The sequence below is a fragment of the Actinokineospora sp. PR83 genome, assembly GCF_021056305.1.
Lineage (GTDB): Bacteria > Actinomycetota > Actinomycetes > Mycobacteriales > Pseudonocardiaceae > Actinokineospora > Actinokineospora spheciospongiae.
The window spans coordinates 1-54240 of the sequence record NZ_JAJCXD010000020.1; the positions used below are offsets into that span (position 1 = coordinate 1).

48 protein-coding genes, 1 tRNA gene and 1 pseudogene are annotated in these 54240 nt (G+C 73.3%); 18 read left to right on the forward strand and 32 right to left on the reverse strand.

From position 1 onward, the window contains the following. From L6E12_RS06800 to L6E12_RS06825, 6 genes are all read right to left on the reverse strand, one after another. Positions 1-425: Rho termination factor N-terminal domain-containing protein (locus L6E12_RS06800; RefSeq protein ID WP_374201843.1), on the reverse strand; the 425-nt coding region annotated here is incomplete at its 3' end. 460 nt (positions 426-885) lie between these two features. Further along, positions 886-1779: a homoserine kinase gene (gene thrB / locus L6E12_RS06805; protein WP_236227021.1), complete on the reverse strand. Its 894-nt coding sequence runs from the start codon at positions 1777-1779 to the stop codon at positions 886-888. Next, a complete protein-coding gene (gene thrC / locus L6E12_RS06810) occupies positions 1776-2912 on the reverse strand; it encodes a threonine synthase (protein WP_236227022.1) in 1137 nt (378 codons plus the stop codon). The genes thrB and thrC overlap by 4 nt, the downstream gene beginning before the upstream one ends. Continuing rightward, on the reverse strand, positions 2909-4210 hold the full coding sequence (locus L6E12_RS06815) for a homoserine dehydrogenase (RefSeq protein ID WP_236227064.1): 1302 nt from the start codon (positions 4208-4210) through the stop codon (positions 2909-2911). The genes thrC and L6E12_RS06815 overlap by 4 nt, the downstream gene beginning before the upstream one ends. A gap of 44 nt (positions 4211-4254) precedes the next feature. After that, positions 4255-5691, reverse strand: a complete 1437-nt coding sequence (gene lysA / locus L6E12_RS06820; protein WP_236227023.1) for a diaminopimelate decarboxylase — start codon at positions 5689-5691, stop codon at positions 4255-4257. A gap of 11 nt (positions 5692-5702) precedes the next feature. Continuing rightward, positions 5703-6653, reverse strand: a complete 951-nt coding sequence (locus tag L6E12_RS06825) for a DALR anticodon-binding domain-containing protein (protein ID WP_236227024.1) — start codon at positions 6651-6653, stop codon at positions 5703-5705. Between the two features lie 61 nt (positions 6654-6714). Between L6E12_RS06825 and L6E12_RS06830 the strand changes: the two genes are divergently transcribed. The 3 genes from L6E12_RS06830 (at position 6715) to L6E12_RS06840 (ending at position 9006) form a co-directional block, all read left to right on the forward strand. Then, entirely contained in the window at positions 6715-7392 is a 678-nt protein-coding gene (locus L6E12_RS06830; protein WP_236227025.1) for a DUF3105 domain-containing protein, read from the forward strand. 109 nt (positions 7393-7501) lie between these two features. Next, positions 7502-8296, forward strand: a complete 795-nt coding sequence (locus L6E12_RS06835; protein WP_236227026.1) for a DUF3105 domain-containing protein — start codon at positions 7502-7504, stop codon at positions 8294-8296. Then, positions 8293-9006: a DUF305 domain-containing protein gene (locus L6E12_RS06840; protein WP_236227027.1), complete on the forward strand. Its 714-nt coding sequence runs from the start codon at positions 8293-8295 to the stop codon at positions 9004-9006. Before L6E12_RS06835 ends, L6E12_RS06840 begins: the two co-directional genes overlap by 4 nt. A 1-nt stretch (position 9007) precedes the next feature. Here the strand turns inward: L6E12_RS06840 and L6E12_RS06845 are convergent, their stop codons facing one another. Then, entirely contained in the window at positions 9008-9925 is a 918-nt protein-coding gene (locus tag L6E12_RS06845; protein ID WP_236227028.1) for a cation diffusion facilitator family transporter, read from the reverse strand. Positions 9926-10685: 760 nt separating this feature from the next. Continuing rightward, on the reverse strand, positions 10686-11786 hold the full coding sequence (locus tag L6E12_RS06855; RefSeq protein WP_236227029.1) for an ABC transporter ATP-binding protein: 1101 nt from the start codon (positions 11784-11786) through the stop codon (positions 10686-10688). A 267-nt stretch (positions 11787-12053) separates the two neighbouring features. Between L6E12_RS06855 and L6E12_RS06860 the strand changes: the two genes are divergently transcribed. Further along, positions 12054-12128: transfer RNA gene (locus tag L6E12_RS06860), tRNA-Arg, on the forward strand. A gap of 372 nt (positions 12129-12500) precedes the next feature. Continuing rightward, positions 12501-13517 (forward strand): hypothetical protein, encoded by a 1017-nt coding sequence (locus L6E12_RS06865; protein WP_236227030.1) that lies wholly within the window; start codon positions 12501-12503, stop codon positions 13515-13517. Between the two features lie 70 nt (positions 13518-13587). Here L6E12_RS06865 and L6E12_RS06870 read toward each other — a convergent pair whose 3' ends face one another. From L6E12_RS06870 to L6E12_RS06905, 8 genes are all read right to left on the reverse strand, one after another. Continuing rightward, complete coding sequence (locus tag L6E12_RS06870; protein WP_236227031.1) at positions 13588-14517, reverse strand: alpha/beta hydrolase; 930 nt, start codon at positions 14515-14517, stop codon at positions 13588-13590. A 237-nt stretch (positions 14518-14754) separates the two neighbouring features. Continuing rightward, positions 14755-15351 carry a QsdR family transcriptional regulator gene (locus L6E12_RS06875; RefSeq protein WP_236227032.1) on the reverse strand — a complete coding sequence of 199 codons (597 nt, stop codon included), beginning with the start codon at positions 15349-15351 and terminating at the stop codon, positions 14755-14757. 186 nt (positions 15352-15537) lie between these two features. Next, positions 15538-16341, reverse strand: a complete 804-nt coding sequence (locus L6E12_RS06880) for a DNA polymerase beta superfamily protein (protein ID WP_236227033.1) — start codon at positions 16339-16341, stop codon at positions 15538-15540. Positions 16342-16450: 109 nt separating this feature from the next. After that, positions 16451-17722, reverse strand: a complete 1272-nt coding sequence (locus L6E12_RS06885; protein WP_236227034.1) for a YeeE/YedE family protein — start codon at positions 17720-17722, stop codon at positions 16451-16453. Positions 17723-17800: 78 nt separating this feature from the next. Beyond that, on the reverse strand, positions 17801-18016 hold the full coding sequence (locus tag L6E12_RS06890; protein WP_236227035.1) for a hypothetical protein: 216 nt from the start codon (positions 18014-18016) through the stop codon (positions 17801-17803). Between the two features lie 30 nt (positions 18017-18046). After that, the gene (locus tag L6E12_RS06895; protein WP_236227036.1) at positions 18047-18268 is read right to left on the reverse strand and encodes a hypothetical protein; all 222 of its coding nucleotides are present in this window, start codon (positions 18266-18268) and stop codon (positions 18047-18049) included. 29 nt (positions 18269-18297) lie between these two features. After that, on the reverse strand, positions 18298-20058 hold the full coding sequence (locus L6E12_RS06900) for a hypothetical protein (protein WP_236227037.1): 1761 nt from the start codon (positions 20056-20058) through the stop codon (positions 18298-18300). 13 nt (positions 20059-20071) lie between these two features. Beyond that, positions 20072-21910, reverse strand: coding sequence for a selenium-binding family protein (locus L6E12_RS06905; protein ID WP_236227038.1), 1839 nt, complete (start codon positions 21908-21910; stop codon positions 20072-20074). A gap of 530 nt (positions 21911-22440) precedes the next feature. Here L6E12_RS06905 and L6E12_RS06910 point away from each other — a divergent pair. Continuing rightward, positions 22441-23181: an MBL fold metallo-hydrolase gene (locus tag L6E12_RS06910; RefSeq protein WP_236227039.1), complete on the forward strand. Its 741-nt coding sequence runs from the start codon at positions 22441-22443 to the stop codon at positions 23179-23181. A gap of 12 nt (positions 23182-23193) precedes the next feature. Here the strand turns inward: L6E12_RS06910 and L6E12_RS06915 are convergent, their stop codons facing one another. Genes L6E12_RS06915 through L6E12_RS06930 form a run of 4 tightly spaced genes read right to left on the reverse strand, consistent with a single transcriptional unit; the run spans position 23194 to position 25520 of the window. After that, a complete protein-coding gene (locus L6E12_RS06915; RefSeq protein WP_236227040.1) occupies positions 23194-23736 on the reverse strand; it encodes a class I SAM-dependent methyltransferase in 543 nt (180 codons plus the stop codon). 28 nt (positions 23737-23764) lie between these two features. Then, a complete protein-coding gene (locus L6E12_RS06920; protein WP_236227041.1) occupies positions 23765-24193 on the reverse strand; it encodes a DoxX family protein in 429 nt (142 codons plus the stop codon). After that, the gene (locus L6E12_RS06925) at positions 24193-24909 is read right to left on the reverse strand and encodes an SRPBCC domain-containing protein (protein WP_236227042.1); all 717 of its coding nucleotides are present in this window, start codon (positions 24907-24909) and stop codon (positions 24193-24195) included. The genes L6E12_RS06920 and L6E12_RS06925 overlap by 1 nt, the downstream gene beginning before the upstream one ends. 2 nt (positions 24910-24911) lie before the next feature. Next, a complete protein-coding gene (locus tag L6E12_RS06930; RefSeq protein WP_236227043.1) occupies positions 24912-25520 on the reverse strand; it encodes a helix-turn-helix domain-containing protein in 609 nt (202 codons plus the stop codon). A gap of 114 nt (positions 25521-25634) precedes the next feature. Between L6E12_RS06930 and L6E12_RS06935 the strand changes: the two genes are divergently transcribed. The 5 genes from L6E12_RS06935 to L6E12_RS06955 all read left to right on the forward strand — a co-directional run bounded on the left by L6E12_RS06935 (position 25635) and on the right by L6E12_RS06955 (position 29569). Continuing rightward, entirely contained in the window at positions 25635-26681 is a 1047-nt protein-coding gene (locus tag L6E12_RS06935; protein WP_236227044.1) for a TRM11 family methyltransferase, read from the forward strand. Positions 26682-26717: 36 nt separating this feature from the next. Further along, complete coding sequence (locus L6E12_RS06940) at positions 26718-27725, forward strand: pirin family protein (protein ID WP_236227045.1); 1008 nt, start codon at positions 26718-26720, stop codon at positions 27723-27725. Positions 27726-27762: 37 nt separating this feature from the next. Further along, entirely contained in the window at positions 27763-28416 is a 654-nt protein-coding gene (locus tag L6E12_RS06945; RefSeq protein ID WP_236227046.1) for an RNA polymerase sigma factor, read from the forward strand. Continuing rightward, positions 28413-28985 (forward strand): methylated-DNA--[protein]-cysteine S-methyltransferase, encoded by a 573-nt coding sequence (locus tag L6E12_RS06950; RefSeq protein ID WP_236227047.1) that lies wholly within the window; start codon positions 28413-28415, stop codon positions 28983-28985. The genes L6E12_RS06945 and L6E12_RS06950 overlap by 4 nt, the downstream gene beginning before the upstream one ends. A 122-nt stretch (positions 28986-29107) precedes the next feature. After that, a complete protein-coding gene (locus L6E12_RS06955; protein ID WP_236227048.1) occupies positions 29108-29569 on the forward strand; it encodes an SRPBCC family protein in 462 nt (153 codons plus the stop codon). A 519-nt stretch (positions 29570-30088) separates the two neighbouring features. On the opposite strand, the gene L6E12_RS06960 is transcribed toward L6E12_RS06955, so the two are convergent. From L6E12_RS06960 to L6E12_RS06980, 5 genes are all read right to left on the reverse strand, one after another. Next, on the reverse strand, positions 30089-31054 hold the full coding sequence (locus L6E12_RS06960; RefSeq protein WP_236227049.1) for an iron-siderophore ABC transporter substrate-binding protein: 966 nt from the start codon (positions 31052-31054) through the stop codon (positions 30089-30091). Further along, a complete protein-coding gene (locus L6E12_RS06965; RefSeq protein WP_236227065.1) occupies positions 31051-31869 on the reverse strand; it encodes an ABC transporter ATP-binding protein in 819 nt (272 codons plus the stop codon). Before L6E12_RS06965 ends, L6E12_RS06960 begins: the two co-directional genes overlap by 4 nt. Beyond that, complete coding sequence (locus L6E12_RS06970) at positions 31869-32909, reverse strand: iron chelate uptake ABC transporter family permease subunit (protein ID WP_236227050.1); 1041 nt, start codon at positions 32907-32909, stop codon at positions 31869-31871. Before L6E12_RS06970 ends, L6E12_RS06965 begins: the two co-directional genes overlap by 1 nt. 94 nt (positions 32910-33003) lie before the next feature. After that, a complete protein-coding gene (locus L6E12_RS06975; protein WP_236227051.1) occupies positions 33004-34023 on the reverse strand; it encodes an iron ABC transporter permease in 1020 nt (339 codons plus the stop codon). Between the two features lie 149 nt (positions 34024-34172). After that, positions 34173-34595 (reverse strand): hypothetical protein, encoded by a 423-nt coding sequence (locus tag L6E12_RS06980; RefSeq protein WP_236227052.1) that lies wholly within the window; start codon positions 34593-34595, stop codon positions 34173-34175. A 551-nt stretch (positions 34596-35146) separates the two neighbouring features. On the opposite strand from L6E12_RS06980, the gene L6E12_RS06985 reads away from it, so the two are divergent. Further along, complete coding sequence (locus L6E12_RS06985; RefSeq protein WP_236227053.1) at positions 35147-35587, forward strand: ester cyclase; 441 nt, start codon at positions 35147-35149, stop codon at positions 35585-35587. 355 nt (positions 35588-35942) lie between these two features. Here the strand turns inward: L6E12_RS06985 and L6E12_RS06990 are convergent, their stop codons facing one another. Together L6E12_RS06990 and L6E12_RS06995 are read right to left on the reverse strand one after the other, a co-directional pair. Further along, a complete protein-coding gene (locus tag L6E12_RS06990; protein WP_236227054.1) occupies positions 35943-36884 on the reverse strand; it encodes a sporulation protein in 942 nt (313 codons plus the stop codon). A gap of 197 nt (positions 36885-37081) precedes the next feature. Further along, positions 37082-37663 (reverse strand): DUF3558 family protein, encoded by a 582-nt coding sequence (locus tag L6E12_RS06995; protein WP_236227055.1) that lies wholly within the window; start codon positions 37661-37663, stop codon positions 37082-37084. 367 nt (positions 37664-38030) lie between these two features. On the opposite strand from L6E12_RS06995, the gene L6E12_RS07000 reads away from it, so the two are divergent. After that, positions 38031-38675: a thioesterase II family protein gene (locus tag L6E12_RS07000; protein WP_236227056.1), complete on the forward strand. Its 645-nt coding sequence runs from the start codon at positions 38031-38033 to the stop codon at positions 38673-38675. Between the two features lie 19 nt (positions 38676-38694). Here the strand turns inward: L6E12_RS07000 and L6E12_RS07005 are convergent, their stop codons facing one another. Further along, positions 38695-41853 (reverse strand): LuxR C-terminal-related transcriptional regulator, encoded by a 3159-nt coding sequence (locus tag L6E12_RS07005; protein ID WP_236227057.1) that lies wholly within the window; start codon positions 41851-41853, stop codon positions 38695-38697. Between the two features lie 455 nt (positions 41854-42308). Between L6E12_RS07005 and L6E12_RS07010 the strand changes: the two genes are divergently transcribed. Further along, positions 42309-43073, forward strand: coding sequence for a thioesterase II family protein (locus L6E12_RS07010; RefSeq protein WP_236227058.1), 765 nt, complete (start codon positions 42309-42311; stop codon positions 43071-43073). A gap of 60 nt (positions 43074-43133) precedes the next feature. Here L6E12_RS07010 and L6E12_RS07015 read toward each other — a convergent pair whose 3' ends face one another. From L6E12_RS07015 to L6E12_RS07025, 3 genes are all read right to left on the reverse strand, one after another. Further along, complete coding sequence (locus L6E12_RS07015) at positions 43134-45932, reverse strand: AAA family ATPase (protein ID WP_236227059.1); 2799 nt, start codon at positions 45930-45932, stop codon at positions 43134-43136. A 595-nt stretch (positions 45933-46527) separates the two neighbouring features. Then, complete coding sequence (locus L6E12_RS07020; RefSeq protein ID WP_236227066.1) at positions 46528-46932, reverse strand: hypothetical protein; 405 nt, start codon at positions 46930-46932, stop codon at positions 46528-46530. Between the two features lie 178 nt (positions 46933-47110). Further along, positions 47111-47497: a hypothetical protein gene (locus L6E12_RS07025; protein ID WP_236227060.1), complete on the reverse strand. Its 387-nt coding sequence runs from the start codon at positions 47495-47497 to the stop codon at positions 47111-47113. Positions 47498-47633: 136 nt separating this feature from the next. Here L6E12_RS07025 and L6E12_RS34690 point away from each other — a divergent pair, with 136 nt between their 5' ends. After that, the gene (locus tag L6E12_RS34690; RefSeq protein WP_255683085.1) at positions 47634-49871 is read left to right on the forward strand and encodes a CHAT domain-containing protein; all 2238 of its coding nucleotides are present in this window, start codon (positions 47634-47636) and stop codon (positions 49869-49871) included. Positions 49872-49883: 12 nt separating this feature from the next. Next, positions 49884-51374, forward strand: a complete 1491-nt coding sequence (locus L6E12_RS07040) for a triacylglycerol lipase (protein ID WP_236227061.1) — start codon at positions 49884-49886, stop codon at positions 51372-51374. A 64-nt stretch (positions 51375-51438) separates the two neighbouring features. On the opposite strand, the gene L6E12_RS07045 is transcribed toward L6E12_RS07040, so the two are convergent. Further along, positions 51439-52182 (reverse strand): SDR family NAD(P)-dependent oxidoreductase, encoded by a 744-nt coding sequence (locus L6E12_RS07045; RefSeq protein ID WP_236227062.1) that lies wholly within the window; start codon positions 52180-52182, stop codon positions 51439-51441. Between the two features lie 347 nt (positions 52183-52529). On the opposite strand from L6E12_RS07045, the gene L6E12_RS07050 reads away from it, so the two are divergent. Further along, a complete protein-coding gene (locus L6E12_RS07050; protein WP_236227063.1) occupies positions 52530-53927 on the forward strand; it encodes a family 2B encapsulin nanocompartment shell protein in 1398 nt (465 codons plus the stop codon). A 63-nt stretch (positions 53928-53990) separates the two neighbouring features. Further along, positions 53991-54240: pseudogene (locus L6E12_RS07055) on the forward strand (hypothetical protein); the annotation flags it as partial.

Below are 54240 nucleotides of genomic sequence, written 5' to 3' on the forward strand. Positions count from 1 at the left end.
GTCTCGACCCTGGCCTGCGCCGGGGCCTCCGCCCTGACCTCGGCCTGCGGCTGGGGTGCCTCGACCGCGGGGGTGGCGCCCACCGCGGCGGCTGCCTCGACGGCCTCGGCGACCTTCGCGGGCGCGGTCGCCCGGGTGGCCCGGCGCGGTTCGCGCTTGGGCTTGACCGGGGCCTCGGCCTCGGTGCCGTTCAGGGGGAGCTGCTGGGCGTCGGACCCGCCCGGCCCACCACCCTGGCGCTCCTTGATGGCAGCGATGAGGTCGCCCTTGCGCATCCCCGTGGTGCTGGAGATGCCCAGCTGACCGGCGAGCTCGCGGAGATCGGCGAGCACCATGCCGGAAAGGCCCGCGCGACGCTTCGGCGTGCCTCCGTTGGCACCGGTGTTCTGCGCCTTGTCCGTGGACTCGGCAGCGTCGCTGCTCAACAAATCGGTATTGCTCACACAAGTCCTTCCTGACCGGTCCCCGCCTCCTACGTGGACCAGCGGACCGCCGTCCGACGGAATGCGCGACGGCGTATCTCTCCTCCGTTTGACCACCCCGGCCGCGATATCGGCCAGGCGTTGAGCCAGTCGTGCGACTCGGCCGCCAACAGGGAGCATCTGGTCACCACGATCATCGGGAACCTGCGAGCCCCGGCCCGAACCCTGGAGAAGGACTGGGCCGATACCCCGGCAGATGATGCGACCCGGGAAAGATTCCCCGGGAGCGACACCGGGCGCCCGTGCGCGCGGTGACTGAACGACCCCGAGGGTAGACGGCCATAACTCAAGGTGCAACAACCGGTTCACAGCGCGTCGCACGCGCCCCGCCCGCAGACCCCGTGATCTGCGTCACGAATGCGCCCGTTCGGCACAACGCGGCGGGCACGGGCGGTATTCCCGCTCAGCCGAGCGTGTCCACCCGGACACCCGTGCGGTCCACCGGCAGCTCCGCGACCCGGAAACCGGTGACGTCGACCCCGGGCGGGAGAACACCGTCCGTGGTCAGCGCGAGGACCGTGGGACCCGCGCCGGACAGGGCGGCGGCCACCCCGGCCGCGCGCAGGGCGTGGACCAGCCGCAGCGTCGCCGGGTAGGCGCTCTCGCGGTAGTCCTGGTGCAGCGTGTCCGCGGTGGCGGGCAGCAGCAGGTGCGGGGCGGTGGTGACCGCGTGCACGGCCAGCGCGGCCCGCCCGGCGGCGAACGCGGCGTCGGCGTGCGGGACGGCCGAGGGGAGCAGTCCCCTGGTCACCCTGGTGGCGGAGTTGGTGTCCGGCACCGCCACGACCGGCCTCAGGTCGGCGTGCGGTTCCAGCCGGACACCGCGGTAGCGGGCCTTGCCGCGCTCGGGGCCGTGCTCGGCCCAGGTCAGCACCAGGCCGCCGAGCAGGGACGCGGCCACGTTGTCGGCGTGCCCCTCGAACTCCGCGGCCAGGTGCAGCGCGTCCTCGTCGAGGTCGCGCCCGGCCAGGCCGTAGGCCGCGGCGATGCCCGCCACCACCGCCGAGGCCGACGAGCCCAGGCCGCGCGAGTGCGGGATGGTGTTGGTGCAGCGCAGCGCGAAGCCGCCCGGCTCCGTGCCCAGCAACTCGCACGCGGCCAGCAGACTGCGCACGACCAGGTGCGTCTCGTCGAGCGGGACCGCCGCGACGCCCTCGCCCTCGACGTGCACGGTCACCCCGCCCGCGGTGCGCTCGACCTCGACCTCGTCGTAGAGGCCCAGGGCCAAGCCGAGCGCGTCGAAGCCCGGGCCCAGGTTCGCCGTGGAGGCGGGCACCCGGACCCGGACCGCGGTCACCGCAGCTCCAGCGCGGACGCGACCGCCGTGGCGTCCACCGGCACCGGCTCGACCTCGGACAGGCCCAGCAGCGCGGTGTCCGGGTCCTTGAGGCCGTGCCCGGTCACGGTGCAGACCACGACCGAGCCCTCGGGCAGCCGACCGTCGGCGGCCGTCAGCAGCAGCCCGGCCACGCTGGTCGCCGACGACGGCTCGACGAACACGCCCTCGCGGTGGGCCAGCAGCCGGTAGGCGGCGAGGATCTGCTCGTCGGTGAGCTTGTCGAACAGCCCGCCGGACTCGTCGCGGGCGGTCACCGCACCGGCCCAGGACGCCGGGCTGCCCACCCGGATGGCGGTGGCGATGGTCTCCGGGTTCGCCACCGGCTCGCCCAGCACCAGCGGCGCCGCGCCGGAGGCCTGGAAGCCGAACATCCGCGGCGCGGCCTCGACCAGCCCGTCGGCGACGTACTCGGAGTACCCGCGCCAGTAGGCGGTGATGTTGCCCGCGTTGCCGACCGGCAGGCAGTGCACGTCCGGGGCCCGGCCGAGCACGTCGCAGATCTCCCAGGCGGCGGTCTTCTGGCCGATGAGCCGCACCGGGTTGACCGAGTTGACCAGGCCGATCGGGTACTCGGCCGCGGTCTTGCGGACCAGTTCCAGGCAGTCGTCGAAGTTGCCGTCGATCTGCAGCACCCGAGCGCCGTAGGCGACCGCCTGGGCGAGCTTGCCCTGGGCGATCTTGCCGCGCGGGATGAGCACCGCCGAGGTCAGGCCCGCGCGCGCGGCGTAGGCCGACGCGGACGCGGAGGTGTTGCCGGTGGAGGCGCAGATCACCGCCTCCAGACCCCCGGCGAGGGCGTGGGTGACGGCCACGGTCATGCCGCGGTCCTTGAACGAGCCGGTCGGGTTGGCTCCCTCGACCTTGAGGTACACCGTGGCCCCGGTCAGCTCCGACAGGTGCGGGGCGGGCAGCAGCGGTGTGTTGCCCTCCCCCAGGCTCACGATCTTCGCGCCCTCGGGGACCGGGACCCGGTCCCGGTAGGCCTCGATGATCCCCGGCCACCCGGGCCGGGACCCGCCCGCCGGGGTGGGGATGGCCAGGGGGGAGATGGCCCCGGTGGAGATGGTCCCGGTGGGGATGGAAGATGTCATTGGTCCTCGCCTTCGACCCGCATCACGCTGACCACCCGGTTGACGAACGGCAGCCCCGCGATCTTGTCCACAGTGGAGCGCAGTGCGGCGTCTGAGGCCGAGTGGGTCACGATCACCAGACTCGCGTCCGACGTGCGCCCCTCCTGCCGGACCGCCGAGATGCTCACCTCGTGCTCGGCGAACACCGCGGCGACCGCCGCCAGCACGCCCGCGCGGTCTGCCACGTCCAGGCTGATGTGGTACCTGGTCGAGGCCTGCGCGATCGGGCGCACCGCGAGGTCGGCGTAGGCCGACTCGCGCGGTCCGCGCCCGCCGACGACCCGGTTGCGGGCGACCGCGACCAGATCGCCGAGCACGGCGCTGGCGGTGGGTGCACCGCCTGCTCCCTGCCCGTAGAACATGAGCTGCCCGGCGGCCTCCGCCTCGACGAAGACCGCGTTGAAGGCGCCGCCGACCCCGGCCAGCGGGTGGCTGCGCGGGATCATCGCCGGGTGCACCCGCACCGCGACCGAGGCGGTGCCGTCGGCGGCCTCGACGCGCTCGCAGATGGCCAGCAGCTTGATCGTGCGGTCCAGGCCGCGGGCGGCGGCCACGTCGGCGGGGGTGACCGCGGAGATGCCCTCGCGGTGCACGTCGCCCATGGTGACCCTGGTGTGGAAGGACAGCGAGGCCAGGATGGCCGCCTTGGCCGCGGCGTCGTAGCCGTCGACGTCGGCGGTCGGGTCGGCCTCGGCGTAGCCCAGCCGGGCCGCCTCCTCCAGCGTCTCCGCGTACCCGGCGCCGGTCTCGTCCATCGCGGAGAGGATGAAGTTGGTGGTGCCGTTCACGATCCCCATGACCCGGGTGATCCGGTCCCCGGCCAGCGACTCGCGCAGCGGGCGCAGCAGCGGGATCGCGCCCGCCACCGCCGCCTCGAAGTACAGGTCGGCGCCGGAGGCGTCGGCGGCGCTGAACAGGTCGCCCGCGTGCTCGGCCAGCAGCGCCTTGTTGGCGGTGACCACGGACTTGCCCGCGCGCAGCGCGGTCAGCAGCCACTGCCTGGTCGGCTCGATGCCGCCGACGACCTCGACCACCACGTCCACGTCGTCGCGGGCGACCAGCGCCGCCGCGTCGGTGGTCAGCAGCTCCGCCGGGACCTCCCGGTGCCGATCGGCGCGGCGCACCGCGATGCCGACCAGCTCCACCGGGGTGCCGATCCGGGCCGCCAGCTCGTCGGCCTGCTCGGTGAGCAGCCGCACGATCTGGGTGCCGACCGTCCCGCAGCCCAGCAGGGCCACGCGGATCGGCCGCCCCCCGATCGGTCCCGCGGCAGCGCCGGTCGCCGAGCCGGTCACCGAGCCAGTCACAGGGCCTCCAGTCTCAACAGGTCGTCCACGGTTTCCCGGCGCAGCAGCAGCCGGGCCCGCCCGTCGCGGACCGCCACGACCGCGGGCCGGGGCAACCGGTTGTAGTTGCTGGCCATCGAGTAGCAGTACGCACCGGTCGCCGCGACCGCCAGCAGGTCGCCGGGGGCCAGGTTGTCCGGCAACCAGCAGTCTCGCACCACCACGTCCCCGGACTCGCAGTGCTTGCCCACCACTCGGGACAGCACCGCGTGCGAACCGCGCTCACCCTCGCCCGCGGACCGCGACACCAGCCGGGTGTCGTAGAGCGCGTCGTAGAGGGCGGTGCGGATGTTGTCGCTCATCCCGCCGTCGACGCTGACGTAGCGGCGGCCGGTGCCCGCGCCCAGCGCGACCTCCTTGGTGGTGCCCACCTCGTAGAGGGTCACCGTGCCGGGGCCGACGATGGCCCGGCCCGGCTCGACGGCCACCTTCGGCACCGGCAGCCCGGCCTGCTCGCACTCCTTGGCCACGACCGCCTTGAGCTGCTCGGCCAGCCAGCGCGGCGGAGGCGGGTCGTCCTGGGCGGTGTAGGCGATGCCCAGGCCGCCGCCGAGGTCGACGGTGGTCAGCTCGGTCAGCGCCGCGGCGCCGTGCTCGGCGTGCAGCTCGGCGAGCAGGCCAACGACCCGGTGCGCGGCGATCTCGAAGCCGTCGGCGTCGAAGATCTGCGACCCGATGTGGCTGTGCAGCCCGACCAGGCTCAGCCCCCCGGACTTGAGCACCCGCCGGGCCGCCTCGGCCGCGGCGCCACCGGCCAGCGAGAAGCCGAACTTCTGGTCCTCGTGCGCGGTGGCGATGAACTCGTGGGTGTGCGCCTCGACGCCGACGGTCACCCGGATCAGCACCGGGGCGCGGGTGCCGCGGTCGCGGGCGAGCTTGTCCAGCCGGGCGATCTCCAGGAACGAGTCGACCACGATCGCCCCGACCCCGGCGTCGAGCGCCTGGGCCAGCTCGTCGGTCGACTTGTTGTTGCCGTGCAGGGTGATGCGCTCCGGCGGGAACTCCGCGCGCAGCGCCACCGCCAGCTCGCCGCCGCTGCACACGTCCAGGCTCAGCCCCTCCTGGGCGACCCAGCGGGCGATCTCCACGGACAGGAACGCCTTGGCCGCGTAGTGCACCAGCTCCGGGTCGCCGAAGGCCTCGGCGTGGTCGCGGCAGCGGGAGCGGAAGTCGTCCTCGTCCACCACGAACAGCGGTGTGCCGTAGGTCTCGGCCAGGTCGCGGACGTCCACGCCCGCCAGCCGCACCGCGCCGTCGTCCGCGCGGCCCGCGTTGCGCGGCCAGACCTCGGGGTACAGCTCGTCGAGCGCCGCGGCGCTGGTCGGCCGTTCGCTGGCGGTGTTGCCGGGCGGGAGGATCTCCGCGTGCCGCGGTCCCGCCGGGTGTGCCCTCATGCTCAGGTGTCCTAAATCCGTTCCGGTGCGTCGGTGCCGAGCACTGCCAGCCCCTCGGCGAGCACCCGCCGCGCGGCCGCGCACAGTGCCAGCCGCGCGGCGCTCGTCGGGTGGGCGTCGGCGTCCCCCCGGGGGAGGATCCGACCCCCGTCGGCGAGGACGTGGGTGGCCTCGGCCAACTCCGCCGCGGCGTGGGCGACCCGGTGCGGTTCGCGCAGCCGGGCGGCCTCGACCAGGGCGCAGCGGTGGTCCGCGAGCGCGCGGACCAGTCCCAGTGTGTCCGCCGGGGGGACGAGCCCGGCAGCCGGGGTGTCCGGTCCGGGGATCGGCAGGCCCAGGTCGGCCGCCCCGCGCAGCAGGCAGGCGGCCCTGGCGTGCGCGTGCCGGACCCGGAACGCCGGGTTCGGCGGCAGCCGGGGCCCCCACACCGCGGGGTCGACCCGCACCGGGTCCCCGGCGCGGGTGGCGAGCAGGGCGAAGCGCAGCGAGTCGGGTTCGACGCCGGGTCCGGCGGTGGCGGGGCCCACCCGGACGCCGGTCGGGTCGGCGCCGAGCCTGGTCAGCACCTCGGCGACCAGCCGGGGCCGCGCGTCCGGGCCGGTCACCGGGGTGCGCGGCACGCCGGGGAAGGCGGGACCGGCGCCCAGCGCGGTGCGGACGACCTCGGCGCGGGCGTCGTCGGTGAGCCAGAGGGCGACGAACCCGGGGCCGGAGACCGCCGCCTCGGCGACCCCGCCTGCGCCGGTCAGCGCCTCGGCCAGCCACCCGGCCAGCTCGACGGGGCTGGTCCCGGCCGGGCCCGCGGCGCGCAGGGCGACCCCGGTGGCGTACTCGCCCCGGCCCGGGTCGGCCGGGGCGTCGAGGGCGACGGCGGCGGGCACGCCCGCCGGGTCGAGCCCGCGATCGCCGAGGACACCCAGTGCGGTGGAACGCACCAGGTCGGCGAGCGCGTGCCGGGTCACGGGGTGAGTCTAGAGAGCGGCGGGCCCCGGACAAGACCCGCACGCGCTTAGACTCGGTGGCATGCGCGCTCCCCGCCTGCTGGTCCCGATCGCCGCCGCCTGCCTGCTCACGGCCTGCGCGTCGGGCACCGCGGTCGAGAGCGCCGCGCCCTCGACGAGCAGCGGCGCGGCGGCGGAATTCGCGCCCACCGACTCCGAGCGCGACCCGACCACGCGCATCCCCGGGGTGCTGGCGGTCGAGTACGGCGAGGTCGAGCACGTGCTGGCCACCCGCCGCGTCGCCTACGACCACGCGCCCCCGCTCGGCGGCAACCACGACCCGTCGTGGGCCCAGTGCGACGGGGTGGTCTACGACGTGGCGGTGCGCTCGGAGAACCTCGTCCACTCGATGGAGCACGGCGCGGTGTGGATCTCCTACAACCCCGACCAGGTCACCGGCGCCGAGCTCGACGCGCTGGCCCGGCGGGTCACCGACCAGCCGTACATGGTCATGTCGCCCTACCCCGACCAGGACAAACCGGTGTCTGTGCAGGCCTGGGGCAGGCAGCTCAAGGTCGACTCGGTCGACGACCCGCGCATCGACCAGTTCACCACCGCCACCCGCACCAACCCGTACCTGTCCCCGGAGCCCGGCGCGAGCTGCGGTTCGGTCGACCCCCGGTTGTTCGACGTCGACAACCCGCGCCCGTTCGACCCGGCCCCGTACGGCCCGGACGCGATCCCCGTCACCGGGTCCTGACGGGAACCAGACACCGGTTCCCTAGACTGGCCTGTGCACTATTCCCCGTGACGAGGTTCGCCGAGATCAGGGTCGGGCCTCCTCAGTCGAGAAGAAGCCCGAGGACGGCATGGCCAGCGGCACGAAGAACAAGGGCAAGAAGGGCGGCGGCGTCAAGGCCGCACGCGCCTCCGTGGTCGCGAACAAGGGCAAGCCCTGGGGCACGATCCTCGCGGTGCTCGCCGTCCTCGTGGTCGCCGGGGTGGTGTTCACCTACGCGATCATGAAGGTGAACTCCGCCAAGGAGTTCACCGTCTCCGAGGACAACCAGGACCCGTCGGCGAACATCCCCGGTGTGGTGAAGGTGACCTACGCCCAGGGTGTGCACGTCGCCCCCACCCAGCGCGTGGCCTACGACCAGAAGCCCCCCTTCGGCGGCCCGCACGACGCCGTCTGGGCCGACTGCACCGGCGTGGTCTACCCGACCGCGGTGCGCAACGAGAACATGGTGCACACCCTCGAGCACGGCGCGGTGTGGATCACCTACAACCCCGACCAGGTCTCCGGCGGCGCGCTGGACACCCTCAAGGCGAAGGTCGACGGCGTGCCGTACATGTCCATGTCGCCCTACCCCGGCCTGGACAAGCCGATCTCGCTGCAGTCCTGGGGCCACCAGCTCAAGCTCGACAGCGCAGACGACGCCCGGATCGACCAGTTCATCAAGTCGCTGCGCGCGAACAACTACCAGAACCCGGAGCCCGGCGGCTCCTGCGACAGCAACCAGAGCGGGTTCAACCTGGCCGACCCGCCGCCGTTCGTCGCCGACCCCGGCCCGGACGCGCTGCCGATGGACTACAGCGGCACCGCGGGCACGGCACCGGACACCGGCATGGCCCCGACCAGCGCGGCCGCCCCGGGCCAGTGATCCCCGCCGCCCCCGACACCCGTCCCGACGGCGACCCCGCCGTCGGGACGGCCAGGGCCACCCGCCGCGGCTGGCTCGTCTACTCCGCGGCGGCCCTGGTGGTGCTCCTGGTCGGCGCCGCCATCGGCATGCTGATCACGCTGTCGGTCGCGGGCTCCGACGCCGCGCCCACCGCCGAGTCGGTCGACGTGGGGTTCGCCCAGGACATGCGCACCCACCACCTGCAGGCCATCACCATGGCGGGCCTGGCCAGGGACCGCTCCACCGATCCCGAGGTGGTCCGGCTGGCGTTCGACATCGAGACCACCCAGCTCGACCAGAGCGGGCAGATGTCGGGCTGGCTCACCACCTGGAACCAGCCGAACCTGCTCCCGCCCGGTGAGAAGCACATGCGCTGGATGTCGGGCACCACGGCCCACTCGCACATGGCGATGACCGCCGACGGCGTCGACCGGATGCCCGGCATGGCCACCTCCGAGGAACTGGCCCGGCTGCGCTCCCTGTCCGGCAGGGACCTCGACGTCTACTTCCTGCAGCTGATGCTGCGCCACCACGAGGGCGGCCAGGACATGGCGGGCTACGCCGCCGACCACGCCCAGCTCGGGTACGTCCGCAACCTGGCGGAGAAGATCAAGACCGCCCAGGGGGCCGAGAGCACCCTGCTCACCGGCATGATCACCGCGCGCGGCGCCTCGCCCCTGCCGTCCTGACCTACCAGCTCAGCTCGTGGCACCGGCTCGCCGACCGCGCGCACTCCACCTGCAGCGTCGCGTGCTCGATGCCGTACTCGACGGCGAACAGCTCCCGGGCCGCTTGGAGCACGTCGGCCTGGTCGGCGCCCTCGGCCATCGTCAGGTGCGCCGAGGCGACCTCCATCCCCGAGGTCAGGGTCCACAGGTGCAGGTCGTGCACCCCGCTCACCCCGGCCACGGTGGCCAGCCGCGCGGTCAGCTCGTCGATGTCCACCCGCTCCGGGGCGTGCTGGAACAGGATGCGCAGCGCCCGCCGGGCCAGTGACCAGGTGCGCGGCAGCACCCACAGCCCGATGGCCACACCGATGACGGGGTCCGCGTACCGCCACCCGAACAGCAGCGTCGCGACGGCGCTGATCAGCACGCCGACCGACCCCACCAGGTCCGCCAGCACCTCCAGGTAGGCCCCGCGCACGTTGAGGCTCTCCTGCGCGCCACCGCGCAGCAGCAGGAACGACACGACGTTCGCCGCCAGCCCGGCCAGCGCCGCCAGCAGCACCGGCACCCCGGGCACCTCCGGCGGGGCGGCGAAGCGCTGCACGGCCTCGAACACCACGTACCCGGCCACCCCGAACAGCAGCACCGCGTTCGCCAGCGCCGCCAGCACCTCGCCCCGGTAGACCCCGAAGGTCCGGTTCGCCCGCGCCCGGGACCGCCAGGCCGCCACGATCGCCGCCAGCGCCAGGCCCACGCCCACCACGTCGGTGAGCATGTGGGCGGCGTCGGAGAGCAGGGCGAGTGACGAGGTCAGGACGCCGACGGCGAACTCGACCACCATGATGGCGGAGGCGATGGCAAAGGCGGCCCACAGCCTGCCGACCAGCTTCCCGGAGGCACTGGCGGCGACGCCGTGCCCGTGACCGTGTCCGTGCCCCACCGCTCGCCCCTTCCGCGTGAACCCCGAGCCAACATATGCGTGACCGCGCATGAGTGCAAGGGGGTGCTCACCACCTGGCACCCGTCACCCGAATGTGGGGCAAACCCGATTCCGGCACGAGATCCCGCGCCCAGGGTGCTAGACGGAGAGCGAGGCATTCGCAACAAGGAATCGAGGCCCCGGTGCCGATCCCCGCAACGACCGCTCGCGCGGCCGCACTGACCGCACTCGCCGCCCTGTGCCTCACCACCCAGGGCTCCGGGGCCACCCCGCCCCACACCCCCGAAGCCCACCACCCCACGGGCGCCGAGCCCGCCGCCCTCCCCGCCAGACCGGTCCCCCCGGCCCTGGAGCCCGCACCGGCACCGGCCCCGCACCCCGAACCGGCGCCCGACCCGGTCCCACTCCCCCAGCCCATCCCACCGTCGAACGCGACCCCCCGGCCCCGCCCCGTCCCGACCCCGGACCCGACGCCGCTCCCCCCACCCGCTCCCACCCCGGACCCCACCCCGTCACCCCACCCCGAACCGACGCCGCTCCCCCGGGCGATCCTCGTGCCCCCGCCTCCGCCCACCCCACTCCCGCACGTGGCCCCGGAACCCACTCCGGAGGAGGACACCAAGCCCCCCAAGGGCGGCATGGAGTTGCAGGCCATTCCCGAGGGGACGGACCCGGTGGTCCCGAGTGGACAGCAACCCTGACCCCGGGCGCGCGAAACCCCGCCGGGCCACTCGCGGCGGCCCGACGGGGTCGGCGGAACTCAGACCAGGCGCTCGCCGGTCCCCGGGTGGAACAGGTGCAGCTCGGTGGCGTCGCGAACCGTCACCGTGACCGTCTGGGCCAGGGCGGGCGGCGTGCGCCCGTCGACCCGCATGACCAGCCGGTCGCCCCCCTCGGCCCCCAACACGGACCCGTGCACCAGGGCGTCGGCGCCCAACTCCTCGACCAGCTCGACCACCAGCTCGAACCCACCGGCCGTCCCCGAGGGCGCCAGCGCCAGCGACTCCGGACGCACCCCCACGGTCACCCTGTCCAACCCCGCGTCGCGCACAGCGGTGTTCGCCGCACGGGGCAGGTCCACATCGAGCCCACCGAGCCTGAGCCCCGCCCCGGTCACCGGCGCCTCGTGCAGGTTCATCGCGGGCGACCCGATGAACCCGGCGACGAACGCGTTCGCAGGCCGGTCGTACAACGCGCGCGGCGTGTCGCACTGCTGCAACAACCCATCCTTGAGCACCGCCACCCGATGCCCCATCGTCATCGCCTCAACCTGATCATGCGTCACATAGATCGTCGTGGTCCCCAACCGCCGCTGCAACGCCGCAATGTTCGCCCGCGTCTCCACCCGCAACTTCGCATCCAGGTTCGACAACGGCTCATCCATCAAGAACACCGCCGGATCCCGCACGATCGCCCGACCCATCGCCACCCGCTGCCGCTGCCCACCCGACAACGCCTTCGGCTTGCGGGCCAGATACTTCTCCAAGTCCAGGAGCTTGGCAGCCTCCTGCACCTTGGACTCGATCTCCGACTTCGCCAACCCCTGCAACTTCAACGCGAACCCCATGTTCTGCGCCACCGTCATATGCGGGTACAACGCATACGACTGGAACACCATCGCGATGTCCCGACCCTTCGGCGGCACATTGGTGACATCCCGATCCCCGATCCGGATGACCCCCTCGTTGACGTCCTCCAGGCCCGCCAACATCCGCAGCGCCGTCGACTTCCCCGACCCGGACGGACCGACCAGGACCAGGAACTCCCCGTCGGCGACCTCCAGGTCCAACCCGTCCACCGCCCGAACCGGCGGACTCCCCGAATACACCCTCGACGCCGCCTCATACCGGACCTCGGCCACGCTGCCTCGCCTCCAAGTGATCACCACCACCCACCCGAACCCGGGCGCGAGACCCCAGAATGCCCCAGGTCACACCCCCGACACCAGGCCCACCGCCCGCCACCCGGGCACACTCGGGCACCACTTCCGACCCAGCCGGGCACCGCGCACCGCGCTCCCCGCCCGTTCCCGTGGAACCCGGTCACCGGGACACGTCCTCCCGGGCACCCCTCCCGCCCACAACCCGGTTGTGGGTATGCGCTAGGCTCTTCCACGAACGAGCAACGGGCCCCCGTAGCTCAGGGGATAGAGCACCGCCCTCCGGAGGCGGGAGCGCAGGTTCGAATCCTGCCGGGGGCACCACACCACAGAACCCGCTGATCAGCGGGTTCTGTGCTTGTCAAGGCCCCTCTGACCGGCCGGGCAAGACAAGCACGAGTCGGCTTTTCGGACTCCACCCATGCTTCGTGTGCGGCGGCGCGGTCCTTCCGGAACGGCGGACACCCCCGACACCTCGGTGGTCAACATGTGTTGAGCAGCGCAACAGCAGCACACAGGTCAACACACCGCTTGAGCCGACATGCCGGTCTCCTCGTGCGGGGAAACGCGCCCCCTCTGATCCAGCCCCTGTCAGGACTGGCCGCTTCCCGTTGTATCTGGGAGTGAGACAGAATCCTGGAGCGCCGTTCGGACGACGTGTGCGTCCGACGGGAATCCTGGAGGGGGATCTGGGTAGTGGTCTTGATCGCGATTCAGCCTGCTTACGCCAAAGGCAACCCACGCAAGCGGGCTGACGACACGCTCGAACAGGAAGTGCCGTTCGTTGTTCCTCAGCGGTACGGGCTGCTGACGCGAGAGCAGCGCGACGCGCTGCACGCCCTGCACCCCCGAGGTTCCGCACGGTTCTGGGGCGCCACGGCATTTCAGGACAGAAAACTCGACCAGTTGCGCACCGGTGATGTCGTCCTCTTCACCGGCGCGGGCAAGATCCGCGGCATCGGCGAGGTGGGGTACGTCTTCCGCAATGCCGAGTTCGCCGCCACCCTGTGGGAAGCGGACAAGGGTAAAGAACCGTTCACCAACGTTTTCAGCCTGCAGAGCTTCCGGTCGGTCGATTACCCCTACAGCAAGTTGCAGGAGGTGTGCGGGTATGACAAGGGCGACAACTTCATGGGGCTGCGGCTGATCCGCGGCGAACTGGTGGACGCGATTCTCGCCGAGTTCCACATCACCCCCAGTGCCGAGGTGGCCGAGACAGCCGCCCTCGAAGAGGCTGTGGCGAAAGCCCTCGAATCCGGGTCGAAGGTGGTGCAGCCAGAATCGGTGCGCACCCATGCCACTTCCTATCGCAAGGAAGCCGGGGAGATCTTCGTCAACCGGGCCGAGGCCCTGCTCGTGGAGGAGTACCGGCAACACTTGACGGGGGTGGAGGTGAGCAGGCTCAAAACGCCGGTCGGCTACACGGACCTGTACGTCCTCGGGCCGGACGGGCACGAGATCCTGGAAGCCAAGAGCACCGGTGACCACCAGATGGTCCGCTTGGCCGTGGGACAGCTGTTGGATTACGCCTTCCACCACTCAGGTCCGGTCAGCCGTCTTTCCGCCCTTTTCCCGTGGCGACCCACCGAGATGGACGTCAAGTACCTGAACCAGCTGGGAATCGACTGCCTCTACCGAGTGGGACACGGGGAATTCCGACGCGAGGACGCCCCTGCGGAACGCCGCACTCACCTGCGGGGGATGTGGGAGTAGCAGCCCACGCGCACGACCGAGCCCCCGCGGGACACCGTGGTGGTGTCCCGCGGGGACTCGGGTTCGACTGTCAGGAGGAGTGCGGGCAGGTGCCGCGGAAGACCGAGATCTGGAGGTCGGTGGACGGGATCGGGCAGAGGAACTGCTCGTAGCGGGTGTCGTTGTCGATGAAGCGCTTGAGCCAGGAGATGGTGTACTTGGCGATCGTGGTGTTCGACGTGTTCGGGGCGAAGTGGCTGGCGCCGCGCAGTTCCAGGTATGCCTTGTCCAGAGTGGACGGCAGGCTGTTGTAGAACGGGATCGAGTGGGCGCCGACCGGGGCGACCGTGTCGGACTGGGCGCCGACGACGAGGGTGGGGACCCGGTTGGTGGACCAGTTGGTGGTGAGGTTCCAGCCGGTCAGCGGGATCGCGGCCTGCAGGGTGGGGCGGGACCTGGCGGCTTCGAGCGTTCCGCCGCCGCCCATGGAGTGGCCGATGACGCCGAGGCGGCTGCTGTCGATGCGGCTGCGGACGGAGCTGCGCTCGGTGAGGTAGTCGAGGGCGGCGAGCAGTTGCCTGCCCCGGCTGTCGGGCTGGTCGAGGGTGGTGTTGGTGTCGATGGTGAACACCACGAAGCCCTGGGAGGCCAGGCGGGGGCCGAGCCAGGCCATGCTGGACTGGTAGGCGGTGAACCCGGGGGCGACGGCGACGGCGCCGAAGGTGCCCTGGGCCGTGCTGGTGGGGTAGTAGATGGTGCCGCCGCCGAAGCCGGTGACGCTGAGGCCGGACACCGTGGTGGTGGCGGTGGCGAAGGAGCCCCGGGAGGCTTCGATGCTGGAGACGGTGGGGGCCGGGCCGCGCTCGTACGGGTTGTCCGCGAGGGGGGCCGCGTCGACCGCGGTGGTGGCGCCCGCGACCAGGGCGAGGGCGACACCGAGGGGGGCGGCGAACCGGGTTCGCCACCGGCCCGCGGGGCGGGGGCGGGCCGGCGGGGTGGTGGGGCTGGCGAGTGGGGTCATCGTCGACCTTTCCCTTGGCTCGGGGCAGCGGCGTTGCGGCCCGCGAGTGGTGGCCTTCAGCAGGGGGAGCCGTTTCCCGGTGGGGAAATCCTGCTGTTGCGCGTCCCGCCGTCCGGTGGTCGCGACTGGGACGCGGTGGGGGCGGAATCTGCGGCCGGGGGTGCGACCGCCCCGTCAGTGAAACACTTGGTCGAAATGTTTCACATCGACCGAACGGGTGAGCGGGCCGCCTGCCTGCTACCCGGTGTGCGTTCCCAGCGCGCCGAGGACCAGGGTGTCGAGGAGGGTGGTGGCCACCGCCAGGTCGACCGTGCGCGAGGCCAGGACGTCGGCGTACAAAAAGGACTCACCGAGGCGGACGACGGCGTAGCTCAGGTCCGACAGGCCCACCAGCGGGCGCAGGCCCAGCGCTTCGGCGTCCGCGCCGATCAGCGCCGTGTGGGCCTCGATGAGGGTCGGCTGCACGCGGCCGCGCGGGTCGGTCAGCACCCGCATGGCCACCACCGGTTCGCTGTCGATCAGCTTGCGCAGCCCGTCGCTGGCCGCGACCTCGCGGCGGTAGGACTCCATGACCCACAGGCAGCGGAGCCTGCCGTCGGCGTCGCGCGGCGCGTCGCCGTTGGCCTCGCGCCAGCGGGCGGTGGCGTCCGCCCAGGTGCGGTCGGACAGCAGCAGCAGCGCCGCGCCCATCAGGTCTTCCCGGTTGCCCACCCGGCGGAAGAAGGTGGCCCGGGAGATCCCCAGTTCGGCCGACATCCGGCTCAGGTCGAGGCGCGTCCCGTTGAAGAGGTCCCTGGCCGCGTGCCGGATGATGTCGTCGGTCGAGACGGTCACGCGCGGCAGCCTAGTCCCCGGGGCCCTCGACTTCGGACGGCCGGGGCCGGGAGCGCGGCCGGGCCATGGGGGGCCACGCCGGTCCAGCGCTCGGCGGCGTGGCTGAACGCCGAGGTGTCGGTGGAGCCAAACCGGCGGAGCCGGGGGACGGCGGCTCCGCCGGGAGGCGGGTCGGGCACGCGATTCTCAGCGCTGCCCCGCCCAGTGCTGCCGGTGCGCCTCGGCCGACCACGCGGAGACCGCGGCCAGGTCGGGAGCGGGCGGCAGCGGCGTGTCCCCGGCCGCCAGGGCCGCCTCGATCCGCGACTGCACGTCGGCGATCTCGGCGAGGACCCGAGCGAGGTCGGGTTCGTCGCCGCGCTTGACCCGCAGGGCGCGTTCCCGTTCGAACTCGGGCATCGGCAGGGTGAGGCGGCCGTGGGTCACCAGTTCCAGGCCCTGGTACGCCAGCCGCAGGGCGTGGGAGGCGTACTTGACGTCGTAGCCGTACTGCGCCACGAGTTCGGGGCGGTTGGGCACGGCGCTGCGCCTGCCGTGGCCGAGCAGTCGGTCGCGCTGGGCGTTCATGTAGCCCAGGAACCGGTGCACGGCCTCCTGCGACAGTGCTTTCGGCGCCAGTGCGCGCAGTTCGTCGCCCAGCGGTGTCCGCACGAGGACCGATTCCGCAGGCGCGTACAGCGGCAGCAGCGCCGTCGGGTTGCCCTTGACGACCAGGCGCAGGTACTTGCGCAGCGAGTACACGACCAGGTCGGTGTCGCCGGGGCCGGAGCGGGCGCCCTCGGGCTGGGTGCGGAAGACGTAGTGGGGCACCGGGTCCGCCACGCCGAGCACGACCGATGCGGGTTCGACGAACACGCCCATCTCGTCGTGGTCGTCGGTGCCCTCGATGGCGATGCCGTGCACGCCGGAGCCCACGACGGTGCGCAGGATCTCCCCGCCCAGGGCGGTGTCGCGGTCGCCGTACTCGGTGTGCTGCTCGGTCGTGGTCACCCGAGGATCGTGGCACGGCGACCGGTTCGCCCGCACCCGTTTTTCCCTCCCCACAAGGAAAACCGGGCGCGTCCTCACGTGGAGGACACGCCCGGTCACCTTCCGCTGATCAGCAGACGCTGTCGGTCGGCACGGGGTTGCCGAGGCCGAACAGGGGGCGCAGCTTGAGCCCGATCCAGGTGCCGCCGAGCGCGAACAGGCCCCACAGCCAGCCGTGCAGGCTGCCGGTGGAGACGCCGCCGAGGTAGGCGCCGATGTTGCAGCCGCCCGCCAGCCGCGCGCCGATGCCCATCAGGACACCGCCCAGGACCGCCGCGACCGCGGTGCGCCACGGGATGGAGCTGTGCAGCTTCCAGGCGCCCGCCAGCGAGGCCGCGACCGCCGCGCCGAGGATGATGCCGACGTTGGTCAGCGTGGTCTTGTCCGTCCAGACCGAACCGGCCAGCGCCTTGGCGTTCGACGCGGTCCGCCAGAACTCCCAGGTCTCCGGGTGCAGGCCGATGAGCTGGAGGAACTTCGCCCCCCACAGGGCGAACGCGAACGTCACGCCCCAGATGCCGCCGGAGACCAGGAAGACCGCGCCCGCGAGCACGCCCAGCACGACCGCGCCCGCCAGGATCGGCCACGAGCCGCGCAGCACCCTGGCGAACCCGGAGGCCGTGGGCACCACGTCGACCGGCGGGGGGTTGCGCCGCTTCTGCACGAACCGGGTGGCCAGCACGATGACGGCGAGCGCGGCGATGGTGATCGCCCACGAGCCGAACCAGCCGACGTGGTCGGACAGCAGCACGCCGGGCACCGAGGGCCAGCCGTCGAAGACCGGGAACGCGGCGGTGTAGACGACCGAGCCCGCGATGAACCCGAACAGGGTGAACACGATCGTGGACTGGCCGGAGCCGACCGCGAACAGCGTGCCGGAGGCGCAGGAGCCGCCGAGCTGCATCCCGACGGCGAACAGGATGGCCCCGGTGAACAGGGCGAGGCCGATCGGGCCCGCGGTGGCCTTGGGCACCGAGCCGAACAGGCCGGAGCCGGTGGACACGATCAGCGCGATCAGGGTGGCGGCGGTGCCCAGCAGCAGCGAGTGCGCGCGGACCCCGGCACCGTTGCCGACGGCGACGAGCTGGCGCCACGCCGAGGTGAACCCGAAGCGGGAGTGGAACAGGGCCAGGCCCAGCCCCAGGCCGAGGATGAGCAGCACCCCGGACTTCGGGCCGTACGACGCCCACACGTAGGCGGTCAGGGCGATCGCGAGCACACCGGCGACGACGAGCGGCACGACGCGCACCGGTTCCTCGGGCGGCGGGACGGGGGCGGCGCAGGAGGTGGGGAAGGACAGGAATCTCTGCTCTTCGGGGTTCGACTCGGTTGTCGCGGACACCGGGACTCCAGGGGTATCGGGGGGATGGGGTGGGCCGGGCCGCCCGAGCCCGGGGAGTCGGGCGGCCCGGCGGTGGTGCTAGACCGGGATGATGCCGTTGACCGCGCGGACGACCGACTGGACGAGGCCGAACACCGGGATGCCCAGCGGGGCGAAGGTGTAGATGTCGTTGAGGTCGCTGGTGTCCGGCTGGTCCACGATCACCGGGTCGGCGAGCGCGGGGGCGGCGGTGCCGACGAACGCGGCACCGGCGATCGTGACGGCGACCAGCGTGCGGGCGAACTTGTTCTGCATGGTTGTCTCCTTGTCAGAGCGGGGTGTGGGTCAGCCGCCGATGAAGCGCAGCAGGTCGAACACGGGCGCCAGCGCGCCCGGGATCGCGGTGGTGGGGGCGAGCAACACGCCCAGGTCCACCCCGGGCAGCAGCCAGACGGAGGTGTTGTCCTGGGTGGTGACCGCGGTGTCGGCACCGGCGATCCCGGCCGTGCCGACACTCAGCGCGGCGGCGGCGATTCCGGTGACGAGCACCCGGGAAACCTTCTTCATGTCGGATCTCCTTGCTGTGTGGTGGTTTCTCAGTCGAGCAGGACTCCGCTGACCGGCACGATGGTCGCCTTGGCGACCCACTGGCCGGGCAGCTCCTCGTTCATCGGCATCCCCGGCGCGTGCGGCTCGCCCGGCCCCATGGCCATGACGTTGACCTGGGCCGCGGCGAACACCCGCGGTTCGCCGTCGACGTCGCCGCGGCGGTCGCCCAGCCAGGCGTGGAAGCCCGCCAGCGTGGGGCTCTCGCCGCCGAAGGCGTTGCCGACCTCGATGGCGTAGGTGACCGGCTGGGTCTCCCTGGGGTCGAACCGCAGCGGCACCGCGACCGTGGTGACCGAGCTGACCAGCGGGGTGTTGAGCAGCCACGGCGCGACGTAGAGCCCGTACGGGTACACCGCAGCCTCGCTCTGCTGGATGCCCGCCGTGCTCAGCGCGGTGGCCGCGGTGGCCCAGCCGCCGACCACGACCAGGGCGTTGTCGGTGCCCTGGTCCGGGTCGACGCGCAGGCCCAGCCCGGACGCCGCCTCCTGGACCACCTCGGCCGCCCGGACACCGCGCGGCGAGGAGTCCGACTTGAGCGCGACGCCCGCCGCGCCCCGGGCGGCGAGGAAGCCGACCAGCTTGCGCAGCGCCTCGTCGTCCTGGGTGGACAGCGCGTCCGCCGGGCAGGACGCGAGCACGTCCGCGCGCCCGGTGACCAGACCGCCCAGCGCGGCGCTGGCGCACTCCGGCCCGTCGTCCCCGGTGGCCCGGGTGTCGACGCGTTCGGTGCCGGTGTCCACCGCGACGGTGTCGCTGGACCCGCCCTGCGAGACGGTCACGTCGGACCGCCCCTCGGGCAGCTCCACCTCCGCCCAGGTGCCCTCCGCGCCCGGCCGCGGGACCGCGGCGACCTCGGGGCCGCCGTCGGCGCTGACCTTGAGGTCGGCACCGGCGCTGGCCGGGAAGTGCACCAGGTTGGTGCCGGGGCGGTGGGGGCTGATGAGGACCGGCACCAGCCGGTCGGCGACCGCGGTGTCGGCCAGCACCGGCACCCCGGGCACCGGCAGCGCGGGCGCCGCCGGGACCGCGGCGATGGCGGTCCAGGCGAGGAACCCGGCCGCGACGACCGGCGTGCCGTACCGGTAGGCCCTCGGCCCGGCGCGGAAGGACGCGGCGAGCACGGTGACCACCAGCGGCAGTGCGACCGCCGCCAGCAGCACCAGGCCCGCCGGGGTGCCCACGACCCTGCGGTCGAAGGCCAGCCCGGACCCGACCAGCCGCACCGCCCCGGCGACCACGAGCACGCCGCCGAGGGTCAGGGCCAGCGGGCCGGGCCGCGGCCCACCCGGCCGGTGCTGCGACGGCGGCACCAGCAGGGTGAGCGCGGCGAAGCCGAACCACGCGACCGCGGCGGCCACGTAGGCGGTGTCGAGGGCGAAGTCCACCCCGGAGCGCCCCGCGGTGGTCTCGACCACCAGCAGCAGGCCGAGCGCGACCGCCACCCAGCGGGCGGGGGTGGGCAGGGGCAGCAGCGCGGGCACCGCCGCGACGAGCAGCACGTGCCCGACCGCGCCGAGCCAGTGCACGTCGGCCACCGCCACCGACACCAGGGCGAGCGCCGCCGAAACCGCGGCGGAGACCGCCGCGACGACGACCACCCGGCGCGGCAGGGCCGTCAACTGCGGGCGCAGCAGACCGATCCCGGCCACGACAGCGCCGGTCAGCAGCAGGACCAGGCGCAGCGCCAGCAGCAGCGCCGAAGTACCGGTGCCGAGCGCGCCGTCGAAACCACCGTGGGGGTGCTCCATGGGATTTACCTGCCTACTTCAGGTCCGCGTCGGCGACGACGAAGATCTCCGAGTGGGGCTTGGCGTTGCCGAACTGGCCGTGCGGCCACGCCTGCCGGTTGAAGTTGATGCCGACCTGGCCGCTGAACTCGTCCTTGAAGTTCGTGTCCACGCTGACCTTGCCGTCCTGGCCCAGCTTCAGCATGTTCACCTTGTGGTCACCGTCCAGACCGGACCGGGCGACGAAGTAGTTCGACACCGCGATGCGCTCCGGCGAGGTGGTCTCGTGGTAGTAGCCGTCCTCGCCCAGGGTGAAGTTGTCGTAGGCGCCCCAGTGCGGGCCCGCGGCGGCCTGGCCGGGGTTGATCGGCGCGGCACCGGCGACGGTCGGGCAATCGTCCTCCGCGCCGCCGTTCTGCGCCTCCGCGATGGTGTCGATGCGGCACTTGAAGTCCGTGCCCGCCGCGACCAGCTTCTGGATGTCGAGCACGTAGACGCCACCGGTGGAACCCGGGTCGTTCGGGCCCAGCGCACCCTTGCCGCGGCCGGTGATGGCGCGGTAGAGGTACTTGTCGTCCGGGCTGGTCTGGATCCAGCCACCGTTGGAGCCACCGCCGTTGGAGTCGTTGCCCGCGTAGATGGCCTTGGCTGCGGAACCGTCGTCGAACACCTCGTACCAGTGCGGCTCGGCGGCGGTGATGTCCGGCGTGTAGTGCACCGCGCCGCCCTGCATGGTCTGGGCGAAGGCGCCCTTGTGGCCGGGCAGGTTGGTCACCGTGGTCTCCATGACCGCGCGGCTCTCGTTGTGCAGCGGGTCGGCCGCGTTGGCCCGGGGGCCGTCCTGCAGGTAGGACACCGCGCGCAGCTTCGGGTTGTTGCGGTCGGTGATGTCCCAGGTCCGCACGGTCGGGCGGCGCAGGTACGGCGACGGCTGCTTGATCGGGTCCAGGATGATGTTGCGCGGCTCGGCGTAGTCACTGGTGACCAGCGTGTTCAGGTCCTCGCGGGCCTGGATGCCGTGCGGGTTGGCGCAGGTCGGCTTGCCCAGCTGCGGCAGGTTCGCGCACAGCTTCGGGTCGTCGCCCTGCGGGGTGGCCGCCGAGGTCTGCGAGAGCACCTTGCCGGTCGAGTCGAAGCGCACGACCGCGCCGGGGCTGCCCGCGAAGCCGTTGGAGATCGCGGTCTGGCCGTTGGCGTAGACGTACGGGCCGGGCACGACCGGGCCGCCCATGTAGGTGCCGTAGGCGGTGCCGTCCTTGAGGGTCCAGTACGCGTCGGGCACCGAGCCGCCGAGGGTGTTCGTGGGCAGGCTGACGCCCTTGAGCTTGAGCTCGGGCAGCGCGCTCACGTCGAAGGCGTAGGTGGCCGCGGCGAAGAGCGCACCGGCGTAGATGGTGTCGCCCTTGTGCCACACGTACTGCATGTGGTGCGGCTCGTTCTCCACCAGCGGGCCGACGGTGGCGGTGTTGACCACGTGGCCGTAGGTCGGCGAGCCCTCGGTGGCGTCGATGACGGCCAGGAAGTCCGGGCCGGGCAGCGCGTTGGTGATCTTGCTGAGCCCACCGGCGAGCGAGCCGGGCAGGTTCTTCAGGTCCTTGACCAGGGTGTCGGCGATGTTCTCGTCACCGGCCCAGACCAGCAGCCACTCCTTGCGCTTGCCCTCCGCTGCGGCGGAGCGGTTCGCGGCATCGCCGACGAGGTGGTTCTTGACCCAGTAGGACTTGCCGTCCGAGGCCACCTTGCTGTCGGTGGTGGTCTGGACATCGGCGTAGGCGGCGCTGTTCTCGCCGCTGTAGGTGACGGCGCCGACGGCGAGGACACCGGTCAGCAGACCGACCAGGCCCTTGCGCCACCGTTGCGATTTCAGGGACATGACTGTCTCCGTGTTCGATGCGGATCCGCGCGCCCGGATTCGGGCGCGCGGCAGTTCCCGACCCGCTCAGGGCACGCGTCGGGAGTCCACACGGCAGGGCCGCGGGAATACTTGGGGTCTAACGGGAGTGGATAGTCCTACTCGGACTGATCAGAGCGCGCTGGACTGCAGGCACAGGTCGACGTGGAGCCGCCAGACCAGGGGGAGTGAGGAGCGCATGCCGAAGAGCATCACCACCCCGGTCGGGGGGTGTCAATTGGTGCCACAAGCTGAGACGAGCCTGAGAGAAGCTGCGTTTACCCCATTCGGAGCAGCAGTGACTACTCTGAGTGCATCATCAGCCGGGTCGCGTTACCACCGGTATCCAACTGAACCGTTCCACCAGCGGCAAACGGGTTTTCCGGAACGTCCACGAAGGCGTGCGGGAAGTTCCCGAGTGGACCTGTGACCACGACGACCGTAACCCGGGCGGGCGTTGATCGTTAGAGTGGCTTCCCGAATCCTTTTCAGGATAACCGAAAGGAACCACCGTGCCCGCACCGACCGTGACGCAGGTCGCCGACGGCGTCCACTTCGTCGAGAGCACCCACGTAAACTGGACCCTCCTGACCGAGGGCGACGCGCTCACCCTGGTCGACAGCGGCTACCCGGCCGACTTCCCGGCGCTGCGGCACTCGGTGGAGAGCATCGGCTTCCGGCTGGAGCAGATCGCGGCGGTCCTGCTCACCCACGCCCACGTCGACCACATCGGCGGCCTCCCCCGGCTGCTCGCCGAGGTGCCGGTTCCCGTGCACGGCACCGAACCCGAGGCCCGCCACGCCCGCCGCGAGTTCCTCCAGCAGGCCACCCCCGTCGACGTCCTCACCAACCTCTGGCGCCCGGGTTTCCTGTCCTGGAGCCTCTACCTGGTCCGCGCGGGGGCGTTGAAGGACATCGAGATCCCCACCGCCACACCGTTCCCGGACCCGCTGGACGTGCCGGGCGCGCCCATCCCCGTCCCCACCCCGGGCCACACCAGCGGCCACTGCGCCTACCACCTGCCCGCCGCGGGCGCGATCATCACCGGCGACACCCTGGTCACCGCCCACCCCACCTCGTCGGTGGACGGCCCCCAACTCCTCCGCCCGTTCTTCAGCCACGACCAGGCGCAGACCGTCGCCGCCCTGGACACCCTGGCGGCCGTGGACGCGGACGTGGTCCTGCCCGGCCACGGGCCCGTCGTCCGCCAGGACATCGCCGCGGCCACGGCCCACGCCCGTTCCCTGCTCTGACCGCGTTCCCGGTCAGGCCGCCCGGTGCACCGACACCGCGTAGTCGCCGCCCTCGAACGGGTCGCGGGACCAGGTGGCGAACCGGGAGTCGAGGACGAGCCCGGCGGCGGCCGCGTGCCCGTCGTAGTCGGCGGTGCCGTAGCCGCGGTCCAGGGAGAAGCCCGCGATCAGCACCCCGCCCGGGCGCACGTGCCGCGCGACGCCCGCCACCAGCGCCGCCTGGGTGCCCGGCGGGGTGAAGAGGGGGACGTTGCCCGCCATGACCACCACGTCGAACACCCGCCCGAGGTCGAGGGTGGTGAGGTCGGCGGGAACCCACTCGATGCCCGGGCCGAGGCGGGCCGCGGTGGCGAGCATGGACTCGTCGACGTCGGTGCCGGTGACCTCGATCCCGTGGCGGGCCAGCTCGACGGCGACGCGCCCGGTGCCGCACCCCGCGTCGAGGACGGTGGTCGGGGCGAAGGCGCGGACGAAGGTGGCCTCGCCGTGGACGTCGGTGCCGGTGGCCGCCAGCGCGTCGAACCGCCGTTGGTACTCCTCGCCGTTCCAGCTCATGCGCCCACCGTGCCACAGGCGCCCGCCGTCAGCGCCGCCGCAGCGCCGAGAGCGCGAACGGGCCGGGGCCCAGCGCCGCGATCAGCAGGAACACCCAGCAGAACAGCACGGCCTGCTCGCCCATGTTCTGCAACGGCAGCGCCGCCATGGGCTGGTGCACGGTGAAGTACGCGTAGGCCATCGCCCCGGAGCAGACCAGCGCGGCGGGCCTGGTGAGCAGGCCGAGCAGCACCAGGGCACCGCCGACGACCTCGATCACGCCTGCGTACCAGCCGGGCCAGGAGCCGACCGGCACCGCCGTGCCCATGGTGTCGACGCCGCCGAACAGGCCGAAGCCCTGCAACCCGTGGCAGAGAAAAAGGAACCCGACGACGACCCGCACCGCCGAGAGGACGGCACCGGACACCGCCGGTCCGGTCAGGCGGGCGCGCAGAACAGTGGTGTCGGAGGTGCGCATCAGGCGTACACCCCGTCCAGCCAGGCGTTCCAAGCCTTGGTGAGGGCCTCGGCGTCGGCGTCCGGGGCGAACACGTGGTGCGCGGCGGCGACCGGCATCCCCCACGGCTCGCGGGCGTAGAAGCGCAGCAGCGAGTCGGCGGTGCGGATGCCGACGAACTGGCCCTCCAGGTAGTCCACCTCGCCCTCGACCGGCGCCAGGCCGGGGATGTCCAGGGTGATCTTGTCACCCGGCTCGCTGTCCGAGGTGAGCCCCAGGGCGGCGTGCAGCTTGTCGACGGCGCCGGGGAACTGCGAGGCCCCGGTGCCGGGGGCGGCGACGTAGGTGACCGGCCTGCCCGCGAAGTGCTCCAGGTACTGCCCGAGCGAGTGCAGGTAGAAGTCCGTGTGCTTGCCCGCCGCGTCGAACTGGGTGTCCCAGTCGTCGGCGAAGACCCCGCTGTGGACGTAGCGCACGACGGTCGTGCCGCCGTCGCGGGCCTCGATGATGTGCTCCAGGGCGTTGAACCAGCCGCCCTCGCCGTCGGTCCGGGTGTGCAGGTGGTTCGGGGCGTCCCAGACCAGCGCGCGGGTGCCGGACTCGTCCGGGGTGCCGTCGGCCGGGGGCGGCGAGCCGGGGAACAGCCAGCCCGCGAGGCCGTCGGTGACCGCCGCGAAGACCTGCTCCGGGGTGGCGCTGAGGACGACCTCGCGCTCGATCTGGAACTTCTCCGACATTCTCACTTCTCCTTGGCTTCCGTGCTGAAGTCTCGGGTGATGGCCGGGTGCAGCGCCACGATGAAGCGGTGCTCGCGCCCGTTCGGTGCGTTCTCGCTGTGGTAGCGGCGGACCAGGTCCGCCACCGCGCCCTGGAGTTCACCGGCGAAGGCCGCCCGGTCGGCGGCGGAGGCGAAGGTGACCCTGGCGTCGGCGGCGTAGGTGGCCAACCGCCGGTCGGCGGCGTTCGCCCCGGCGATGAGCCTGCCCAGTTCCCGGACGAGCCGGGCGGCCAGGGCCATCAGCCAGCGGGCGGAGAGCTGGTCGGGCGACCGGTCCGGGTCGGGGGCGACCGCGGCCAGCGCGCTGGGCGAGATCACGTACGAGGCCGCGCTGGCCTGCATGACCCGTTCCGTGCAGTTGCCCTTGCGGCGCTCCTCGACCAGTTCGACCAGGCCGTGCTTCTCCAGGGCGCGCAGGTGGTAGTTGACCTTCTGCCGCGGCAGGCCGACCGCCGCGGCCAGCGTGCTGGCCGAGCCGGGTTCGACGAGCGCGGCCAGCAGACCGGCGCGCACCGGGTCGAGCGTGACCTCGGCCGCGGCCGGGTCTTCGATCACTGCCACCTCGTGCATGGGGAGAACCCTGTCACCGACAATTTTATTTGTCAAGACAGTTGTTCCTGTCGGCCTCCTCGATGCTCTAAACTGCCCCTGACCAGCACTTCTCCGACCTGATCAGCGGGAGCCATGACCCAGTACGCGCTGCTTGTGCAGCCAGCCGCGAACCGCGTCTACGCCGAGGCCTCGGTGGCGCTGACCACCGCGGAGCTGGAGGTGGTCAACCAGGCCGTCCTCGGCGGGCGGCTCACCGACATCGCCGAGACCGACATCGCGGGCGTGCGCTACGTCGGGTTCCGCGCCGACCTCGACGGCCGCGACGCGGAGTTCCTGGCGAACCTGTCGTCGGCCTTCGCCCTCTTCGCCGTCCGCGACGGAGGCCTGCTGGAGCCGGTGGAGCTGCGGCGGCTGGACAGGTTCGACGACGACCTGCTGACCATCCAGAAGTACTCGGGCAAGACGAACGAGCACTTCACCAAGCTGCTGCTGAACGTGACCGTGCTGTCCTCGACCGCGGCGCCGCACATGCTCGACCGGCGGCTGCGCGTGCTGGACCCGGTGTGCGGGCGGGGGACGACGCTCAACCAGGCGCTCATGTACGGGTGGCACGCCGCCGGGATCGACCTGGACCAGCAGGACTTCGACGCGTACTCGACGTTCCTGCAGACCTGGCTCAAGCGCAAGCGGGTCAAGCACACCGCCGAGGTGGTGCGCATCCGGCGCGAGAAGCAGAACGTCGGGCGGCAGCTCAAGGCCTCGATCGGCGTGGACCGCGAGAGCTACAAGGCGGGCGACGCGCTGGACCTGGGCTACGTCAACGCGGACACGGTGAAGGCCGGGGAGTTCTTCCGCGCCGGGACGTTCGACGTGGTCGTCGGCGACGCGCCCTACGGGGTCCGGCACGGGTCGCGCGCGGCCGGACCGCGGCCGCTGGACCGCAGCCCGCTGGAGCTGATCTCGGCGGCGGCACCCGGCTGGGCGCGGCTGCTGCGGGCGGGCGGGGCGCTGGGCATCTCCTGGAACAACGTCGTCACCAGCCGCGAGTCGGTGCTCGACGCGCTGGCCTCTGCGGGGTTGCAGCCGCTCGACGACGGTCCGTACCGGGGCTTCGAGCACCGCGTCGACCAGGCGATCACCCGCGACATCGCGGTCGCGCGCAAGCCTGTGGACAACTGAACGCGATCGTCGGGCTTTCCACCTAGCCTGGGGAACATGACAAGCCCCGTTCTGCAGACCGTCCCACTGGGATCGCAGTGGCCCACGCTCGACCCGTTCCTGTTCTGCGCGCACCACGACGACGCGTACCCACCGGGAGACGACCGCATGGCCCCCGCCGTGCCGATCGAGGACCGGGACCTGGGGCAGGACTTCTCCGGCCTGGACGGCTGGTCGATGTACCACGGGCTGGAGGTCCCGGGCTTCCCCGGCCACCCGCACCGCGGCTTCGAGACGGTCACCTACGTCCGCGAGGGCCACATCGACCACAGCGACTCCCTCGGCGCCGCGGCCCGCTTCGGCCGGGGCGACGTGCAGTGGCTCACCGCCGGGCGCGGGATCGTGCACGCGGAGATGTTCCCGCTGCTGGAGCGGGACGGGCCCAACCCGCTGCACCTGTTCCAGATCTGGCTGAACCTGCCCGCCTCGGACAAGCTGGTGGACCCGTACTTCACCATGTTCTGGGACGGCGACGTGCCCCGCCACCGCCCCGCCGGGGGCGTGGTGGTGACGGTCATCGCGGGCGCGCTCGGCGCGGCGGAGCCACCGCAGCCACCACCGAACTCCTGGGCCGCCCGCCCCGACGCCGACCTGGCCATCTGGCACGTCCGGCTCGACGCCGGGGCGTCCTGGGAACTGCCCGCGGCGGCGGGGCGGGAGACCGGCCGGGTGCTGTACGTGTTCGGGGGCGACCGGCTCCGGGTCGCGGACACGTCGGTGGGCGACGACACCGGCGTGGTGCTCGACGCGTCGGTGCCGGTCGCGCTGACCGCGGGGTCGACGCCGGTCGACGCGCTGCTGCTGCAGGGGCGGCCGATCGGCGAACCGGTGGCCAGGTACGGGCCGTTCGTGATGAACACCGAGGCGGAGATCCACCAGGCGCTGCGCGACTTCCAGGACACCCGGTTCGGCGGCTGGCCGTGGCCGGACCAGGCGCCCACCCACGGCCGCGAGCGGGGCCGGTTCGCCCGGCACGTCGACGGCCGCCTCGAACAGGTCGACTGAAGTGCAACCGATGCCGGAACCCGGTGTTCTTAAGGGTATGGACATCGTTCCCACCACCACGGCAGTCCTGCCGAACGCCCCACCCGGTGAGGTCCCCGTCGACGCCGACCTGGTCCCGCTCCTGCTCGCGGACCGCGACCGGGGGTTCGAGGAGGTGGTGCGCCGGTACCAGCGCGACGTGTACTCGGTGGCGGCCCGGCTCTGCGCGCAACTCGGCAACTCCGACGCCGAGGACCTGTCCGCCGAGACGTTCCTGCGGGCCTACCGGGCACTGGTGGGCTACGACGGGGAGCGGATCGCGGCACTGCGGGTGCGGCCGTGGCTGTTGACGATCCTGCTCAACACCTGGCGCAACCTGGTGCGCACGGCGACCCGGCGCCCGCGACAGGCACCCCTGGCGTCGGCGTTGTCGGCCTCGCCCACCGGGGCCTCCGCCGAGCCGCTGGGCCCGGGTGCGGCGGAGGTGTTCGAGCGCGAGGAGACCAGCCGCGAACTGGCCGACCTGCTGGCCGGACTGCCCGAGCGGCAACGGCTCGCCGTGGTGCTGCGGCACGTGGTCGGGCTGCCGGTGGCCGAGGCGGCCGAGGTGCTGCGGCTCCCGGAGAACACGGTCAAGTCGCACACCGCCCGCGGGCTGGCGACGCTGCGGTCGCTCTACACCGAACCCGGACGTCGAAAGGAGAAGCTGTGAACTACGACGCGGTACTCGAAGGCCTCGCCGAACTGGTCGCGGCACCCGCCACCGACCTCACCGACTCCCTGTTCGCCGACTGGACCCGGGTCCCGGGCCCGATCGGCGAGATCGACATCGCCTTCTCCGGCCGGGGGATCAGCTACGTGCGGGTGGTGGGCCTGCCCGACCGCACCGCGACCGGCGATTTCGCCACCTCCTTCCACACCCGCTTCGGCCGACCACTGCGCCGCACCGACCGGGAACCCCCGGGCCTACGCGCAGCCCTCGACGGCAACCCCCCGGCCGAGCTGCCACTGGACCTGGACACCCTGACCGAGTTCGAACGCGAGGTGCTCCAGGCCACCCGGCAGATCCCGCGCGGGCAGACCCGCCCGTACGGCTGGATCGCCGCGCAGATCGGCCGCCCCAAGGCCGTGCGCGCGGTGGGGACGGCGGTGGGCAACAACCCGGTGCCGCTGGTCATCCCCTGCCACCGGGTCGTCCGCTCCGACGGCTCCCCCGGCGAGTACGTGTTCGGAGCCGCCGCGAAGCAACGGCTGCTGAGCGCCGAGCGGGAGGCCGGTTGAGCGTTGTCACCCACGTGATCGGCTTTTGCGGATCCGCACGGTGTTCTCCCGGTCGCCTTGTCCGGGTGGTCGAAGCCGTGCTCTGCTGACCACCGGTTTCTCGACGACGAGGGTGGACGGCGATGGCACGGCAGCACGGGTACGTGATCCGGCGGAAGTACACCGCACCCCCCGAGCGGGTGTTCGCGGTACTGGCCGACGCCGCGCACTGGTCGACCTGGGCGCGGCCGGTGATCATGACGTCCCGGTGGGCCGAGGGCACCGGGGAGGTGGGCTCGGTCCGGGTCGCCGGGATGTGGCCGGTGCTGATCCGGGAGCGCATCACCGAGCTGCACCCGCCGTCGCGGTTGGCCTACCGCATGGTGGGGCGCAACATCCCGGTGCGCGACTACGAGGCGGCAGTCGAGTTCCGGCCCGCTGCGGACGGGGGGACGGAGCTGACCTGGACGGCGTCTTTTCGGCCGGTGGTGCCGGGGACGGGGGCGTTGATGACCGCTGTGGTCAAGTCGACGGTTTTGTTTCTGGCTTGGCGGTTGGGGCCTGCTGCTGCTCGTGGTCAGGTTGGGGCTGAGCGTCGAGGTTGAGCGCTGGGGCTGAGCATCGGGGCTGAGCGCTGGGGTTGGGCCGCGTCTGGTTTGAAGCGCCGGGATTTAGTGGTGGTGCCCGGATGGGTGGATCTGCTTGGCCGTGTCTGGGCTTGAAGCGCCGGGGATTTTGTCGCTGGTGCCCGGGTGGGTGGATCCGCTTGGGCGGGGCCCCTACGCCGATCATGCGCCCAGTGTGACCGAGTGGGGCTGAAGGGATGCCCCACAGCCCGGGCAGGCTTGCACATGATCGGCTCCCCCACCCAAGCAAATCCACCCACCCGGGCAGTTGGTCACCGGGCTGGCGGTTTTCGGGGTGGTCAACAGGTTCTGAGCCAGATCCCTAGGCCAGGCTCGTTGGTCCAGCGGGCAAGCAGGAATGGACTGGTTAGCCAGGGCAGGCCGGGCCGGGTCGGCCAGGCCAGGCCGGCCAGGCAGCCGGCTGGCTGGGTCGGCCGGGTGGGTCAGCCCGGGCCGGGCCGGGCTGGCCGGCCCGGCCGGGGGCCTGGGCCGGGTGGGTCAGGCGCCGAGGGCGGTGGTGAAGAGGGGGGTGGCCTTGTCGATCGCGTAGAGGGTGCCCAGGGTGGAGCCGCTGGAGAAGGCGTTCACCAGGGTCTTGTCGTCCAGGATGACCAGGTGGCCTGCCTTGGCCGAGGGGATCTGGTTGAGGACCTGGTCGTTGCGCAGGGGTGTGCCGTCGGTGCCGATGGGGAAGACGACGGTCAGGTCGGCGCTGAGGAGTTCGATTTGTTCTCGGGAGAGGTCCACGGCGAAGCTCTCCCCGGCCAGGGCTTGGACCTCGGGCTTGTTGGTGAGGCCCAGGCTTTCCAGGAAGTCCACTCGGGAGTCGCCTCGGACGTAGGCGCTGTACTTGTCGGAGTAGTGGGCGCCCACCGCGACCGTCTTGCCGGTGAGGGTGGGGTGGTCGGTCTTGGCCTTGGTGAAGGCGTTGTCGACCTCGGTGGTGAGGCGCTTGCCCTCTTCGGGCTTGCCCAGGGCCTGGGAGACGAGGTCCACCTGTTGGCGCCAGGTGGTTCCGTAGGCCACCACGCCCGCAGGCGAGGAGACCGTGGGGGCGATCTTGCTCAGCTCCCGGTACTTCTCCTCGGAGTTGTCCGAGCGGGTGTTGAGGATCAGGTCCGGTTGGAGTTGGGCGATGGCGGGGTAGTCCAGTTCCAGCGTGGGCAGGATCTTGGGCGGGGTGGTGTACCTGCCCGCCGCCCACGGGCCCACGCCCTCGCCGCCGAAGGCGAGCCAGTCGCTGGCGGCGATCGGTTGGACGCCCAGGGCCAGGGCGGTTTCGGCGTCGGACCAGCCCAGGGCGATGACCCTGGTGGGGTTGGCGGGGACGGTGACCGGGCCGAAGCGGGTCTGCACGGTGGGGCCCGCCTGGGCCGTGGTGTTGTCGCCGGGCTCCTCCACCTGGCCGCAGCCCGCGAGGGCCAGGCCCGCGGCGGCCAGCACGGCGGCGATGCGTCTGATCACTGGGGTTCTCCTTGTTCTGCGCAGTGGTGGCGGCCGATGGGGACGATCATCGGGGTGGCGGACACCGGGTCCGGCACGACGTGCGCGCGGAGTCCGAACACACGCTCGATGACCTCCTCGGTCACCACCTCGGTCGGGCTGCCCTCGGCGACGATCTCCCCGGCGCGCATGGCGATGAGGTGGTCGGCGTAGCGGCAGGCCAGGTTCAGGTCGTGCAGCACCACGACGACCGTGGTGCCCTGGGTGCGGTTGAGGTCGGTGAGCAGGTCGAGCACCTCGACCTGGTGGGTGATGTCGAGGTAGGTGGTCGGCTCGTCGAGCAGCAGCAGGTCGGTGCGCTGGGCCAGGGCCATGGCGATCCACACCCGCTGCCGCTGCCCGCCCGACAGCTCCTCCACCGGGCGGGCCGCCACCTCCAGGGTGTCCGTGGCGGCCAACGCCTCGGCGACCGCGGCGTCGTCCTCCGCGGTCCAGCGGCGGAACCAGCCCTGGTGCGGGTAGCGGCCCCGGCCGACCAGGTCCGCGACGGTGATGCCCTCGGGGGCGACCGGCGTCTGCGGGAGGATGCCCAGCACCGTGGCCAGTTCCCGGCTGGGGATGGTGTGCAGCTCGCGGTCGTCGAGGTGGACCGTGCCGGAGGCGGGGGTCAGCAGCCGGGCGAGGCCGCGCAGCAGGGTGGACTTCCCGCAGGCGTTCGGGCCGACGATCATGGTGACCCGGCCCGGCGGGATCGCCACGGTCAACCCCTTGACCACCTCGCGGCGGTCGTAGGCCAGCCGCAGCGCGTCGGTGCGCAGGGTGTGCTCGGCCGTCATCATCCGCCCTTCCCGGTCCGGTTGGCCCTGGCCAGCAGCAGGAGCAGGTACGGGGCGCCGACCGCGCCGGTCAGCACCCCCACCGGGTACTGCGGCAGGCCGGGCAGGTTCTGCGCGGCGAAGTCGGCGACCAGCACCACGGCCGCGCCGACCAGCCCGGACGCCACCAGCGCCGGGCCACCGTCGCGGGTCAGCCTGCGGCCGATGGGGGCGGCGAGCAGCGCCACGAACGCCACCGGCCCGGCCGCCGCGGTGCCCGCCCCGGCGAGGGCGACCGCACAGCCCAGCAGCGCGAGCCGGGCGGGTTCCACCGCGACCCCGAGGCCGCGGGCGGCGTCGTCGCCCAGGCGCAGCAGGCCCAGGGTGCGGGCGAGCACCGCCACCGCGGGCAGCAGCACCGCGAGCAGCACCGACAGCGGCACCACCTGTGTCCAGTTGCGACCGTTGAGGCTGCCGGTCAGCCACACCAGGGCGTCCTGCGCGGTGGCCACCCGCGACCGCGTCATCAGGTACGACACGACGCTCAGCAGGATCGCCGCGACGCCGATGCCGACCAGCACCAGCCGCGAACCGGAGATGCCGCCGCGCCAGGTCAGCGCGTACATCAGGGCCGCGGTCAGCAGGGCACCCGCCAGGGCGACGACCGAGACGGCGGTGCCGCTGAGTCCGAACGCGACGATGCCCAGCACGGCCGCGGCGCTGGCGCCGGTGTTGATGCCGATGACGTCCGGGCTGGCCAGCGGGTTGCCCAGCAGGCTCTGGAAGATCGCCCCGGACACGCCGAAGGCCAGCCCCACCAGCACGGCCGCCAACGCCCGGGGCAGCTTCAGGTCGAGGATGATGTAGTCGGTGCTCCGGCTCCCCAGGCCGACCAGGGTGGACAGCACGTCCGGCAGCGGCACGTACCCCCGCCCCCAGGTGAGCGCCACGCCGAAGAACACGACGAGCAGCACCCCCAGCGCCCCGGTCACCACCGCGAACCGCCGCCGCACCCGCCCCCGACTGGCCGCGACCGCCGCACTCCCGGCCGACACCGCCATCACGCCCCACCTCGACGCGAGAGCATCCGGCACCCGAGCCGCGCCCGTCCGCGCGCAGGGGCTCCGACACGGGCAGCGCCCGGTGGCGGTGTCGTCACAGCCCGGCCACCTTCCGGCCGCGCACGATGGCGATGAACACCGGTGCCCCGATGACCGCGGTGAGGATCCCGACCTGCAACTCACCGGGTCGGGCGACGACCCGGCCGACGACGTCCGCGCCGACCACCAGGACCGGGGCCAGCACCATCGAGTACGGCAGCAGCCAGCGGTGGTCGGGCCCGGTGACGGCGCGGGCGAGCAGCGGCACCGCCAGGCCCACGAAGGCGATCGGCCCCACGCTCGCCGTGGCCGCCCCGCACAGCAGCACCACGGCGAGCCCGGCCACGACGCGCGTGCGGGTGACGTCCTGGCCGAGCGAGCGGGCCAGGTCGTCGCCCAGGGACAGGGTGTTCAGCGAGCGGGCGGCACCGAGCGCGACGACCAACCCGAGCGCGATGAACGGCAACGCCTGCCAGAAGACCGCCATGGAGCGCCCGGACAGGGCACCGACCTGCCAGAAGCGGAACTGGTCGAAGGTGTCGGAGTCGGTCAGCAGCACAGCGGTGGTCAGCGAGACGAAGGCGGCGTTGGTGGCGGCCCCGGACAGGGCCAGCTTGATCGGCGTGGCCCCCTCGCGCCCCATCGCCCCCACCCCGTACACCAGCAGGGAGGCGACCAGCGCGCCCGCGAAGCCGAACCACACGTAGCCGGTGAGCGCGGTGACGCCGAACAGGTTGATGCCGATGACCACGAACAGCGCCGCGCCCGCGTTGACGCCGAGCACCCCCGGGTCGGCCAGCGGGTTGCGCGCCACCGCCTGCATGACCGCCCCCGCGACGCCGAGCGCGGCGCCGACGAGCAGGCCCACCAGCGTGCGCGGCACCCGTTCGGCCCGCACGAACAGGTGGTCGTTGTCGGTCGGGTCGAAGCGCAGCAGCGCGTCCACGACCGTGCCCGCCGGGATCGGCTTGGTCCCGATGAACACGCTCGCCACGGCCACCGCGACCAGCAGCGCGGCGGCCAGCAGCAGCCCCAGGGAGAGGCTGCCGGTCCGCCGGGCGGTCACCTGCGCCATGCCACCTCCCGCACTCCGACCGGACCGAGCGGGATTAGGTTAGGCTAAGAACAGTATCCCTGAGTAGTCGGGACCCGGAGTTCCCAGTCACAATCCGGCCACACGATCACCCGGGGTGACCACGTGGTCCGCCACCGGTTCCCGGTGGGTCAGAGGACGGAGATGAGGACCCGCAGCTCGTCCGCCCGGACCTCCAGCGACACGAAGCACCGGTCCAGGACGATGTCGAGCCCGACGACCTTCTCCCCGGCGTGGGTGAGGTGCACGGCGACCACCGTGTTGCCGACGACCTGGGCGTACCCGGCCGCCGCGGAACGGTCGAAGACCGTCCACTTGCCGTGCCTGCGGACGAACTCGCGGTTCTCCTCGGTCAGCGGCTCGGTGAACGGGTCGACCCACTCCCGGGCCTCGACGCGGATGGACTCGCCGTCGGCACCGGAGTCGAAGAGGGCGACAAAACCGTCGTCGGCGCTCAGTTCGATGAACCCGGACCCCGTGTCCGGCTCACCGCTCGGGTCGACGTAGTGCACCCGCCGCACCCGTCGGATGGTCTTGCCGACCAACTCGTCCACGCGAAGTTCCACCGGCGCCACCACCCCGCATGTGATCGACTCTGTTCCCCCAGGGTAAGCCAACAGCGGCACTCCACGGCCTGTTTGCGGCCCGTTTGTCACCCACTGATCGCAGCGAACTCCCCCGGTCGCCCGGGTCCGATCCCGACACCGCACGCCGGGCCACCCCCGGCGCACCGCCGACCGGGTGACGGCCGCGGGGCAGCGGATCGCGGCTGTGCGCCGTCAGCGGTTCGGCAGGGGGCGAACAAGCGAAATCGCCGAACGCCTCGGTGGGTCCCTCCGGCGCGGTGGGCGCGCTCGCGGCCGGGGGTGCCTCCCGGGCCGGTTCGGCGCGAGCCACCGCACCCGGGGCGGACTCGGCGGCCCCGCCGGGCGCACCGGGTTGTCCACACCGGACAACCCGGTCGCGTGCACCGGTTGGGCCGTGGGGGATCTCGACTGGGGGACGTGCCCGCGGCCTGGCTCGCGTCGGCGCGGACCCGGCACTTACACTCGACGCACTCGCCGCTCCCCCACCGGATCCGCAACACCCACGATCCGGGAGAACGATGACCGCCACCCTCACCGCCACCGACACCGCGACCCGGTTCGCCATCACCGAGGCGTTCGTCCGGGAAGCACTGAACGAGGGAGACCTCGCGGTCGTCGCGGACTTCGCCCACCCCGGCATCCGCGACGTTTCCGGCACCCGCCTCTTCGACGACGGCGTGCGCGGCCTGGAAGCGGCCGTGCTCGCGATCCGGCGATCCATGCCGGACCTGTACGCCCGGGTCCCGTTCATCCGCGACTGCGGGAGGGACACCGTGGAGATCCACCTGGAGCTGACCGGCACCTACCGGGCGCCCAACCTCGCCCAGAGCGGGCGGGACGGGCGGGTGGCGCGGTGGCGGCAGATCCACCGGTTCAGCTTCCGCGGGGCGCTGGCCGAGGCGCACCTGGGGTGGGTGGACCGGGCCGCGATCCGGGCGTGCCTCGGCGAGCCGTACTAGGCCGCGTCTGCCCGGCTTGGTGCCCGGGTGGGCCGGATCTGCTCAGCCGTGCCGTTGGTTAAAGCGCCGGGATTTTGGGGGCGTGCCCGGGTGGGTGGATCCGCTTGGGCGGGGCCCCTACGCCGATCATGCGCCCAGTGTGACCGAGTGGGGCTGAAGAGATGCCCCACAGCCCAGGCAGGCTTGCACATGATCGGCACCCCCACCCAAGCACATCCACCCACCCGGGCAGTTGGTCACCGGGCCGGCGGTTGCGGGGGTGGTTGCCGGCTGCGCGGTGTGGGGTTGCGGGTAGCTGGCCGCCAAGCCGGGTAGGGCCGCGCCGTTCGTGCGGCGCGGCCCTACCCGGGAAATCTCACTCGTCTTCGAAGACCTCCTCGAAGACCTCGCCGAGGACCATGCCGCCGACGATGCCCGCCGCCGCGCCGCCGACGATGCCGCCCATGCCGGGGCCGCGGTGGTGGTGCTGGTCGCCGTAGTGGCTGCTGTGGTGGCCGTGGTCCTGGTGGCCGAAGGCGGAGTGGCCGCCGCGGCCTGCGACCTGGGTGAGCCAGTCGCCCACGATGGGGGCCCAGTCGGTGCGCTCGGCTTCCTGGTGGGTCATCCGGAAGTGGCCGAAGGCGTCGCCGCCGGAGCGGAAGAGGCCGCCGCGCTTGTCGGCCTCCAGGACCACGTACAGCTCGTGCGGGGTGGCCACGAAGGTCAGCTCGACCTGGTTGATCCGGCCTGCCGCCTCGCGCGGCGGGTAGAACTCGATCTCCTGGAAGAAGCCGAGCTGCTGGGGCACCCCGTGCAGCACCCCGGCCTCCACGTCGGCGCTGCTGAACTGGAAGCCCAGGGCGCCGAAGGCGTCGAGCACCCGGTCCTGCGAGGGCAGGGGGTGCACCTGGATCGGGTCGAGGTCGCCCTTGTCCGGGGCGCCCGCGATGACCAGTTCGGTGCGCAGGCCGACCGACATCCTCGGCAGCGGGGAGCCGGAGACGGCGGTGATCGGCGCCTCCCACGGCAGTTCGATCCGGAACGGCACGTCCACCCGCTGGTTCTCCGGGATGACCAGGCGGTCGGCCACGACCACCCGCAGGAGTTCGCCGGTGCCCACGCCCTCGTGGTCCCCGTGCTCGACCTCCACCCTGGTGACCAGCGACAGCACGATCCGGTCGATCTCGGCACGCGCGCTGCCGCCCTGCACCCGCACCTGCCCGGTGACGACCTGCCCGGGGTAGGCGTGCGGTGAGTCGAGCACGGTGTCCACCGACGGGCCACCGACGCCGAAGGCCGAGAGCATCCGCTTGAACATGTGGGAGTCCTCCTGGGGTCGCCTCCGGGGGCCCGCACGTGGGGCCACGACGCCGAAGCGCTCAAATCGGACAGTACCGGATCTTGTGCTCGGGGTGACAAGAACCCGGAGCGGAACAAATGCGGAAATGCCGTCCACGCGGTGGGCACCATTGCCGGAAAAGGGCAGACCGCCGGGGATGTCGGCCGCGGTGAGGGTCAGCGCAGTGCGGTCACGACCTGTTCGGCGACCGACACGGCGGTCTGGCACTGCCCCTTGGTGTCGTTGGCCCCGCTCGCCCCGGCGGCCACGACGACGCCCCCGCCGTTCCCGGCGCCGACGACCACCTCGCACAGCACGGTGCCGTCGGTCCGCTGCGCGCGCACCAGGGCGGGCTGGCCGTCGACGCTGATCTGCTCGAACAGCTTCCACCGCAGCCCGGTCCCGTCGGCACCGGGCCGCGCCGAGTCCTGGTAGGCGGCGGCCAGCGGGTCGTTGTCGCTGAAGCCGACGCTGATCCGGGGCCACTCCACCCGGTCGGCCCACACGCAGAACCGCGTGCTCCCCGCCTCGCCGCCGTGCGGCTGGCCGGGTCCGTAGACGCCGAGGCCCAGCGGGATGCTCTTCGGCACCACCGCGCACGGGTCGACGGCCTTGGCCAGGTCGAGGGTCCTGGTCGCCGCGGGTGCCGCCGTCGGCCGTCCCGCCGCGGTCACCGTGGGCACCTGCGAGGCCCCTGCGGCGCACCCGCCGAGGAGGGCGGCCACCACCGACCCGACCACCACCCGACCGAGCACCATGTCCCCCACCCCTCATTCCGACATCCACCATCATCCCCGGCCGCCATCGTTTTCGGGCGGCCCCGGGGCGGTTTTTTCCACGTTGTTCGCTCGCGCAAAGAGCGAATGCCGTGCGTGATTGTTCGGATACCGCCTTTTTGCGTTCCCGGTGACAAAAAGCGGGGTCAGTTCAAATGCCCGGCACGATGATCGTTGAGGTCAGCGCCCACCCGAGCCGGGGGCCAGCGTCCGGGTTATGCCCCTATCCGAACCCCTGATCCCCGGCTTTCGCCGGGAGCGGGCGCCCGGCGGCACCCTAGGGGTTGAGCCCGGCCGAACCGGGGTGGCACCTTGGGCCGAGCGTCGGGGAAAGGGAGTCGGGGATCCGATGAGTGGACCGGGGGATTCCTGGCTGCGCCGCCTGCGCGCCTGCGACAGCCCGGCGGCCAGGGTCGTCTGCCTCCCGCCCGCGGGCGCCGACGCCCTGTTCTACCTGTCCTTCGCCCGCGCGGTGTCGCACCCGGTGGAGGTCCTGGGGGTGCAGTACCCGGGCCGCCGGGACCGCCGGGGCGAGGCGCCCGCGCGGACGGTGCAGGAGTTGGCCGACGGGATCGCCGGGGCTGCCCGGTCGGACCTGCCGGTGGCGCTGTTCGGGCACGGGATGGGGGCGGTGGTCGCCTTCGAGACGGCCCTGCGGCTGCGGCGGCCGCCGCTGGTGCTGTTCGTCTCGGGGGCGCCGGGACCGCCGCGGCACCGGGTGGCGGAGTCGGCCGAGTCCTCGGGTGCGGCGCACGCGGACCTCTCGGCGGCGGCGACCTACCGGTGGGGCGACGCGCGGGTGGGGGCGCCGGTGGTGGGGATGGTCGGCGACGAGGACCCGGTGGCGCGGGCCGAGGAGGTCGCCACCTGGCAGTCCGTCACCTCGGGGGCCTTCGAGTTGCAGTTGTTCTCCGGGGGCCACCTGTACCTGACGTCGTTCGTGTCCACTGTGGCCAACGCGGTGGGGGAACGGGTGCTGGGGATGCTGGGGTGAGCGCGGTGCCCGGCCGGTGTCAGGCGGGGCGGTCGGTGGCCAGCCGGGCGGGCAGGTCACCCCGGCGCCGGACGCCGAGCTTGCGGTAGACGCGGGTGAGGTGCTGCTCGACCGTGCTCACCGTGACGTGCAGGCGGTCGGCGATCTCCTTGTTGGTGTGGCCGAGGGCGGCGAGGGTGGCGACCCGCTGCTCGGCCTCGCTGAGGTCGGCGAAGGCCGCGTCGGCGGGTTCGGGGTGGGCGGCGGGGCGGTGCCGCAGGACGCGGTCGACCAGGTCGGTCACCCCGCACAGCCTGGCCTCGTCGGTGGCGCTCCTGGCCACCCGGCGGGCCTCGGCGGGGTCACCGCCCTCGGTGAGGGTCCGGCTCAACTCCGCCAGGGACACCGCGGCGGCGTACCGGTCCCCCGCGGCCCGGAACTCCTCGGCCGCCTGGTGCAGCAGGCCCGCCCCCCGGCTGCGCGCCAACACCCGCAGGGCCAGCGCCCGCGTGTACCGGCTGGCGGCGGCGGGCAGGGCCAACTGCTCGTCGGCCAGCAGGGCGGCGGCGCGCACCCGGCCCGCGCGCAGGTGCGCGGCGGCCAGACCGGTGCGCCAGGGAGCGAGGGACGGCAGGTCGAGACCCCAGGCGATCATCCGCCGCCCGCACTCCTCCAGGTCCGCCACGCCCGCCAGGACCCGGTCGGTGGCCAGGTGGTGCATCCCGCGGGCGTACAGGTAGCGGACGCCGAAGACGGTGTCGTAGGCCGATTCCGGCAGGACGTGGCGCAGCGCGGCGCTCGGGGTGACGCCGAGCGCGGTCTCCGCGCTGAGCATCGTCGCCAGCGGCAGCGCCACCAGGATGCCCCAGGAGCGGTCGGGGAGCATCCGCAGGCTCTCCTCGGCCGTGGACCGCGCCACCCGCAGCGCACCCTGGCGCAGCGAGATCTCCGCGCGCGCCGCGCCGAGCACGGCCGACCACGTGGTGGCACCCCGTTCCCGCGCCCGCCCGAGCAGGTCGTCCCCCCACCGGGCAGCCAGGTCGACCCGGTCGGCGTGCACGAGGGCGGCGAGCGCGCCCGCGAGCACCTCAAGCGTGTGGTCGGTCAGCGGGCAGCCGCGGAGCACCCGCTCCGCGTCCCGGACCACATCCGGGAGCGCACCCGCGAGGAGCCCGGGCAACAGCGCGGCAGCGGAGCGCTGCCAGCGGTCGTCGGCCCGCGCGGGCTCCGGAACGGGCCGGGGGCGGCGGGGGCCACGCAGCCAGTCGTCGGCGAGGGTCAGCTCGGCACCCACCCGAGGATCAGCACGGCGGGCGGCGGCCAGGAGGGCGGCGGCGGTGTCCGGATCCACGTGCCAGAGCCCGTGCCGGGCGGCGACGACGGGATCGGCGAAGCCGTGGTGGGCGGGGTTCGCCGCGCGGTGGAGGTCGCTGCCGGTCCGGCCTGCCGCACCCTCGGCGCGGGAAGCCGCGCGGCGGGAGCCGCCTGGGTCGGCGGCGGGGGTGGTCGCGCCGCGGGTGGGGCGGGCGGCGGGATCACCGGCAGAGCGGGCGGCGGTGGGATCGGCGGAACCGACAAGGCGATCGGCGGGGGTGGCGGAATCACCGGCAGAGCCGACAAGACCGCCCTCGGTGGAGCCACTGGTGGCGGGATCGGCGGGGGTGCCGGGGCAGGCGGTGGCCGCAGCAGGGCCACCAGCGGTGGTGGGGCCAGCGCAGGCGGCAGGACCAGCGTCGGTGGTGGCAACGGCCGGGCCGCCCACAGCAGCGGAGACGCCCCCGCCGCCAGCGGCAGGCGCGGGGGTGACAGCAGGACCGCCGCCAGTGGAGGTGGCGGGACCAGCGGAGGCGGCAGGGCAGGCCACAGCAGTGCCGGCGGGGCAGCAGGCAGCAACGGCAGCAGCAGGGCCGCAGGCAGCGGTAGCGGCGGTCCTGCCGCCAGCGGCGGCGGCAAGGCCAGCGGCGGGGCCGGCCGCAACAGTGGCGACGGGGCCCCCGGAGGCAGGGTAGGCGGCGGTGGGAGTGGTGGTGACCGAGGTGGGGAAGTCGGGGAAGGTGGTGTCGGGGCGGGGGACGGGGTTGTAGCGCCATTCGGCGGCGGCCAGGGCGTCTGCGGTTCGTTGGGGGGTGGGGGAAGTCGGGAGGGCCAGTTCCAGGCAGCGGACGGCGAAGGGGCCGTCGTCGGTGGCTGCTGCGGTGTGGAGGACTTCGGTGGCCCAGGGGTGGTCGGTGCGGCCTGCGGCGACCAGGTGGTGGGCGACTTCCGCGGGGCAGGCGCCGCGGTCGTGCAGGAGGGCGGCGGCTCGGTGGTGCAGGTCTGCTCGTTCTTCTCCGGTGAGGGCGCCCAGGACCGCTTCCCGCACCGCGGTGCGGGCGATGCGGCCGCCGGACATGAGGCCCGCCGACGTCAGGGCGCCGGTCATGGTCGCCACCGCTGACCTGGTGGTGCCCGCCAGGTCGGCGATGAGGCCGGGGAGGGCCTGGTTGCCGAGGACCGCCGCCGCCTTGGCCAGGTCGGGGACGCCGTCGTCCCAGCGGTGCAGGCACGACAGGACCGCTTGGCGGAATGCCGTGCCCTGGCCGGGTTCGGTGGGGGCGTCGGCGAGGAGGGCGTGCAGCAGGACCGGGTTGCCGCCGCTGATGCGGTGGTAGGCCGCGGCGCGGGCGCGGTCGGGGGGTGCCCCGGTGCTGCGGGTGATCAGCTCCGCCACGCCGGTGGCGGACAGGGGTGGCAGGCGGACCCGGTGGTCTGCGGTGCGGACCAGGTCGGTGCCGGAAACCGGTTCGCGTTCGGCCAGGACGACCACGACCGGGGCGGCGGCCGAGCGCCCGCGCAGCGCGGTGAGGACGTTGAGGGATTCCGCGTCCACGTGCTGCACGTCGTCGACCGTGAGGACGACCGGGCCTCGGGCGGCGGCGGCGAGGGTGGACTCGACGAAGCGGGACGTGGACGGGTCCGGCAGGCCCGCCGCCAGTTGGCGGACCGCGCCGAGCGGGAGGTCCTGTTCGCCGCGCGAGCCGGTCGCGGTCAGCACCAGTGCGCCGGATTCCAGCGCGCGGTCGGCGAAGTCGGCGAGCAGCGTGGTCTTGCCGCAGGCGAGTGCGCCGGTGACGGCGGCGAAGCGGCCCGCGCCCGCGGCGCTCTCGGCCAGCGCGCGCGCCAGACCGGTGCCTGCGGTTCGGCGTTCGACCAGCGCCATCCGGTCTTCCCTCCACCCCGCGAGCGGTGCACGGCCTGGGAAATGTACTCCCGGTCCGCAAGCCCGGAGAAGCCGTGACCGTCCCGCGCCCCGCGAGCTTCGCTCGACAACACCGCGCATCCTGCGGCACGGCGGCGAAAACCCGGCGACCAGGGGGTTTTAGGGGTACCGGCGGTCACCCCTACCGGTGCGCGGGCGGGCGTGTTCTTTGTACAGATAGGACAACCGCGTTGTGCCGCGGTAGGGGCGGGCACGGGGTTGTCGGCCCGCGCCCGCGCTGGAACAGTCGACCGGGGTGGGCGCGGCGCACGGGCGGGGTGACGCTGATCACGAACATGCCCGCGGCAGTTCGCCCACCGCGGCGGACTTCCGGGTCACCATGGGAGCGGCTCCCGGTGGAGCGCGGGCTTTCCCGAACGGCACTTTCCAGCACGGCGGAGGGACACCGATCCGACATGGCAGCGACCGACACGACCGAGCTGTGGGTGCGCAGGTTCCACCCGTCCCCGGACGCGGCCGCGCGCCTGCTGTGCCTGCCGCACGCGGGCGGTTCGGCGAGCTACTTCTTCCCGGTGTCGCGGGCGATGGCGCCCCGGGTGGAGGTGCTCGCGGTGCAGTACCCGGGGCGGCAGGACCGGCGGCACGAGCCGTGCCTCGACAGCGTGCAGGCGTTGGCGGACGCGCTCGTGGACGTGGTGGTCCCGTTCGCGGACAAGCCGCTGACGCTGTTCGGGCACAGCATGGGCGCCTCGCTGGCCTACGAGCTGGCGATCCGGTTGGAGGCCAGGGGGGTGGCCCCGGCCGGGTTGTTCGCCTCCGGGCGGCGGGCGCCGAACGCGGTGCGCGACGAGCGGGTGCACCTCAGCGGTGACGACGGGCTGATCGCGGAGATCAAGCGGCTCAACGGGACCGAGTCGCAGCTGCTCGACGACGACGAGGTGCTGCGCATGGTGCTGCCGTCGATCCGCGCCGACTACAAGGCCGCCGAGACCTACCGGCCCACCCCGGGGCAGTCGGTGGCGGTGCCGATCCGGGCGCTGGTGGGCGACAGCGACCCGAAGGTGACCCCGGACGAGGCGGCGCGCTGGGCCGAGCACACCACCGGGTCGTTCACGCTGGAGGTGTTCCCCGGCGGGCACTTCTACCTCAACGCCGTGGTGCCGCAGGTCATCGACCGCATCTCCCGGCACATCGAGAACAGCCTGGCGACCGCCGACTGAGGTCCGCCGGGTGGGTCGGGGCGATCACGCCCGGCCCACCCGGCGGTTCCACCGATCGGATCAGCTCTCGTCCGCCGCGGCGGAGGCGAGGAGCTGCTGCGGCAGGCCCGCGGGCAGGTCGGTGCGGCGGCTGACGTTCAGCTTTCGGTAGACCCGGGTCAGGTGCTGCTCCACCGTGCTGACGGTGATGTAGAGCTTGCCGCCGATCTCGCGGTTGGTGTGCCCGAGCGCGGCCAGCACCGCGACCCGGCGCTCGGCGTCGCTGAGCAGGTCGAGCACCGCCGTGTCCGCCGTCCGCCGATCCGTGGTCTGTTCGGGCACGTCCGCCTCCCGTCCCGGGAGCAGCTCGCGGGTGAGCGGCTCCGCCTGGCAGCCCTTGGCAAGCTGGGCCGCGCGGCGGGCGACCGTGCGGGCCTTCTCGCAGTCGGCCGCGGCGTTGTGCGCGTGGCTCAGCGCCAGCAGCGACCGGGCGAGTTCGTAGCGGTCGCCGCCCGCGTGCAGGGCCTCCACCGACTCCAGCAGCAGCGCGGTGCGCCGGTCGGCGGTGGCCGCCGCGGCCAGCACGCGCAGCGACTGGCCGCGGGTGCGCGGGCCGTCGCAGCCGGGCCGGGCCAGTTGCTCGGCCATCAGCGCGCGAGCCGCGTCCCGGTTGCCCAGCGCCAGGTGCGCGGCGGCGGCGCCGGAGCGCCACGGCACCAGGGTCGGCAGGTCCAGGTCCCAGTGCGCCATCAGCGCACCGCAGCGCTGGTGGTCGGCGAGGGCGGCGTGCGCGCGGCCGGTGGCGAGGTTGTGCCCGGCGCGGGCGTGCAGGTAGCGCAGGCCGAACTGGGTCTGGAACATGGCCTCCGGCACCGGCATCCGCAGGAGGGTGGCGGCCGGCTCGTGCTCGCCCATGGCGGTGGCCGCGGCCACCCGCACCGACAGCGGCACCCCGATCGCCACGCCCCACCCCTGCGGGGTCAGCAGGTCGATGGCGGCCTGGGCGCGCTCGGCGGCGGCGGGCAGGTCGCCCTGGCGCAGCGCCACCTCGGCGCGGATCGCGCCCAGCACGGCCAGCCAGGTGTCGGCGCCGCGGCCGGTCGCCTCGGCCAGCAGCGCGTCGCACCAGTACGCGGCCCGGTCGTTGCGGTCGGCCAGGATCAGCGCCACCAGGGCGGAGAGCTGCGAGCCGAGGGTCTGCTCGCCGAGGCGGCAGCTCTGCAGGATCTGCTCGGCGGCGGTGACGATCTCGGTGCGCGCACCGCCGCCGCGGATGCGGTCGAGCATCGCCGACACCCGCGACCACGGGTCGGTGATCGCCCCGGCCACCCTGGGCGCGGGCACCGCGGGGACCACCGTCGGGTGCAGGAACTCCAGCCAGCGCAGGGCCAACCCGGCCTGCCCGGTGGCCGGGGCGTGCGCGGTGGCCCCGGACAGCTCGGCCAGGGTGTCCGACAGCTCGCGGGTGTGGCCGTACCAGAGCAGGAACTTGGCCAGGTGCAGCCGGTTGCGCGGGGTCAGCCTGCCCGCGGTCCGCGCGGCGCGCAGCGGGCCCAGGTAGCGGGCTGCGGCGGAGGGGTTGCGCCGCCACTCCACCCGCAGCAGCAGGGTGATCAGGTCGGCGCGCTCGTCGTCGTCGCGGGTGATCCGGGCGGCCAGCTCCAGGCCGCGCAGCGCGGGGGCGAGGCGGTCGGCGACCAGGTCCTCCTGGGCGGCGTGGCGCAGCACCGACACCGCCCACTGGCCCTCGACCGGGGCGTCCAGGTCGGCGGCGGCGGTCAGGTGCGCGGCGACGTCGGCGGCCTGGGCGCCGTCGCGCAGCCGCAGCCGGGCGGCGCGCAGGTGCAGGTCGGCGCGGTCGGCGACGGCCATGCCGTCGAGCACGGCGGTCTTGGCCACCGGGTGCCGGAAGCGGCCCGCGTCCAGCAGCCCGGCCAGTTCCAGCACGTCGAGCGCCTGCGCGGCGGCGTCGGAGGTCATCTCCAGCAGGGCGCCGAGCAGCGCCGGGGTGGCGGCGTCGCCGAGCAGGGCGAGCCCGCGGGCCACCTGGCGCATCGCCGGTTCCCCGCGGTGCAGGCAGGCCAGCACGCCTGCGGCGAACTCCGGCCCCACGGCGATGTCGGACTCCCCCGCCCGGGCACCGGCGCGCAGCGCGGCGCGGTGGTCCTCGGCGAGGGCGTTGACCAGCAGCGGGTTGCCGCCGCTGACGGCGTGGTGCACCGGGGCGAGGGCGGCGGCGGTGGCCGGGTCGAAGCGGTCGGCGAGCAGGTCGGCGACGCCCTCGGCCGACAGCGGGGACAGCCGTAGCTGCGAGGTGTTGGGTTGGCGGGTGACCTCGGCGCGGAACACGGCCTGGGTGGGGCGGGGCTGGGCCCACTCGGTGAGCACCACCAGGACGCGGCCGAAGCGCATCCGCCGCTGTAAGTAGAGCAGGGCCTCCAGCGAGGCGCCGTCGGCGAACTGCACGTCGTCGACGGCGATCACCACGGGCTGCTTCTTGGCCAGTTCGATCAGGGTGGCGCAGAGGGTGTCGAGCAGCCGGGCCCCGGCGCGGCCGAGGGCGTTGGGGTCCTCGACCGGTTCGGCCTGCTGGGCGCGGACCCGGCGGGTGGCGTCCTCGGCCAGCTCGACCGGGATCGCCGGGCTCTGCGCGAGTTGCAGGACCACGCCGAAGCGCAGCGTCCGCTCGGCGCGCGAGCCGGTGGCGGTCATCAGCACGGCCCCCGCGGCGGCGACGTGCTCGGCGAAGGTGTGCAGCAGTTCGGTCTTGCCGCTGGCGACGCCGCCGCTGACGAGCGCGACCTGGCCCCTGCCCCGGGCGCACTCGGCGTAGAGCCGGGTGAGTGTGCCGAGTTCCTCATGCCGTTCGACCAGCGCCATGGTCTGCCTCTCCGCTTTCTCCGCGCGTCCCGTCCGCGTGCACGATGGGAACTCTGTCGCCAGTCACGCAATGTGACGGTTTTTCTCCGTTCCCCCCCGTCCGGGATGAATCTAACGGCTTCGACGGCCATTGTGGAAGCTTTGCCAATTGACTCGATGAACAATGCGATTCCCGGAGGTGACCTCGCCCGCACGGTGGCCCATTCGGCCTATCCGAATGGTCCCGCAGGGGGTACCGGGCTGCCCGCTTCCTCTCACGGTCGAGGACTTTTTGCAATGGACGGAATAGGTCACGACGCCGAAGGGTAGTCACTGGCCATCTTCGTCACGGTTGGTGAGTAACCAACCGTGACCTTAAGAGTGCCTTAAGTAGTCGCAGTTGAGGGGAGCAAGGTGAGCCCCCGACGCACTCCGCCGCACCCGCGCCACCACTCGGCGGTCTCCTCGAACGGCATCCGCGAACCCGGAACGGACACTTTTCCGACACCTCGGATTAACCCAACCGAGTGACGCCGGGAATTCGACGGCGGCCAATCCGAGACCGAATTGCGACAGGACCAATACGGGCGACCACGCCGGGGCGGCGCCTTCGGAGTCAATGCGCGCCCGCGAGGGCGGCGCTGCGCCGGATCCACAGCAGGCCCAGCACCGGCAGCACCAGCGGGACGAATCCGTATCCCCGCCCGAATAGCGACCACACGGTCGCATCGGGGAAAGCGGCCGGGTCGAGCAGGCTGAACGCGCCCACCGCCACGACCCCCACCAGCTCCACCGTGCAGGACACCACCGCCACCCGGCGCGAGGCCGCCGAGCCCCGCACGAGCCCCGCGGTCGCCACCACGTAGACGACGGCGGCGAGGGCGGAGAGCAGGTAGGCCAGCGGGGCCCGGTCGAAGTGGGTGCCGAGCTGCACCGCCGACCGCGCGCACGCGGCGAGCGCGAACAACGCGTAGACGGCGATCAGCAACCGGCCCGGGCCGCTGCGGGTGGCCGCCCGCAGCCCCGGCCGGGGCTGCCCGTGCGACTCGGTGCTCGATTCGGGCCCGGGGTTCGGGTGCGCGTCGTGGGGGGCAGGCTCAGCGGCCGGGTGCGCCCCGGTCCCGGGGGCGGGATCGGGAGTCGGGTGCGCGTCGGGTCGAGCGGCGGGATCGGGGGGCGGGTGCGCCTCGGGTCGGGGGTCAGACACCGGGGACCGCCGCCCAGACCTGGTCGAGTCGCAGGTTCAGCACCGGGACCACCAGGCAGCCGATCACCAGGACCGCGATGCCCCACCGGGTGCGCTCGGCCAGTGACCAGAACACCGCGATCGGCAGCACCAGCAGCGCGCCCAGCAGGTAGCCGCCGAAGGTGAGCGCCTCGACGTCGCGGTCGGTCGTCGCCAGGTTCACGAAGCCGACGACGGCCTGCGCCAGCAGGCCCAGTTCCAGCAGGACCAGCAGCCCGAGGTAGGCCCACCCGTCCGGGCGGCCCGGCAGCGGCGGGCGGAACAGCACGACCAGGACCAGCGCCCACAGCGCGGCACCGAGGGCGACCCAGTTGAGCGCGGAGGTCAGTGCGTCGACCACCGGCACCACCGCACACCCGAGAACCCGCGCATGTCGAGAGCTTCGCACGGCCGGTCGGCGGGAAGCACGTCGGGGCGGGGTGCCCGGGTGACACAATCGACCCCGGCCGACGACACACGGTGTACCGGGGGGTGCGATGTCGACAGCGGACCTGACCGCCCTGCTGCGGGACCCGGCTCGCCGCGCGGAGGCGGTGGCCGCGGTGCGCGACGCCTTGGCCGCACTGGGCCAGGGGGCTCCGGCGCGGTGGGTGCCGGACCCGGAGCGGGTCCGGCACCTGCGGCGCGAGCTGGTCGCCGGGGCCGACCTCGACAGCCTGGCCGACGACCTGCGCCTGCTGTCGGAGGACGAGGCCGCCGAACTCCTGGCGGGCGAACCGGACCGGTGGGACCGCGCGACCATCACCGCCGTGGTCGACCGGTTGGCGCCGGGCGCGATCCCGGTGGGAGCGCTGGCCCGGCTCTGGCTGACCACGCACACCGGGTTGAGCGCCGGGGACCTGGCCGCGCTGCTGGGCCCGGCGCCGCGGCGGACCCTCTACCGCGGCCTGCTCCCCCTGCTCACCGATGACCTGGCGGGCCTGCTGGCCGCGGAGCTGCTGGCCGACGTGCTCGACGGCACCTGGCCCGCCCACCCGACCCCGGAGCCCGCTGAACTGCCCGACCAGCCCCGGGACAGCGTCGGGCACTGGACGCCGGTCGACGAGGACCCGGGTGAGCACGACCACACCCCCCAGCAGGGGAGTGGTGGCCGACCTCCCGCCAACGGCGGGTATGGCCAGGCATTCCCACCTGCGGGCGGGCGGGACCGGTGCACACCGACCGGCGGTCGCGGTGCCGGGTCGGAGCGGGTGGCCTGGCCCGTGGTGGCGGCACCGGAGGTGGTGCCGCCCGGCGCGGAGTTCGACCTCGTGGTCGGCATCGGCGCCGAGCCCTCCGCCGAGGTGACCGGCACCGGGTCGCTGCGGGTGCCCGAGGGGGATGTGCTGATCGAGGTGACCGTGGTGTTCGACCCGGTGGCGTTCGCGCCGGTGGGGTGGGCGAACCCGGTGACCCTGGCCGCCACCGGCACCAACCCGTTCCCCCGGATCAACCTGCGGGTGCGGGCGCTGGCCGGGGTGGACCTGGGGGTCCGGCGGGAGATCGGGGCGGCGTACTTCGTCGGCGGGGCGTTGCGCGGGTACGGGTCGCGCACGGTGCAGGTGACCGATGGGCCCGGGGAGCGGTTGGACCTCGTCGGCGGGGACAGCCTGGACCTCGGGCCGCTGTTGGCGGCCGACGCGCCGGACCTGGTGGTCGTGGTGGAGCGCGGGGCGGACGTGGGCGGGCAGACGTTGTTGTGGAGTGCGCGTTCCCCCTTGCCGGGGGTGGTGGGGGTGCCGGGGCCGCACCGGGTGGGGATCGGGGACGACCCGGCGGGGTTGGCCAGGGCGGTGCGGTTGAAGATGGGGGCGGTGGCCGATCCCCGGGACGCCGTGTTGACGTTGATCGGGTTGGGCCGGGAGATCGGTGACAAGGTGCCGGTGCCGGTGGCGGACGCGATCCGGGCGGTGGTGGCGGCGCGGGCCCCGGCGCCGCCGTCGGTGTTGCTGCTCAGCGCCGAGCCGCACGTGCCGTGGGAGTTGGCGGTGCTGGACGAACCCGAGCCGGACCGCAGCCCGTTCCTGGGGGCCAGGGTGGTGCTGGGGCGGTGGGTGTTGGACACGCGTCGGCCGCGGCCGACGCCGCCGGTGCGGGCCTCGGGGGCGGGGCGGGCGGTGGTGACGGCCCGGTACGAGGGGGTGCCGGGATGGAACCGGTTGCCCAGCGCCGAGGCGGAGGCGGCGGGGTTGGCGGCGGCGTACCCGCCGTGCGCGGAGGTGGCGCCGCTGCACTCGGCGGTGTTGGACTTCCTGGAGTCCGGGCCGCCCGCCCGGGCGGTGCACTTCGCGCTGCACGGCAAGTTCGACCCGGACAACGCCCAGGACGGCTTGGTGCTGCTGGCCCCGGCACCCGCCGACCCGAACCGGTTGGTGCCGCGGTTCCTGAGCCCGGAGCACGTGTCGGCGATGTCGTTCACCGGCCACCCCTTCGTCTTCCTCAACGCCTGCCAGGTCGGTGCGGGCGGTACCGTGCTCGGCGACTACTCCGGGCTGGCGCGGGCGTTCCTCGCCGCGGGCGCGTGCGGCGTGGTCGCTCCACTGTGGAACGTCGACGACGTGGCGGCGAGCGAGCTGGCCGAGGCGTTCTACGCGGCGGTCTACCGCGGGCTGCCCGCCGCCGAGGTGCTGCGCGGGTTGCGGGCGGGCGTCGACCGGCGGACCCGGGACGGCAAGCCCGCGACCACCATGGCGTACCAGTTCTTCGGGCACCCACGACTCGCCCTGCACCTGTGAAGGAGGACCGCGATGGCTGAGGACCTGCGCCCGGACGGCACGGACGTGCGGATCGGGGACGTGGTGGTCAGCTCACCGGGGCTGATCGGCCGGGTGGAGGTGCACCCGGCGGGCGGCACGGGGATGCGCGGCGCCGAGGCGGCGTCGGCGGAGTTGCTGTCGGCGTTGGCGCGCAACGGTTTCGACGAGCAGTTGACCGTGGAGCTGCTGGACCCGGTGGAGGTGCCCGAGCTGGCCTCCGGGGCGACCCGGTCGACGGCCGCAGGCGGGCCGGGGGTGCGCTTCGAGGTGCCCGGGCCGGGGACCGGGCTCGGGCAGGTGGTGCTCGCCAAGGACGAGCAGGGGGTGCTGAGCTGGGTCCTGCCCGACGACATCACCCCGGCGGAGGTGGCGACGCGCGGCGGTGACCGGCGCTCCTACACGATCGCCCGCCGGGTGGCGCCGGTGGACCCGGGGGCGGACCCGTCGCGCGGGCTGCTCGGGGCGCTGGGGTCGAAGCTGTTGAAGGTGCTGGTGTTCCCGTTGGTCGACCCGGTGGTCGGGGAGGTCGGGGAGTTCTTCGTCAGCCGGTGGGAGCAGCGGTACCGGCCGGTGCGGCTGCGCCGGTTCACCGCCGACGACCACGCGCTGCCGCAGCCGGTGGACCCGGCCGGGCCGGACTGGGCGGCGCTGGCGGCGGGGCCCGCGCTGCTGTTCGTGCACGGGACCGCCAGCTCCAGCCACGCGGGTTTCGGCGGGCTGCCCCGGGAGGCCGTGCTGCGGCTGCACGAGCGCTACGGCGGGCGGGTGCTGGCCTTCGACCACCGCACCCTGTCGGTGGACCCGGTGGTGAACGCGCGGGAGCTGGTGGAGCAGGTGCCCGAGGGGGCGGGGCTGGAGGTCGACGTCCTGGCGCACTCGCGCGGCGGGCTGGTGGGCCGGGTGCTGTGCGAGCTGCCCGGCGAGGTGGGGCTGGACCCGGGGCGGCTGCGGGTGCGGACGCTGGTGATGGTGGCGACCCCGAACGCGGGAACCGCCCTGGCGCACCCGGACAACCTGGACAAGTGGCTGGACCGGATGACGAACCTGCTCCAGCTTGTGCCCGCCAACGCGGTGACCGACGTGCTCGACGTGGTCCTGACCGTGGTGAAGCAGTTGGCGCTGGGCGTGCTCAAGGGGTTGGAGGGGCTGATGTCGATGAACCCGGCGGGCGAGTTCCTCACCACCCGGCTCAACGTACCCGCCCCGCACGCGGCGGTCTACCGGGCGGTGGCGTCGGACTACGACCCGCCGCCCGGGGCGCCGCTGCTGGCCTGCGCCCGCGACGGGCTGACCGACCTGGTGTTCGGCAGCGCCCCCAACGACCTCGTGGTGCCCACCGAGGGCGTGTTCGCCGCCAACGGCGCGTCGGCGTTCCCGGTCGGGGAGCCGGAGGTGTTCGCCGCCGCCGACTCGGTCGACCACAGCGGCTACTGGGCCCGGCCCCGGGTGGTGGCCGCGCTCGACCGGTGGCTGACCGGCTGAGAACAGGTCACCGACAGCCCCGGCAACCGGGCGTCCACCCACGACAGTGCGAATCGGGTTCACCTCAGCGGGGCATCCGCCGCCACAGCCACCGGGGCAGCAGGCGCAGTCCGAAGAAGAGCGGGCGCAGCGCCCCCGGCACCCACACGTCGCGCTTGCCGCCCGCCAGGGCGCGGGCCGCCGCGCGCGCCACCTGTTCTGGCGTACTCGACAGGGGCGCCGGTGCCATGCCCTCGGTCATGCGCCCGACCACGAACCCGGGGCGCACCACGAGCAGTCGGACACCGCTGCCCACCAGCGCGTCGGACAGGCCGCCCGCGAACCCGTCGAGGCCCGCCTTCGCGGAGCCGTAGACGTAGTTCGCCCGGCGCACCCGGACCCCGGCGACGGACGAGAACGCGACGACGTCCCCGCTTCCCTGTTCCCGCAACAGGTTCGCCAGGTGGCTCAGGACGCTCACCTGCGCCACGTAGTCGGTGTGCACGACCGCCAGGGCGTGGTCGACGTCGCGTTCCGCCCTGGCCTGGTCGCCGAGCACCCCGAAGGCGACCACGGCGGTGGCCACCGGTCCGTGCTCGGCGACGATCCGGGAGAGGACGGACGGGTGCGCGGCGAGGTCGTCCGCGTCGAAGTCCACACGGGTCACCCGGGTCGCGCCCGCCGCGCGCAGCTCCCGTTCCCGCTCCGCCAGGGCGCTCGTGTCCCTGGCCGCCAGCACGACTTCCCTGGCGCCGCCTGCCACCAGCCGTCGGGCCAGAGCCGAACCGATTTCACTTCCTCCACCGAGGACAACCACCGAACCGCTCATTGGACCAGTCTGCCGTCTCCGTCACCAGCGTTCCACGGCACCTGACCCCATTTGCCGCAGCGCCCGGACGGATCGAGTGAAAGATCGACTCGACGGTCACTCCGAGTCGATCCAAGTCGGACATCTGATTCCACTTGCTGGGACACGACCATCCCATTCGGGGACTGCCGCCCCCCGATCAGCGGTGCTAGCTTCGACGCCGTCGGTGTCGAACGTTTGGGGCACAGGGACAAACCCGGACACCCGGTCGGCCGAGGGCACGACCGCGGGGCCCACTTCCGCCCGCGCCGAACCTTCGGCAACTCCTCCCACCTCGTGAAATCCGGATCAGGAATGGCGGTACCGCTGTGACCGAGACCCTGCACCCCTTGGACCCCGCCGCGCAGCCGTCGCAGCAGTCCCTGGGGACGGCGGCGGCGAGAAACCTCGCGACCACGACCAAGTCCGTGCCGCAGATGCAGGAGATCACCTCTCGCTGGCTGCTGCGGGTCCTGCCGTGGGTGCAGGTCAGCGGCGGCACCTACCGGGTCAACCAGCGGCGCAGCTACGTCGTCGGCGACGGCCGCATCGACGTCGACCGCAGCGGCTCGCAGTCCCGGGTGATCGCCGGTGACCTGCGCGAACTGGCGTTCCTGCGCGAGTTCGACGACGAGGAGACCCTGGGCGCGCTGGCGAACCTGTTCGCCGAGGAGACCTACGCCGCGGGCGACACCATCGTCGAGTGGGGCCACGCCGAGGACCGGTTCCTGGTCATCGCGCACGGCCGGGTCGAGCAGCGCGCCGCGGGCCGCTACGGCGAGGAGGCCGTGGTCGGCGTGGTCGCCGACGGCGACTACTTCGACCAGTGGGGCCTGCTGGAGGAGCGGATCTGGGACTTCACCGCCCGCGCCGCCACCAACACCACCGTGCTCGCGGTGCGCCGCGCGGACTTCCAGAACCTGGTGGAGCGCTCCCCCGCGCTGGCCGAGCACCTGCGCGCCTTCGCCGAGTCCGACTCGGGCAACCGCGACGGCGAGAAGCCGATCGAGCTGTCCGCGGGCCACACCGGCGAGGTGGAGCTGCCGGGCACCTTCGTCGACTACCAGGACGCCCCGCGCGAGTACGAGCTGAGCGTCGCGCAGACCGTGCTGCGGGTGCACAGCCGCGTCGCCGACCTCTACAACCAGCCGATGGACCAGGTCGAGCAGCAGCTCCGGCTGACCATCGAGGCGCTGCGCGAGCGCCAGGAGCACGAGCTGATCAACAACCGGGACTTCGGCCTGCTGCACAACGCCGACGCCCGCCAGCGCATCCACACCCGCACCGGGGCGCCCACCCCGGACGACCTGGACGAGCTGCTGGCCAAGGTGTGGAAGAACCCGGGCGTGATCCTGGCGCACCCGCGGGCCATCGCCGCCTTCGGCCGCGAGTGCAGCAAGCGCGGCATCTACCCGGCCAACGTCGACATCGCGGGCCACCAGGTGCCGTCGTGGCGCGGGGTGCCGGTGCTGCCGTGCAACAAGATCCCGGTGTCGGACACCCGGACCACGTCCATGCTGCTCATGCGCACCGGCGAGGCCGACCAGGGCGTCATCGGCCTGCACCAGACCGGCATCCCGGACGAGTACCAGCCGAGCCTGTCGGTGCGGTTCATGGGCGTCAACGAGAAGGCGGTCATCTCCTACCTGGTGAGCGCCTACTACTCGGCCGCCGTGCTGGTGCCGGACGCGCTGGCCGTGCTGGAGAACGTCCAGATCGGTCTCTAGCCGGGTGCCGGTGGTCCCACCCGGGGCCACCGGTCCCGCGCCCGACCCAGCGCCAGGAGCGACATGTCCACACCGCCGTCCAACTCAGCCGATCCCCATCCGGCCACCCCGCACCCGGCGACGCCGTCGGGGCGGCCCACCACCCCGACGCCGCCGGGCCGGGCCCCCGACCACGCGCCGCCGTACTCGCTGCTGTTCCCGCGCCCGCCCGCCACCACCGGCGGCGCCGGGGTCCCGGTCCCGGCGACGGACCCGGAGGCCGCGGCGGTGCGCCCGCCGTTCCACCCGCCCGCCCCGCGACCACCCGCGGGCG

Bases quoted from the DNA above. Each gene is read 5' to 3' on its own strand.
- L6E12_RS07015 (WP_236227059.1), bottom strand. From the start codon at position 45,932: ATGGCGCTGGTCGAACGGCATGAGGAACTCGGCACACTCACCCGGCTC.
- L6E12_RS06970 (WP_236227050.1), bottom strand. From the start codon at position 32,909: ATGGCGGTGTCGGCCGGGAGTGCGGCGGTCGCGGCCAGTCGGGGGCGG.
- L6E12_RS06890 (WP_236227035.1), bottom strand. From the start codon at position 18,016: ATGCAGAACAAGTTCGCCCGCACGCTGGTCGCCGTCACGATCGCCGGT.
- L6E12_RS34690 (WP_255683085.1), top strand. From the start codon at position 47,634: ATGTCGACAGCGGACCTGACCGCCCTGCTGCGGGACCCGGCTCGCCGC.
- L6E12_RS06895 (WP_236227036.1), bottom strand. From the start codon at position 18,268: ATGAAGAAGGTTTCCCGGGTGCTCGTCACCGGAATCGCCGCCGCCGCG.
- L6E12_RS06955 (WP_236227048.1), top strand. From the start codon at position 29,108: ATGGCACGGCAGCACGGGTACGTGATCCGGCGGAAGTACACCGCACCC.
- L6E12_RS06920 (WP_236227041.1), bottom strand. From the start codon at position 24,193: ATGCGCACCTCCGACACCACTGTTCTGCGCGCCCGCCTGACCGGACCG.
- L6E12_RS07045 (WP_236227062.1), bottom strand. From the start codon at position 52,182: ATGAGCGGTTCGGTGGTTGTCCTCGGTGGAGGAAGTGAAATCGGTTCG.
- L6E12_RS06990 (WP_236227054.1), bottom strand. From the start codon at position 36,884: ATGTTCAAGCGGATGCTCTCGGCCTTCGGCGTCGGTGGCCCGTCGGTG.
- L6E12_RS07010 (WP_236227058.1), top strand. From the start codon at position 42,309: ATGGCAGCGACCGACACGACCGAGCTGTGGGTGCGCAGGTTCCACCCG.
- L6E12_RS06830 (WP_236227025.1), top strand. From the start codon at position 6,715: ATGCGCGCTCCCCGCCTGCTGGTCCCGATCGCCGCCGCCTGCCTGCTC.
- L6E12_RS06935 (WP_236227044.1), top strand. From the start codon at position 25,635: ATGACCCAGTACGCGCTGCTTGTGCAGCCAGCCGCGAACCGCGTCTAC.
- L6E12_RS07005 (WP_236227057.1), bottom strand. From the start codon at position 41,853: ATGGCGCTGGTCGAACGCCGAACCGCAGGCACCGGTCTGGCGCGCGCG.
- L6E12_RS06945 (WP_236227046.1), top strand. From the start codon at position 27,763: ATGGACATCGTTCCCACCACCACGGCAGTCCTGCCGAACGCCCCACCC.
- L6E12_RS06870 (WP_236227031.1), bottom strand. From the start codon at position 14,517: ATGACCCCACTCGCCAGCCCCACCACCCCGCCGGCCCGCCCCCGCCCC.
- L6E12_RS06940 (WP_236227045.1), top strand. From the start codon at position 26,718: ATGACAAGCCCCGTTCTGCAGACCGTCCCACTGGGATCGCAGTGGCCC.
- L6E12_RS06995 (WP_236227055.1), bottom strand. From the start codon at position 37,663: ATGGTGCTCGGTCGGGTGGTGGTCGGGTCGGTGGTGGCCGCCCTCCTC.
- L6E12_RS06835 (WP_236227026.1), top strand. From the start codon at position 7,502: ATGGCCAGCGGCACGAAGAACAAGGGCAAGAAGGGCGGCGGCGTCAAG.
- lysA (WP_236227023.1), bottom strand. From the start codon at position 5,691: ATGAGGGCACACCCGGCGGGACCGCGGCACGCGGAGATCCTCCCGCCC.
- L6E12_RS07040 (WP_236227061.1), top strand. From the start codon at position 49,884: ATGGCTGAGGACCTGCGCCCGGACGGCACGGACGTGCGGATCGGGGAC.
- L6E12_RS06900 (WP_236227037.1), bottom strand. From the start codon at position 20,058: ATGGAGCACCCCCACGGTGGTTTCGACGGCGCGCTCGGCACCGGTACT.
- L6E12_RS06985 (WP_236227053.1), top strand. From the start codon at position 35,147: ATGACCGCCACCCTCACCGCCACCGACACCGCGACCCGGTTCGCCATC.
- L6E12_RS06975 (WP_236227051.1), bottom strand. From the start codon at position 34,023: ATGGCGCAGGTGACCGCCCGGCGGACCGGCAGCCTCTCCCTGGGGCTG.
- L6E12_RS06930 (WP_236227043.1), bottom strand. From the start codon at position 25,520: ATGCACGAGGTGGCAGTGATCGAAGACCCGGCCGCGGCCGAGGTCACG.
- L6E12_RS07000 (WP_236227056.1), top strand. From the start codon at position 38,031: ATGAGTGGACCGGGGGATTCCTGGCTGCGCCGCCTGCGCGCCTGCGAC.
- thrC (WP_236227022.1), bottom strand. From the start codon at position 2,912: ATGACATCTTCCATCCCCACCGGGACCATCTCCACCGGGGCCATCTCC.
- L6E12_RS06965 (WP_236227065.1), bottom strand. From the start codon at position 31,869: ATGACGGCCGAGCACACCCTGCGCACCGACGCGCTGCGGCTGGCCTAC.
- L6E12_RS06905 (WP_236227038.1), bottom strand. From the start codon at position 21,910: ATGTCCCTGAAATCGCAACGGTGGCGCAAGGGCCTGGTCGGTCTGCTG.
- L6E12_RS06915 (WP_236227040.1), bottom strand. From the start codon at position 23,736: ATGAGCTGGAACGGCGAGGAGTACCAACGGCGGTTCGACGCGCTGGCG.
- L6E12_RS06925 (WP_236227042.1), bottom strand. From the start codon at position 24,909: ATGTCGGAGAAGTTCCAGATCGAGCGCGAGGTCGTCCTCAGCGCCACC.